The sequence below is a fragment of the Amycolatopsis sp. NPDC058340 genome (assembly GCF_042723975.1).
Classification (GTDB): domain Bacteria; phylum Actinomycetota; class Actinomycetes; order Mycobacteriales; family Pseudonocardiaceae; genus Amycolatopsis.
This window is the reverse complement of the sequence record NZ_JBHXIB010000002.1, coordinates 310,803-359,921: the sequence shown is the minus strand read 5'-3', so window position 1 is coordinate 359,921 and position 49,119 is coordinate 310,803. Positions and strand designations below refer to the sequence as shown.

At 67.6% G+C, this 49,119-nt stretch carries 46 protein-coding genes and 1 rRNA gene (1 of these 47 cut by a window edge); 29 read left to right on the top strand and 18 right to left on the bottom strand.

Annotated features, from left to right (window positions below; genetic code table 11):
* Window positions 1-293, bottom strand: a 16S ribosomal RNA gene (locus ACFWIW_RS05045); the annotation flags it as partial.
* A 458-nt stretch (window positions 294-751) separates the two neighbouring features.
* On the opposite strand from ACFWIW_RS05045, the gene ACFWIW_RS05040 reads away from it, so the two are divergent.
* Entirely contained in the window at window positions 752-1,555 is an 804-nt protein-coding gene (locus ACFWIW_RS05040; RefSeq protein ID WP_378367192.1) for an alpha/beta fold hydrolase, read from the top strand.
* Complete coding sequence (locus tag ACFWIW_RS05035; protein ID WP_378367191.1) at window positions 1,555-2,313, top strand: SDR family oxidoreductase; 759 nt, start codon at window positions 1,555-1,557, stop codon at window positions 2,311-2,313. The genes ACFWIW_RS05040 and ACFWIW_RS05035 overlap by 1 nt, the downstream gene beginning before the upstream one ends.
* On the opposite strand, the gene ACFWIW_RS05030 is transcribed toward ACFWIW_RS05035, so the two are convergent.
* Window positions 2,252-3,850, bottom strand: a complete 1,599-nt coding sequence (locus ACFWIW_RS05030) for a transposase (protein WP_378367190.1) — start codon at window positions 3,848-3,850, stop codon at window positions 2,252-2,254. The genes ACFWIW_RS05035 and ACFWIW_RS05030 overlap by 62 nt on opposite strands.
* Before the next feature lie 185 nt (window positions 3,851-4,035).
* Between ACFWIW_RS05030 and ACFWIW_RS05025 the strand changes: the two genes are divergently transcribed.
* From ACFWIW_RS05025 to ACFWIW_RS05010, 4 genes are all read left to right on the top strand, one after another.
* Complete coding sequence (locus ACFWIW_RS05025) at window positions 4,036-6,591, top strand: bifunctional FO biosynthesis protein CofGH (RefSeq protein WP_378367204.1); 2,556 nt, start codon at window positions 4,036-4,038, stop codon at window positions 6,589-6,591.
* A 151-nt stretch (window positions 6,592-6,742) separates the two neighbouring features.
* On the top strand, window positions 6,743-7,594 hold the full coding sequence (locus ACFWIW_RS05020; RefSeq protein WP_378367189.1) for an arpA protein: 852 nt from the start codon (window positions 6,743-6,745) through the stop codon (window positions 7,592-7,594).
* Window positions 7,595-7,615: 21 nt separating this feature from the next.
* The gene (locus ACFWIW_RS05015) at window positions 7,616-8,449 is read left to right on the top strand and encodes a class I SAM-dependent methyltransferase (RefSeq protein WP_378367203.1); all 834 of its coding nucleotides are present in this window, start codon (window positions 7,616-7,618) and stop codon (window positions 8,447-8,449) included.
* Complete coding sequence (locus tag ACFWIW_RS05010; RefSeq protein ID WP_378367188.1) at window positions 8,446-10,227, top strand: choline/carnitine O-acyltransferase; 1,782 nt, start codon at window positions 8,446-8,448, stop codon at window positions 10,225-10,227. The genes ACFWIW_RS05015 and ACFWIW_RS05010 overlap by 4 nt, the downstream gene beginning before the upstream one ends.
* An 81-nt stretch (window positions 10,228-10,308) precedes the next feature.
* Here ACFWIW_RS05010 and ACFWIW_RS05005 read toward each other — a convergent pair whose 3' ends face one another.
* Both ACFWIW_RS05005 and ACFWIW_RS05000 read right to left on the bottom strand, forming a co-directional pair.
* Window positions 10,309-10,746, bottom strand: coding sequence for a hypothetical protein (locus tag ACFWIW_RS05005; RefSeq protein WP_378367187.1), 438 nt, complete (start codon window positions 10,744-10,746; stop codon window positions 10,309-10,311).
* A 15-nt stretch (window positions 10,747-10,761) separates the two neighbouring features.
* Window positions 10,762-12,099 (bottom strand): LVIVD repeat-containing protein, encoded by a 1,338-nt coding sequence (locus tag ACFWIW_RS05000; protein ID WP_378367202.1) that lies wholly within the window; start codon window positions 12,097-12,099, stop codon window positions 10,762-10,764.
* A gap of 100 nt (window positions 12,100-12,199) precedes the next feature.
* On the opposite strand from ACFWIW_RS05000, the gene ACFWIW_RS04995 reads away from it, so the two are divergent.
* Window positions 12,200-13,642 (top strand): ABC transporter substrate-binding protein, encoded by a 1,443-nt coding sequence (locus ACFWIW_RS04995; RefSeq protein ID WP_378367186.1) that lies wholly within the window; start codon window positions 12,200-12,202, stop codon window positions 13,640-13,642.
* Here the strand turns inward: ACFWIW_RS04995 and ACFWIW_RS04990 are convergent.
* Window positions 13,622-14,521 (bottom strand): LysR family transcriptional regulator, encoded by a 900-nt coding sequence (locus tag ACFWIW_RS04990; protein ID WP_378367185.1) that lies wholly within the window; start codon window positions 14,519-14,521, stop codon window positions 13,622-13,624. The genes ACFWIW_RS04995 and ACFWIW_RS04990 overlap by 21 nt on opposite strands.
* Window positions 14,522-14,592: 71 nt before the next feature.
* Here ACFWIW_RS04990 and ACFWIW_RS04985 point away from each other — a divergent pair, with 71 nt between their 5' ends.
* On the top strand, window positions 14,593-15,627 hold the full coding sequence (locus ACFWIW_RS04985; protein ID WP_378367184.1) for an SDR family oxidoreductase: 1,035 nt from the start codon (window positions 14,593-14,595) through the stop codon (window positions 15,625-15,627).
* Between the two features lie 58 nt (window positions 15,628-15,685).
* Here ACFWIW_RS04985 and ACFWIW_RS04980 read toward each other — a convergent pair whose 3' ends face one another.
* Window positions 15,686-16,426, bottom strand: a complete 741-nt coding sequence (locus ACFWIW_RS04980; RefSeq protein ID WP_378367183.1) for an SDR family oxidoreductase — start codon at window positions 16,424-16,426, stop codon at window positions 15,686-15,688.
* A 221-nt stretch (window positions 16,427-16,647) separates the two neighbouring features.
* Between ACFWIW_RS04980 and ACFWIW_RS04975 the strand changes: the two genes are divergently transcribed.
* Window positions 16,648-17,055, top strand: a complete 408-nt coding sequence (locus ACFWIW_RS04975) for a DUF1508 domain-containing protein (protein ID WP_378367182.1) — start codon at window positions 16,648-16,650, stop codon at window positions 17,053-17,055.
* A 156-nt stretch (window positions 17,056-17,211) separates the two neighbouring features.
* Complete coding sequence (locus tag ACFWIW_RS04970; protein WP_378367181.1) at window positions 17,212-18,303, top strand: substrate-binding domain-containing protein; 1,092 nt, start codon at window positions 17,212-17,214, stop codon at window positions 18,301-18,303.
* A gap of 81 nt (window positions 18,304-18,384) precedes the next feature.
* Here ACFWIW_RS04970 and ACFWIW_RS04965 read toward each other — a convergent pair whose 3' ends face one another.
* The 3 genes from ACFWIW_RS04965 to ACFWIW_RS04955 form a co-directional block, all read right to left on the bottom strand.
* The gene (locus ACFWIW_RS04965) at window positions 18,385-20,277 is read right to left on the bottom strand and encodes a S8 family serine peptidase (RefSeq protein ID WP_378367180.1); all 1,893 of its coding nucleotides are present in this window, start codon (window positions 20,275-20,277) and stop codon (window positions 18,385-18,387) included.
* Between the two features lie 195 nt (window positions 20,278-20,472).
* Window positions 20,473-21,375 carry a sortase gene (locus ACFWIW_RS04960; protein WP_378367179.1) on the bottom strand — a complete coding sequence of 301 codons (903 nt, stop codon included), beginning with the start codon at window positions 21,373-21,375 and terminating at the stop codon, window positions 20,473-20,475.
* Window positions 21,372-23,723, bottom strand: coding sequence for a hypothetical protein (locus tag ACFWIW_RS04955; protein WP_378367178.1), 2,352 nt, complete (start codon window positions 23,721-23,723; stop codon window positions 21,372-21,374). The genes ACFWIW_RS04960 and ACFWIW_RS04955 overlap by 4 nt, the downstream gene beginning before the upstream one ends.
* Window positions 23,724-23,980: 257 nt before the next feature.
* Between ACFWIW_RS04955 and pstC the strand changes: the two genes are divergently transcribed.
* Genes pstC through ACFWIW_RS04935 form a run of 4 tightly spaced genes read left to right on the top strand, consistent with a single transcriptional unit; the run spans window position 23,981 to window position 28,489 of the window.
* Window positions 23,981-24,970 carry a phosphate ABC transporter permease subunit PstC gene (pstC, locus tag ACFWIW_RS04950; RefSeq protein WP_378367177.1) on the top strand — a complete coding sequence of 330 codons (990 nt, stop codon included), beginning with the start codon at window positions 23,981-23,983 and terminating at the stop codon, window positions 24,968-24,970.
* Complete coding sequence (pstA, locus tag ACFWIW_RS04945; RefSeq protein WP_378367176.1) at window positions 24,970-26,094, top strand: phosphate ABC transporter permease PstA; 1,125 nt, start codon at window positions 24,970-24,972, stop codon at window positions 26,092-26,094. Before pstC ends, pstA begins: the two co-directional genes overlap by 1 nt.
* Before the next feature lie 23 nt (window positions 26,095-26,117).
* Window positions 26,118-26,933 (top strand): phosphate ABC transporter ATP-binding protein, encoded by an 816-nt coding sequence (locus ACFWIW_RS04940; protein WP_378367201.1) that lies wholly within the window; start codon window positions 26,118-26,120, stop codon window positions 26,931-26,933.
* Window positions 26,934-26,947: 14 nt separating this feature from the next.
* A complete protein-coding gene (locus ACFWIW_RS04935; RefSeq protein ID WP_378367175.1) occupies window positions 26,948-28,489 on the top strand; it encodes a substrate-binding domain-containing protein in 1,542 nt (513 codons plus the stop codon).
* 47 nt (window positions 28,490-28,536) lie between these two features.
* Here the strand turns inward: ACFWIW_RS04935 and ACFWIW_RS04930 are convergent, their stop codons facing one another.
* Window positions 28,537-29,448: an NADP-dependent oxidoreductase gene (locus tag ACFWIW_RS04930; protein ID WP_378367174.1), complete on the bottom strand. Its 912-nt coding sequence runs from the start codon at window positions 29,446-29,448 to the stop codon at window positions 28,537-28,539.
* 99 nt (window positions 29,449-29,547) lie between these two features.
* Here ACFWIW_RS04930 and ACFWIW_RS04925 point away from each other — a divergent pair, with 99 nt between their 5' ends.
* Window positions 29,548-30,009: a GNAT family N-acetyltransferase gene (locus ACFWIW_RS04925; protein WP_378367173.1), complete on the top strand. Its 462-nt coding sequence runs from the start codon at window positions 29,548-29,550 to the stop codon at window positions 30,007-30,009.
* Here the strand turns inward: ACFWIW_RS04925 and ACFWIW_RS04920 are convergent.
* Window positions 29,987-30,940 carry a helix-turn-helix transcriptional regulator gene (locus ACFWIW_RS04920; protein ID WP_378367172.1) on the bottom strand — a complete coding sequence of 318 codons (954 nt, stop codon included), beginning with the start codon at window positions 30,938-30,940 and terminating at the stop codon, window positions 29,987-29,989. The genes ACFWIW_RS04925 and ACFWIW_RS04920 overlap by 23 nt on opposite strands.
* A 62-nt stretch (window positions 30,941-31,002) precedes the next feature.
* Here ACFWIW_RS04920 and ACFWIW_RS04915 point away from each other — a divergent pair, with 62 nt between their 5' ends.
* The 3 genes from ACFWIW_RS04915 (at window position 31,003) to ACFWIW_RS04905 (ending at window position 33,595) form a co-directional block, all read left to right on the top strand.
* On the top strand, window positions 31,003-32,139 hold the full coding sequence (locus ACFWIW_RS04915; protein WP_378367171.1) for an epoxide hydrolase family protein: 1,137 nt from the start codon (window positions 31,003-31,005) through the stop codon (window positions 32,137-32,139).
* A gap of 3 nt (window positions 32,140-32,142) precedes the next feature.
* A complete protein-coding gene (locus ACFWIW_RS04910) occupies window positions 32,143-33,222 on the top strand; it encodes a winged helix DNA-binding domain-containing protein (protein WP_378367170.1) in 1,080 nt (359 codons plus the stop codon).
* Window positions 33,223-33,298: 76 nt separating this feature from the next.
* Entirely contained in the window at window positions 33,299-33,595 is a 297-nt protein-coding gene (locus ACFWIW_RS04905) for a hypothetical protein (protein WP_240594742.1), read from the top strand.
* Between the two features lie 15 nt (window positions 33,596-33,610).
* On the opposite strand, the gene ACFWIW_RS04900 is transcribed toward ACFWIW_RS04905, so the two are convergent.
* Complete coding sequence (locus ACFWIW_RS04900; RefSeq protein WP_240594743.1) at window positions 33,611-34,381, bottom strand: FHA domain-containing protein; 771 nt, start codon at window positions 34,379-34,381, stop codon at window positions 33,611-33,613.
* Between the two features lie 84 nt (window positions 34,382-34,465).
* On the opposite strand from ACFWIW_RS04900, the gene ACFWIW_RS04895 reads away from it, so the two are divergent.
* Entirely contained in the window at window positions 34,466-34,837 is a 372-nt protein-coding gene (locus ACFWIW_RS04895; RefSeq protein WP_026467493.1) for a PH domain-containing protein, read from the top strand.
* An 875-nt stretch (window positions 34,838-35,712) separates the two neighbouring features.
* Here the strand turns inward: ACFWIW_RS04895 and ACFWIW_RS04890 are convergent.
* The gene (locus tag ACFWIW_RS04890) at window positions 35,713-35,895 is read right to left on the bottom strand and encodes a hypothetical protein (protein ID WP_378367169.1); all 183 of its coding nucleotides are present in this window, start codon (window positions 35,893-35,895) and stop codon (window positions 35,713-35,715) included.
* Between the two features lie 43 nt (window positions 35,896-35,938).
* Between ACFWIW_RS04890 and ACFWIW_RS04885 the strand changes: the two genes are divergently transcribed.
* Window positions 35,939-37,678: a DUF6119 family protein gene (locus ACFWIW_RS04885; protein WP_378367168.1), complete on the top strand. Its 1,740-nt coding sequence runs from the start codon at window positions 35,939-35,941 to the stop codon at window positions 37,676-37,678.
* Window positions 37,679-37,700: 22 nt separating this feature from the next.
* Here ACFWIW_RS04885 and ACFWIW_RS04880 read toward each other — a convergent pair whose 3' ends face one another.
* Window positions 37,701-38,171 (bottom strand): NUDIX hydrolase, encoded by a 471-nt coding sequence (locus ACFWIW_RS04880; RefSeq protein WP_378367167.1) that lies wholly within the window; start codon window positions 38,169-38,171, stop codon window positions 37,701-37,703.
* Window positions 38,172-38,181: 10 nt separating this feature from the next.
* The gene (locus ACFWIW_RS04875; RefSeq protein ID WP_378367166.1) at window positions 38,182-38,925 is read right to left on the bottom strand and encodes a DUF5919 domain-containing protein; all 744 of its coding nucleotides are present in this window, start codon (window positions 38,923-38,925) and stop codon (window positions 38,182-38,184) included.
* Window positions 38,926-39,167: 242 nt separating this feature from the next.
* Here ACFWIW_RS04875 and ACFWIW_RS04870 point away from each other — a divergent pair, with 242 nt between their 5' ends.
* The 9 genes from ACFWIW_RS04870 to ACFWIW_RS04830 all read left to right on the top strand — a co-directional run bounded on the left by ACFWIW_RS04870 (window position 39,168) and on the right by ACFWIW_RS04830 (window position 45,953).
* Window positions 39,168-39,413, top strand: coding sequence for a hypothetical protein (locus tag ACFWIW_RS04870; protein WP_364204190.1), 246 nt, complete (start codon window positions 39,168-39,170; stop codon window positions 39,411-39,413).
* Window positions 39,414-39,417: 4 nt separating this feature from the next.
* Window positions 39,418-39,879 carry a hypothetical protein gene (locus tag ACFWIW_RS04865; RefSeq protein WP_378367165.1) on the top strand — a complete coding sequence of 154 codons (462 nt, stop codon included), beginning with the start codon at window positions 39,418-39,420 and terminating at the stop codon, window positions 39,877-39,879.
* Between the two features lie 288 nt (window positions 39,880-40,167).
* Window positions 40,168-40,416: a hypothetical protein gene (locus ACFWIW_RS04860; protein WP_378367164.1), complete on the top strand. Its 249-nt coding sequence runs from the start codon at window positions 40,168-40,170 to the stop codon at window positions 40,414-40,416.
* On the top strand, window positions 40,394-40,648 hold the full coding sequence (locus tag ACFWIW_RS04855) for an AMED_5909 family protein (RefSeq protein ID WP_378367163.1): 255 nt from the start codon (window positions 40,394-40,396) through the stop codon (window positions 40,646-40,648). The genes ACFWIW_RS04860 and ACFWIW_RS04855 overlap by 23 nt, the downstream gene beginning before the upstream one ends.
* Before the next feature lie 309 nt (window positions 40,649-40,957).
* Window positions 40,958-42,523, top strand: coding sequence for an FtsK/SpoIIIE domain-containing protein (locus ACFWIW_RS04850; RefSeq protein WP_378367162.1), 1,566 nt, complete (start codon window positions 40,958-40,960; stop codon window positions 42,521-42,523).
* Window positions 42,520-42,906, top strand: a complete 387-nt coding sequence (locus tag ACFWIW_RS04845; protein ID WP_378367161.1) for a hypothetical protein — start codon at window positions 42,520-42,522, stop codon at window positions 42,904-42,906. Before ACFWIW_RS04850 ends, ACFWIW_RS04845 begins: the two co-directional genes overlap by 4 nt.
* Window positions 42,906-44,525: a replication initiator gene (locus tag ACFWIW_RS04840; protein WP_378367160.1), complete on the top strand. Its 1,620-nt coding sequence runs from the start codon at window positions 42,906-42,908 to the stop codon at window positions 44,523-44,525. Before ACFWIW_RS04845 ends, ACFWIW_RS04840 begins: the two co-directional genes overlap by 1 nt.
* A 10-nt stretch (window positions 44,526-44,535) precedes the next feature.
* Entirely contained in the window at window positions 44,536-44,715 is a 180-nt protein-coding gene (locus ACFWIW_RS04835) for a helix-turn-helix domain-containing protein (RefSeq protein WP_007033922.1), read from the top strand.
* Window positions 44,715-45,953 (top strand): tyrosine-type recombinase/integrase, encoded by a 1,239-nt coding sequence (locus ACFWIW_RS04830; RefSeq protein ID WP_378367159.1) that lies wholly within the window; start codon window positions 44,715-44,717, stop codon window positions 45,951-45,953. Before ACFWIW_RS04835 ends, ACFWIW_RS04830 begins: the two co-directional genes overlap by 1 nt.
* A gap of 64 nt (window positions 45,954-46,017) precedes the next feature.
* Here ACFWIW_RS04830 and lpdA read toward each other — a convergent pair whose 3' ends face one another.
* The 3 genes from lpdA to pip all read right to left on the bottom strand — a co-directional run.
* On the bottom strand, window positions 46,018-47,403 hold the full coding sequence (gene lpdA, locus ACFWIW_RS04825) for a dihydrolipoyl dehydrogenase (RefSeq protein WP_378367158.1): 1,386 nt from the start codon (window positions 47,401-47,403) through the stop codon (window positions 46,018-46,020).
* Window positions 47,404-47,450: 47 nt separating this feature from the next.
* Window positions 47,451-48,221: a lysophospholipid acyltransferase family protein gene (locus tag ACFWIW_RS04820; protein ID WP_378367157.1), complete on the bottom strand. Its 771-nt coding sequence runs from the start codon at window positions 48,219-48,221 to the stop codon at window positions 47,451-47,453.
* Window positions 48,222-48,284: 63 nt separating this feature from the next.
* On the bottom strand, window positions 48,285-49,119 hold the 3' portion of the coding sequence (pip, locus tag ACFWIW_RS04815) for a prolyl aminopeptidase (protein ID WP_378367156.1). 575 nt of this gene lie beyond the right edge of the window; 835 of the gene's 1,410 nt are visible here — the last part of the coding sequence; its start codon lies off the right edge, out of view; the stop codon is at window positions 48,285-48,287.

Sequence of the window (49,119 nt, the reverse complement as noted above, 5' to 3'; positions counted from 1 at the left end):
CTCAGGCCGGCTACCCGTCGTCGCCTTGGTAGGCCATTACCCCACCAACAAGCTGATAGGCCGCGGGCTCATCCCGTACCGCCGGAGCTTTCCACTTCCACGGATGCCCGCAGAAGTCATATCCGGTATTAGACCCAGTTTCCCAGGCTTATCCCAAAGTACAGGGCAGATTGCCCACGTGTTACTCACCCGTTCGCCACTAATCCCCCACCGAAGCGGGTTCATCGTTCGACTTGCATGTGTTAAGCACGCCGCCAGCGTTCGTCCTGAGCCAGGATCAAACTCTCCAACAATGTCAAATTTGATCGAGGCATGTTTAATGCTCTCAAAGGAACCTCAAAACGAGGTTCAAAATAAGCTCTACTGGCTTAGTTCACTAGCACACTGTTGAGTTCTCAAGCAACACACCCCGAATCGCACCGCAGCTACACGGCCTTATCCGAAGCAGTCATTCCTAGCAGTTTTTGGTGAGACACCCACTCAATCGCACTGAGCGAGAGCTTGGTTCGTGTCCCGGTCGGCCGCCCGGTTTCCCTGGCGACGAAGAGAACTTTACATGGCCGGAAACCCCCGAAAACAGGGGGGTACCTTAACGACATTCGCGCAGGTCAGCGGCCATAAACGGGCCCAGACCGGGCGATCACGCGGTGATCGCCCCGGGAGACCTCGGGTGAACTCCCGGGCAAGAACATTGCTCCGAGTACATTGCACCGTATTGATCCCGTCGATTGCTCCGATTAGCGTCGGGCTCATGAGTACTGCGGAACTCGACGGCATCTCCGTCGCTTACGACGACCTCGGCACCGGGTTGCCCGTCGTCCTCGTCCACGGCCACCCCTTCAACCGTTCGATGTGGCGTCCCCAGGCCGAGCGCTTCAGCCAGGAGGGCTACCGGGTCATCACGGCGGACCTTCGCGGGTACGGCGAGACGACCAAGCCGGTGAAAGACCAGAAGACCGGACTCGACGTCTTCGCGGCCGACATCGCCCGGCTCGCCGATCACCTTGGTCTCGAGCGCTTCGTCCTCGGCGGGCTCTCCATGGGCGGGCAGATCGTCATGGAGTTCCACCGCACCTACCCCGAACGTGTCGCCGGGCTTCTGCTCGCCGACACCTCTCCCCAGGCCGAGACCGAGGAGGGCAAGCGCGTCCGCAACGAGATGGCGGACCGCGTCCTCGCGGAGGGACTGAACCCGTACGCGGAGGAAGTGCTGACGAAGATGGTCTCCCCGGAGAACGTCCGCACGATGCCGGACGTGGCCGCGCACGTCCTCGGGATGATGCGCACGACGCCCAAGGAAGGAGCGGCGGCCGCGCTCAGGGGACGGGCCGAGCGCCCGGACTACAGGGAGAGCCTCACGCGCGTAGCGGTACCGGCCCTGGTCGTGGTCGGGACCGAGGACGAGTTCACGCCGGTCTCGGACGCCGAACTCATGCACGACCTCATCCCCGGCTCCGCCCTGGCGGTGATCGAAGGCGCCGCCCACATGCCTAACCTGGAGCGCGAGGCCGAGTTCAACGACGTGTTCGCACGGTTCTTGAAAGAGACAAAGTGATGCCCCAGAAGATCGTTTTCGTGACCGGTGCCAGCGCCGGGTTCGGCGTCGAGATCGTCCGCCGGTTCGCCGCCGACGGCGCCAAGGTCGTCGCGGCCGCCCGCAGCAAGGACCGGCTCGACAAGCTGGCCGGCGAGCTGGGCGAGAACGTCCTCCCCTTCGAGCTCGACGTCCGGGACGCCGACGCGGTGGCCGCGCTCCCCGGCACGCTGCCCGCCGAGTTCGCCGAAGTCGACCTGCTGGTCAACAACGCCGGCCTCGCGAAGGGCCTGGAGCCCGCCCATCGGGCGAAGCTCGACGACTGGGACCAGATGATCGACACGAACATCAAGGGGCTCGCGCACCTCACCCGCGCGCTGCTGCCCGGCATGGTCGAGCGCGGCCGCGGGCACGTGATCAACATCGGCTCGGTCGCGGGCAGCTACCCGTACCCCGGCGGCAACGCCTACGGCGCGACCAAGGCGTTCGTGCACCAGTTCAGCCTGAACCTGCGCGCGGACCTGCAGGGCACCGGCGTCCGGGTGACCAACGTCGAGCCGGGCCTCGTCGGCGGCACCGAGTTCTCCGTCGTCCGGTTCGAGGGTGACCAGAGCAAGGCCGACAACGTCTACAAGGGCACGACGCCGCTGACGGCCGCCGACGTGGCCGAGTCCGTCTTCTGGGCCGCTTCGCAGCCGGAGCACGTGAACATCAACGTCATCGAGCTGATGCCGGTGGTGCAGAGCTTCTCGGCTCTCCATATTCACCGAGAGAGCTGAGACCGAAGAGGTCGAAGAGCGCCTGCTGTTCCGGGTTCCGCTCGGTCAGCAGGCGTCGCGTCCGCGGGCGGCCGCCGGTGGACGGATACCGCAGCACCGTCTCCCCTATCCCCGCGAGGCTGTCCATCAGCTCACGGACCGACAGGTTCATCCCGGCGCGGTCGGCCTCGCGCCGCATGAGGTGGGTGACCGTGGACGCGAGCACCGTGACCAGGGTGTGCACCGCGATCCGATGCGGTGTCCAGTCCCAGCGCGGGGCCGGGCCGGCGACGGCGGGACCGGTCAGCCAGCGGAACGTCGAGTCGAGGTGGGTCCGGGCGCGGTACGCGGTGACGACCTCGGACACCGGCCAGTCGTGGTCGGTGACCAGCACCTGCTTGCCGAAGAACTCGTCGTGCAACCGCGAGACGGCGGCGTCGTCGACCTTCCAGCTCAGGCGGATCTCCCCCGGTTTCGTGCCGGTCAACGAGGGTGAGAGCACCCGTTCGACGCGGCGGCCGCGGGTGATCCGCGCGATTTCGGCGTTCACCTGGCCGCGGTCGCCCCGGTACGTGCCCGAGGCCAGCGCGGCGTCGAGGCCGGCGAGCTCGCGGGTCGCGGTGCCCAGTTCCTCGCCGAACGCGCGGGCCTGCGCGTTGTGCAGGGTCTCCGAATGGGTCAGGATCACGCGCCGCCGCACGCCGGCGACCACGGCCCTGGTGTCGAGGGCGGTCAGTCCGGCGAACCGCTCCGGGTCGACGGGTTTGCGCGCGGACGGCGGTTTCGCCAGCAGTTCCGGATGCTCCGAGAGCGGGAGCGCGCCGACGAAATGCCGTCCGAGATCCAGTTGGGCCGCCTGGCCCGCGGTGAAGACCAGCGTGACGGGATACCGCGAGCGGAGTTCCTCGGCGAGCGCGGCGAACGGCGGCGCCCCTTCCCTCGGGTACACGTGCGACGCCAGCGGGATCGCGCCGTCCTTGGTCACCACCAGGCCGAGACCGGCGAGTTCGCAGCGGCAGGGGTCGGCGGTGGTGAAGGTGGCGAACTGCGGGACGTCGACGGCGAGCGCGGCGTCGCCGGTCCCCAGCCAGGAGAGCACCGCGTCGGCGACGGTCGTCTCGATCCGCCCGATCCGTTCGGGGGTGAGGCGTTGCAGCGCCCGCCGGTGATTCGGCAGGTCGGCTTGGATGAATTCCCGGGCGACGGAGTCTCGCCACCAGTCGGCTAATCGCGTGTCCGGCGCTGTCGCCCGGTGCAGGACGGCGAGCGCGAGATGTGACCCCAGGGTGGTCGTCGCGCGCTGAGCTCCGACGGCTTCATCGACCCGGCGCACGAAGTCGAGCCGCCGCAACGTGGCCCACACAGCCGCGACGTCGCCGAAGGTCCGGTGACGCGCTTCGCCGGGCGCGGAGACGTCGCCGTCCATCGCGCGTGCGATCTCTTCGGCCGTGCCGAGGTAGCGCTGCGAAACCACCCTCGGCTCGCCGTCGACCCGCGCGGAGGTGACGAGGTAGTAGTACGTCCGCCCGCCGACCTTCTTGCCGATCACCGAAGCCACACTTTAGGTAATACACTCGCACCCGCTGATCGGCAACCAAGATCGGGCGCTGACCAGCGGAAACCGTGATCACACCCACGTGGGTGAGACGGTGTCGGGTTGCACACTGGCAGGTGGAGCGAGTCCGGCCATAGCGTGCGGGAATGGCATCGGATGCAGACGCGAACGCCCCCACCACCTCGGCGATGCGTCGCGCGCTCGCCAGGGCGCGCGACGGGAAGACCCTCGACATCACCGAGGCGTCGATCCTGCTCCAGGCGCGCGGCGACGACCTCAAGACGCTGTCCGAGCACGCCTCCCGGGTCCGCGACGCCGGGCTCGTCGCGGCCGGCCGTCCCGGCGTGGTCACCTACAGCCGTTCGGTGTTCATCCCGCTGACCCGGCTGTGCCGGGACCGCTGCGGCTACTGCACCTTCGCGACCGTCCCCGGTCGCGTCGAATCGCCGTTCCTCTCCCCCGACGAGGTGCTCGACATCGCCCGCAAGGGTGCCGAGATGGGGGTCAAGGAAGCGCTCTTCACCCTCGGCGACCGTCCGGAGGACCGCTGGAAGGCGGCGAAGGACTGGCTCGACGCGCACGGCTACGACGACACGTTGTCCTACGTCCGGGCGATGGCGATCCGGGTCCTCGAAGAGACCGGCGTCCTCCCCCATCTCAACCCCGGCGTGCTGAGCTGGCAGGACTTCCAGCGGCTCAAGCCGGTCTCGGCGTCGATGGGCATGATGCTGGAGACGACGGCGAAGCGGCTGTACACGGAGAAGGGCGGCCCGCACTACGGCTCGCCCGACAAGGACCCCGACGTCCGCCTGCGGGTGCTGGAGGACGCCGGCCGCAGTTCGGTGCCGTTCACCACGGGCATCCTGATCGGCATCGGCGAGAACTTCGAGGAACGCGCCGACTCGCTGTTCGCGATCCGCAAGGTCGCGAAGACCTACGGCGGCATCCAGGAAGTCATCGTCCAGAACTTCCGTGCGAAACCGGACACGAAGATGCGCGCGACGCCGGACGCCGATCTCGAAGAGCTCGCCGCGACCATCGCCGTCGCGCGGCTCGTGCTCGGGCCGCGGATGCGCATCCAGGCGCCGCCGAACCTGATCGGCCAGCAGTACGAACTGATGCTCAACGCGGGTATCGACGACTGGGGCGGCGTCTCCCCGCTGACCCCCGACCACGTGAACCCCGAACGCGCCTGGCCGCAGATCGACGAGCTCAAACGCCGCACCGAAGCGCTCGGGTTCACCGTGCGCGAGCGGCTGCCGATCTACCCGGAGTACGTCAAGGCGGGCGAGCCGTGGCTGGACCCGCGGATGAACGCGCATCTCGCCCCGTTGACCGACACCGAGACCGGGCTCGCGATCGAAGAGGCCATCCCGGTGGGCATCCCGTGGCAGGAGCCGGACGGCGGCTGGAAGGAGGCCGGGCGTACCGACCTGCACGTCGAGGTCGACACGGTCGGGCGCACGGAGGACCGCCGCAGCGACTTCGACTCGGTCTACGGCGACTGGGCCGAGATCAAGGGCAACATCAAGACCGCGCCGCAGCGATTCGACCTCGACATCCGGGATGCCTTGCGCAGTGCGGAAAAGGACCCCGCCGGGCTTTCGGACGACGAAGCGCTGGCGCTGCTGCACGCCGACGGACCGGAGCTCGACGCGTTCACCAAGATCGCCGACGACCTGCGTCGCGAGGTGAACGGCGACGACGTCACCTTCGTCGTCACGCGGAACATCAACTTCACCAACGTCTGTTACACCGGCTGCCGGTTCTGCGCGTTCGCCCAGCGGCGCACCGACGCCGACGCGTACACGCTTTCGCTGGAGCAGGTCGGTGACCGGGTCGACGAAGCGTGGGCCGCGGGCGCGACCGAGATCTGCATGCAGGGCGGCATCCACCCGGATCTGCCGGGCACCGCGTACTTCGACCTCGCGGCGGAGGTGAAACGCCGTCAGCCGGACATCCACCTGCACTCGTACTCGCCGATGGAGGTCGTCAACGGCGCTTCGCGGACGAACCTCTCGATCGAGGACTGGCTGGCGCGCGCGAAGGAGGCCGGCGTCGACTCGCTGCCGGGTACGGCCGCGGAGATCCTCGACGACGACGTGCGCTGGGTGCTGACGAAGGGCAAGCTGCCGACGTCCGAATGGATCAACGTCGTCACCACCGCGCACAAACTCGGCATCACGACGACGTCGACGATGATGTACGGCCACGTCGACACCCCGGCGCACTGGGTCGGGCATCTGAAGCTGCTGGCGAAACTGCAGCGGGAAGGCCTGGAACGCAACGGGCGGCGAGGGTTCAGCGAGTTCGTGCTGCTGCCGTTCATCCACCAGAGCTCGCCGATCTACCTCGCCGGGCTCGCCAGGGCGGGGGCGACGCTGCGCGAGAACCGCGCGGTGCACGCGCTGGCCCGGCTGCTGCTGCACGGGATGATCGACAACATCCAGAGCTCGTGGGTGAAACTCGGCGAAGAGGGCAGCCGCGCCGTGCTGCAGGGCGGTGTCAACGACATCGGCGGGACACTGATGGAGGAGACGATCAGCCGGATGGCGGGTGCGGCGAACGGGTCGTACAAGACGATCAGCGACATGCGCGCGATGGTCGAACCGCTGGGCCGTCCGCTGCGGCAGCGGACCACGGAGTACGGCACGCCGACGGCGGAGCGGATCGCCGCGGCGGAGGCGTCGGACGGCGTCGCGACCGCGGTGCGGCGGCCGCTGCTGCCGCTTGTCACCAGCTGACGAAAAGTCCAGGACGGCCCCCTTGCCCGCGTACGAACGCGGGTAAGGGGGCCGTCACGTTCCGTGTGGCACCGCTCACAAGGCGCGGGGGTGGCGGGCGTTTTCTGTGCTAAACCCGAGAATCACTTCCGGGGCAGCCGAGAGGACGTCGATGACCGCGAGCGCAGTCCAAGTGGCCGATACCGCCCGCTATCCGTTGTCCGAACCGGGAAGCCCGGCGTGGCGCGAAATCGTTTCCCGTACCCGCGCCGAACTGCGGGAAACGGGCTGCAGTGTGCTGGCCGACTTCATCCGTCCGGAGTTGCGTGACGCCCTTCGCCACGAAGGCGCGAAGATCGCTCCGGAGGCGTACTCGAAGGTCGAACGCGTCAACGCCTACAACATCGCCATCGACACCCCGCTGCCGGAGGATCATCCCGGCCGCACGATCATGGAACGCGGCAACGCTTTCGTGGCGCGAGACCGGATCCCGGCGACCGCGGTGATCCAGCAGCTGTATTCGAGCCCCGAGTTCCAGCGGTTCGTCGCCGACTGCTTCGAACTCCCCGAGCTGCACGAACTCGCCGATCCGCTGTCCGGTCTGGTGCTCAACGTGATCGAACCGGGGCGCTCGCATCCGTGGCATTTCGACACCAACGAGTACACGGTCAGCATGCTCACGCAGGAAGCGGCCGAAGGCGGTGTCTTCGAATACTGCCCGAACATCCGCTCCGAAACGGCGGAGAACTTCGACGACGTCCGTGCCGTCCTGGCGGGCGAAGGTGATCACCTGATCAGGCGGCTCACTCTCCGTCCTGGCGATCTTCAGCTGTTTCGCGGACGCTTCGCGCTGCACCGGGTGAGTAGTGTTCAAGGGGCAGTCGCCCGCCATTCCGCGATCTTCGCGTACAGCGAGCGCCCTGGGGTCATCGGCAGTCCGGAGCGGACGAGACAGCTGTTCGGCCGGGTCCTGCCGGAACACGTCGCTTCGGCGGCGGTCCGGGGCGATGAGCTGCTCGACTAAGTCAGGAGCTTGGCCGTGCCATTGGATTCGACCGGCAAGATCAATTTCGATCACATCTACACCGAGCCCGATCCTCGCGCGTTCTTCGGCACCTTGCGCAGACTGGACTACGACATCCCGCAGCAGGCGAAGGGCTACTTCGCGAAACTGATCGACGAGTACCGCGCGGAAGCCGACGTCAAGGTCCCGACGGTGCTCGACCTCGGCTGTTCCTACGGTGTCAACGCGGCGCTGCACAGATTCGACACCACGATGGAACGCCTGTACGACCACTACGCGTCCGCCGGTTCGCTGAGCCGGGACGAACTGATCGCGCGTGATCGCCGGATGGACGCGGTCGGCGACGGAGTCCGCTTCATCGGCCTCGACGCCTCCGCGCCCGCCCTGGACTACGCACTGGCAGCGGGCTTCATCGACGATGCGATCCACGCCGATCTCGAGAACGAAGACCCGACGGACGAACAGCGCGCGTTGCTGTCCGAGGTCGACATCGTCATCTCGACCGGCTGCGTCGGCTACGTCACCGAGAAGACCCTCGTGCGGATCGCACGGGAAAACCGGCCCTGGATGGCGCATTTCGTCCTCCGGATGTTCTCCTACGGTCCGGTCGCCGACAGCCTCGGCGAACTGGACTACGACACGACCGGGGTCGAAGGCGTCTTCCGGCAGCGGAAATTCGCTTCGGCTGAGGAACAGACGCAGATCCTGGACAATCTGTCCGTCGCGGGCGTCGACCCGCGTGGGCTGGAAGACGGCGGCCGGCTGTACGCGCGGCTGTTCGTCTCCCGCCCGAACGGCGCGGCGGGCGGGCTCGCCTCCGCGCTGAACACCCTTCCCCTTCGAGATCAAGGATGATCGTGAGCAGTCCGGAACCGTCCACCCGCACGTTCGGCAACGAGGACATCCTGCCGCGGGTCCCCGTCCCCAGCCTGGAGGACACCTGCCGCCGGTTCCTCGAGTGGTGCTCGCCGCTGCTCACCGCTGGCGAACTCGCGGAGACCGAAGGCGCTGTCGCCGAGTTCCTCGCCGCAGGAAGCCCGGCGCACGAACTGCAGAGCGCGCTCGAGGCCTACGACAAGCGCGAAGACGTCCGAAGCTGGCTCGACACCTTCTGGCCGTACCGCTACCTCGGCCGTCGCGATCGGATCGCCCTCAACGCGAACTTCTTCTTCCTGTTCACCGAATCCCCGCTGGGACAGCTGGAGCGCGCGGCCGAGCTGGCGGCTTCGGCGGTGGACTACAAGCTGAAGCTCGACGAGGAACTGGTGCCGCCGATCCTGCTGCGCGGGCAGCCGCAGTCGATGGTGCAGCACAAGTTCCTGTTCTCGGCGACGCGGATCCCCGGCGCCGTGCAGGACACCGCGCGCACGCCGTACCGCGAGGACTGGCCGGGGCCGTCGAGGGCGCGGCATATCGTGGTCTTCCACCGCGACACCCCGTTCCGGATGGACGTCATCGCGCCCGACGGCCGTCCGTATTCCCCCGAACAGCTGGTCGCGGGGCTCCAGGCGATCGTCAAATCGGGGAACTTCGTCGAAGACCCGCAGACCGCCGCCGGGCATTTCACCACCAAGGCCAGGGCCGAGTGGGCGGCGACGCGGGAAGCGTTGCTGGCGGCGGGGAACGCGGCCGCGCTCGACGACATCGAGACGGCGTTGTTCTGCCTGTGCCTGGAGGACTTCACGCCGTCGGGCACGCAGGAGGCGTGCGACCACCTGCTGCACGGCGACAGCGGGAACCGCTGGTTCGACAAGGCCGTGTCGCTGATCGTGTTCGAGGACGGCACGGCGGGGATCAACGTCGAGCACTGCGAACTGGACGGGACCACGATCCTCGGCTTCACTGACGCGCTGCTCAGCGGGACGCGGCTGGAGCGGCCGCCTGCCGACGGTGTCCCCGCGTCCGAGGTCATCGAGTTCGTCCTGGGCGACGCGCTGCGCGAGGACGCCCGAGCCGCTGCCGCGTCCTTCGCCGAGTACGCCGACGCGACCGCCACGAAGACGGTGTCCTTCACCGACTTCGGCGCGAACCGGGCGAAGGAGCTGGGGATGTCCCCGGACGCCTTCGCGCAGATGGCGTACCAGCTCGCGCACAAGCGGGCGAAGGGGATCACGGGCGCGACGTACGAGTCGATCGCGACGCGGCAGTACCAGAACGGGCGCACCGAAGCGATGCGCGTGGTGACGCCCGAGGTGCTGTGGTTCGTCCAGGTGATGAACGATCCGCAGGCCGACCGCCAGACGCGCCAGGCGGCTTTCCGCGCGGCGGCCGCGAAGCACGTCACGCGGGCGAAGGAGTGCCAGGCGGGTGACGCACCGGAGCAGCATTTGTGGGAGCTGCAGCTGATCCAGAAGCGGCGTGGCGTCGAGGGCTCTCTGTCGCTGTACTCGTCACCCGGCTGGCTGAAGATGCGCAACGACTACCTGAGCACCAGCTCGGCGCCGTCGGTGAACATCCGGTACTTCGGTTTCGGGTCGACCAGCCCGCAGTGCATCGGCGTCGCGTACGTGCTGCTGCCGGAGTCGTTGAACCTGTACCTGTGCACGCCGAAGCACGTGGCGCACGAGATGGAGCTGTTCGCGACGGAACTGACCGCGGCCGTGGCGGAACTGCAGGAGTTGCTGGCCTCTTGAGCGGTGCCTGAGTTGGGCCGAAGGCGTCCTTCGCCGCGTCGGATGCGGTGAAGGACGCTTTCGGCCCGAACCGGCCTCCGCTCACATGGTCGTCGAGGTGAGAAAGGCCTGCTCGGACCCGTCGGCGACGAACGCGGTCCGCGCCTTGGTCGTCGTGGGCAGCTCGCAGGAAAGCCACTTCACGCCGGTCGGGAAGAGCCCCTTCAAGGGCTCGGGCACCGCTGGGGAGCCCGCTTGGCATTTGTAGCCGTCCAGCACCTTCGCGACGGCCTCGCGACGCAGCTTCACCACCGCGGACAGCCGGAGATCGGACGGGCCCGGTGCCTCGATCCGGCCTTCGGAAGCACCCAGCCGCTCCTCGACCCAGGACGCCTGGACGATCTCGCCGATCTCAGGGAAATCCTCGGCGACCGGCGCCGGATCGGTGTGGACGGCCACTTCCTTCGGCGGGGCCGGGGCACAGGCCGCGATCAGGACGATCGCGGCCGTGGTCCCCAGCATCTTCCCCATGGTGCGCATGGGGGAGATCCTGCCTCAGGCGGTGAGCTTCAGGATGTCGATTCCGCGAGTGTTGTCGGCGACGTAGACGTAACCCTTGTGCCAGTACGGCGCCCACGCGCTGGCGTCCGCCGGGCGGAAGTAGGCGATCTGCTTCGGGTCGGTCGGGTCGCTGACGTCGAGGAACCGCGTGCCCTGCGTGTAGAACGACTGCACCAGGACCTTGCCGCGGATGTCGAAATAGTGCGCGGAGCAGTCACCCGTCGTCGGGTCGCTGCCTTCCTGGCCGGCGACGCTCCAGGTGCCGACGGACTTGAGGCGGAACGGCTTCTCCGGCGTCGAGCGCCAGCCTTCGCCGTTGTAGGAGTTCTGTAGCGACGAGATCGTCAGCACGCCGTCACCGGCGCAGCCGTCGAGGAAGCTCTCTTCGGTGGCGTAGATCAGGTCGCGGCCGTGCCAGCGGTTCGAGTCGGCGCCGTCGGCCGAGCGGTGTCCCGCCGGGTGGAAGCTGTTGTGCATGAACTTCGACGGCGCCGCCGTCTCCTCGATCCCGCCGCCCGCGTACGGCACGGGGTCGAACGCGGTCGCGCGACGGACCTTCCCCTGCACGGGATCGCGGTGGTAGCCGTTGGTCCAGTAGCCGCGGACGCCGCCTCGACCGGACACCCACGCCACCCCCTCGGCGTCGACCTGGACGTCGTGCACGTAGTCGGTCTTGCCGTCGTTGCGTGCGAGTTCGATCGGGTTCGGGAACGTCTTGGGGTTGCGCGGGTCGCGGATGTCGGTCACCCAGATCGGGCGGCCGCCCCACTCCGCGGGCTGGTTCGCGGCCTTCGCGGGGCCGCCGGTCCAGAGGTACCGGCAGTCGTCGACGCAGCTGGTCGTGTGACCGGCGGGCACCTTGGTGTAGCTCAGGATGGCCGGTTTGTCCGGATTCTTCAGGTCGATGATGTAGATACCGGACTCGCCGGTCTGCGTGGTGCCGCCGTAGGCCCGCGGGTCCCGCGCGAGGAAGACGAGCTTGCGCTTGACGTCGACCTCGGTGTCTTCGGTCTCCCACAGGCCGGGGAGGCTGACCTCGCCGATCAGCTTCGGGGCGGTGGGGTTCTTCGTCAGGTCGTAGACCTTCAGGCCGAACTCGCCGGAAACCGCCATGACGTCACGCTTGCCGTACTGCAGGAATCCCATGGCGATGGCGCCTTGCGCGTCGGGCACGTTGCCGACGGCCTTGACGTTCTTCACCGCGCCCGGGGCACCGGCGACCCGGACCTTCTCGCCGGCCGGTTTGTCCTCTTCGCCGCACGCGGCGGCGGGCAGGCCGGTGGCGATCAAGGTCGCGGTGACCGTGGTGAGCGCCAAACACGAACGGAGCAACCAGTTTCCTCGCACAGAAACCTCCCAGGATGGTCCCTGCACCTTATGATCGCCACTTTGCCCGCACAACCGCCGATAGTCGTTGCGGGACTGCTATGACATGACCATGCGCTTGCGTCTTCTGGCCCCGCTCCTCGCCGCCGCCCTGGTCGCGGCGGGCTGCACCGAATCCGGCGAACCGCCCGCACCGGACGTTCTTCGCGTGGGCCTGGCCGCCCCGGCGACCCTGCTGCCCGCGGACGTGGCCGACCAGTCCGGACGGATGGTCGCCGGCGCGCTGTGGACGCCGCTGGCCGACTACGACCCGGCGACGGGGAAGACCGCACCGCGGGCGGCCGAATCGTTCTCGAGCCCCGATCGGGTCACGTGGACGGTGAAACTCAAGGACGGCGGGAAGTTCCACGACGGCACCCCGGTCACCGCACAGTCCTACGTGGACACCTGGAAGACGATCGGCGCGGAGCGGTGGCAAGCGTCCCGGGTGCTCAAGGAGCTCTTGCGGGCCAAGGAGATCACCGCGCCGGACCCGCTGACGATCCGAATCGTGCTCGACCGGCCGTCCGGGCAGGTCCCGGCGCTGCTCTCTTCGCCCGCGCTGGTCCCGATGCCCGCCGCCGTGCTGGCTTCGCGTGACTGGGCGGGCTTCGCGCAGCGGCCGGTCGGCAACGGACCGTTCCGGCTGGACGGCACGTGGCAGCCGTCGGGCGGCAAACTGATCCGCGTGGCGGACGCGCCGGGCAAGGCGCGGGTGATCGAACTGAAGACCGGCGACGCGGCGGCACAGTACGACGAGGTCAAGGCCGGGAAGCTCGACCTGTCCACGTTCGTCCCCGGCGATCGCCACGAGGCCATGCACGCGGATTTCGCGCAGCGGCACGTGATGTGGGCCCTGCCCACCGCCGCCTACCTCGGTTTTCCCTTGACCGCACCGCATTTCTCCGACGCGACCGTCCGGCACGGCTTCGCGCTCGGCATCGACCGCGCGGCACTGGAGGCCGGCGCGCTCGGCAAGCAGGTGGATCCGGCGAAGTCGCTGCTGCCGCCCGCCGTCGCCCCCGGTGAGCGCAGCAGTACCTGCCGCCCCTGCACGTTCGACGCCGGAGCCGGGAAATCCCTGCTGACCCAAGCGGAGTTCCCGGCCGCACCGGTCCACTTCGGACAGTCACAGGCGGCCTGGCTGCGGCCACTCGCGGAACAGGTCGGCACGGCCGTCGGCGTCCCGCTCGCCCCGGAGCCCGGACAAGGACCGTTCGCCATCGACGTGGCGCTGACGACGCCGAGCCCGCAAGAGGTGCTGGCCGAGATCGTCAAGGCGACCGGCTATCAGAGCGACGGGTTCGCCGACCTGCTGAAATCGGCCGAGGAGACCGACTCCGCCGAAAGCGGCGAGGTCTACCGCCTGGTGGAGAACCAGTTGCTGCGCGATCTGCCGGTCGCACCGCTGTGGTCCGGGCACGGGCACGCCGTCTGGGCGGACCGCGTGGGCGAGGTCAAGGCGACGACGTTCGGGGGCGTGGACCTCTCAGGGATTTCCGTGCGGTGACCCGAGCGTGCACTTCCCCGCGACGACCTCGATGAACGCCGAGGTCAGCGGGTCGGGCGTGCCGCGGCAGTAGGCGGCGAGCGTCCGGCGGATCGCCGGTTCTGGCCGCAGGACGCGGCCGTGGAAGCCTTCGGGCAGCACGTTGGCCGGGACCAGCGCGGGACCGAGGCCCGCCGCCGCGAGCATCGGGGCGGCGGCGCTCTGTTCGGTGCGGACCGCGGCCCTCGGCTGGAATCCCGCCGCCGCGCACGCCTGGTCGACGAGGTCGGCGAGGCCGTTGCCCGGCGCGTAGTGCACCCACGCGCAGTCGGCGAGGGTCGCCAGGTCGACGACGCCGGTGCCGTCGTCCTCGCGCGGGCCGTCGATCGGCAGGACGACGACGAACTCCTCGACCCCGAGTTCGCGAACCGGGCCGTCCCAGCCCGGCGGGACCGGGCCGACCGCGACGTCGGCCTCCCCCGCCGCCATCGCCTCCCGGAGTTCGTCCGCGTGCCGGAACTCCACCAGCCGGACGTCGACGTCGGGCCGTTCCCGGCGCCACACCCGCAACGCCGCGGGAAGGACCCCGAGGCCGACCGAGTAGACCGTGGCGATCTGCAGTTCCCCCGCTTCCAGCCCGGACGCCTGCCGGGCCGCGCACCGCGCGCGTTCGGCGTCGGCGAGGGTGGCGCGGGCGTGCGGCAGCATGGCGCGCCCCATCGGGGTGAGCCGGACGCTGCGAGGCAGCCTTTCGAGCAGCGGGCCGCCGACGCCCTTCTCCAGCGCGCGCACCTGATGCGACAGCGCGGGCTGCGTCACGTGCAGCAACTCGGCGGCCCTGGTGAAGGAGCCGGTGTCGACGACGGTCACCAGGTATTCGAGCTGCCGCAAACTGGTCATGAAGAGAGTTTATCGGAGTGGTGAGATCTATGCCTTGGACTTATCACCCGGCCTGGTCCAGGCTCGATGACATGAACGAAGAACGCAACGTCGCCCTGGTCGCCGGGGCCAACGGGGTCATCGGCAAGAACCTGATCGCGCACCTGGAGTCCCTTCCCGGCTGGCGCGTCATCGGCCTGTCGCGGCGCGGCGGCCCCGGCCAGATCGCGGTCGACCTGCTCGACGCGGACGACACCCGCGCGAAGCTCGGCGGACTGGACGACGTCACGCACGTGTTCTACGCGGCCTATGTCGACAAGCCGACCTGGGCCGAACTGGTCGCGCCGAACCTGGCGATGCTGACCAACCTCGTCGACGCGATCGAACCCGCCGCCCCCGGGCTCCGCCACGTCAGCCTCATGCAGGGTTACAAGGTCTACGGCGCCCACCTGGGCCCGTTCAAGACCCCGGCGCGCGAGGACGACGCGGGGCACATGCCGCCGGAGTTCAACGTCGACCAGCAGCAGTTCTTGGAGCGGCGACAGGCCGGGAAGTCCTGGACGTGGTCGGCGATCCGGCCGTCGGTGGTCGGCGGGACCGCACTGGGCAACCCGATGAACCTGGCGCTGGCCATCGCGGTCTACGCGTCGATCTCGAAGGAACTGGGCCTGCCGCTGCGGTTCCCCGGCAAACCCGGCGCGTACGACAGTCTCCTGGAGATGACCGACGCCGGACTGCTGGCGAAGGCCACCGTCTGGGCGACCGGCTCGGAGAACGAGGCGTACAACATCGCGAACGGGGATCTGTTCCGGTGGAACGACCTCTGGCCGCGGATCGCGCGCTACTTCGACCTGGAGGTGGCGCCGCCGCTGCCGATGTCGCTGGACGTCGTCATGGCGGACAAGGAAGAGCTCTGGGCCTCGATCGCCGCGAAGTACGGCCTCGAAGTGCCGTACAGCGCCGTTTCGTCGTCGTGGGCGTTCGCGGATTTCGTGTTCGGCTGGGATTACGACATGTTCGCGGACGGCTCGAAGGCGCGGCGGGCCGGTTTCCACGAGTACGCCGAGACGCCGGAGATGTTCTTCCGGCTGTTCGACGAGTTCCGGAAGGCGAAGGTGATCCCGTGAGGCCCTCGTGAGTGGCAAGGACGGTTCTAACCGTCCTTGCCACTCACGAGGCCGGTCGCTAACCGCGTCCGATGTACGGCATCGCGGTCGCCGTGACGGTCAGGAACTGGACGTTCGCGTCCAGCGGCAGCCCGGCCATGTACAGCACGGCGTCCGCGACGTGCCGGGCGTCGAAGGTCGGCTCGGCCTTCACACTGCCGTCGGCCTGCGGGATCCCGTCGGCCATCTTCCGCGTCATCTCGGTGGCGGCGTTGCCGATGTCGATCTGTCCACATGCGACATCCCAGGCGCGGCCGTCGAGCGAGATCGACTTCGTCAGGCCGGTGACCGCGTGTTTCGTCGCGGTGTAGGCGACGGACGCGGGGCGCGGGGCATGCGCGGAGATGGAACCGTTGTTGATGATCCGGCCGCCGCGCGGGTCCTGCGCCTTCATCAGCCGCACGGCCTGTTGGGCGCACAGGAACATCCCGGTCAGGTTGGTGTCGACGGTGCGTTTCCAGTCCGCGAAGGACAGTTCGTCGACGGTCCCGCCCACCGAGACACCCGCGTTGTTCACCAGGAGATCCAGCCGCCCCCACTGGTCGCGGACCGTCTCGAACAGCCCGGCGACGGAATCGGGATCGGCGACGTCGGTGGGCACGGGAAGCGCCTCCGCGGCGCCGTCGGCGGTCTCGGCCAGCGCGTCCGCGCGGCGGCCGGCGAGGGCGACCCGGTAACCGGCGCCGAGCAACGCGCGGGAGATCTCCCTGCCGAGCCCGGAACCCGCTCCGGTGACGACCGCGATCCTGCCGTTGCCCATCGATCCTCCTCGCAGACCGTGCCGGACCGGACCGGCTCGGTGATTGTTTTCCGATTACCCGCGTCCGTTCAGGCTAGCGCGCCGCCGCCGGGGGAAAACGTTCACCCGTCGGCCGTCGCGCCTTAAGCAAAACCGGTAACCCCTTCACCTCATCGCGGCGATTCACCGGATGTGACCAGGGGGAATTCACGTCGTTCACTTCGTCGCACGGACGGTGAACGGTGAAGAAGAATCCACGATTTCAGCTCGTCCAGACCGGCGAGCAGACCCTTCGATGGCGTTTGCTCGGCGGCAACAACGTGTCGCTGGGTTCGGCGCCCGACGACTATCCACGAGCCGAGGAATGCCTTGTCGCGATCGCCTGGCTCAGCACGCATGTTTCCGAACTGACCAGCGATTTCAGTCATCTCAGCGGCGGCCGCTGGCGCTGGCGCCTGCACACCGGCGACCGGCTCGTCGCGATCGCCAGCCATGCCTACGGACGGCGTATCGAGGCACAGCGCGGCCTCGACCGGTTCCGCTCGGCCACCACCGAAGCGTCCATCGGCGAAGGAATCGAGACGATAGCGGATTGGCGCCGGAAATACCGTCGCGATTCCGGCGGATATTCACCGAATCGTTCTCCGTGACGGCCGATCACGGAAAGTGCGTTCCCCGGAGATTAACCACCATGACGTCGGGCGGGAACGCGAAGCACCGCCGCCGGACAGTGTTGCGGAGCGAGGATTGGGCCAAGTCACGGAATCCCGCGACTACTTGGGGACTAGAGAAAGAGTGCAAACAAGATGCGTGCTCGTACCACTCGGTTTCTCGGCGCCACCGCGATCGCCGCGTGTGCCTGCCTCACCCTGACCGGCACCGCCTCGGCGGTCGCCCCGGCCAACGGCCTCGAAGACGTCCTGGCCGCGGCGGGCTCGGACACCACCGTCGACATCACCGGCGCGATCCTGGCCAACGCCAACGGCGCGGCCTGGAACACCGACCCCGACAACCACGTCAACATCCCGCCGCTGCTCGCCGCGGGCGCGACGTTCACCGTCCCCGGTGACCTGTACGCCGACGAGGTCGTCTACAACACCACGACCAACCTCCCGCCGAACGGCTCGTCCCAGGGCAAGGCCGCGCTCAAGGCCTCCGGTGACGCGGCCGACGGCAAGATCGACATCGCGCGGTCGTCCTCGCCCCGCGGCTCGTCCGACCCGGCGTCGTTCGAGTACTACGCCTTCGCCACCGACGGTGTCACCTGGTCCTCCTCGGCGACCGGCTCGGGCGCGGGCCTGTCCCTCTCGCTGGCGCAGCTGCGCGGCATCTACGACGGCTCCATCACCAACTGGAACCAGGTCGGTGGCGCCAACGCCGCCATCGTCGTCTACCTGCCCCAGACCGGCTCCGGCACGCTGAGCTTCTTCACCACCACCGTCCTCGGCTTCGACCCCACCACCAAGCCGGTCACCATCAAGCGGTTCCAGGAGCACGACGGCAACTCGATCCCGGCCGCCGACCGTGCCAACGCGATCGCCCCGTTCTCCATCGCGCAGTGGATCGCCCAGGGCAACGCGGTGACCGCGGACAAGCGCGCTGGCTTCACCGTGAACCCGCTGACCGGCGCCGGCTTCGACGGCTCCCCGGTCGCCGGTTCGGCCGGCGACTACACCCCGGCCTTCACCACGGCGTTCCTGGGCTCGCGCAGCGTCTACCACGTCCTCGACACCCGTACGCCGAGCTACGACCAGGCCCAGCGCGCGGTCGGTTTCGCCGCCGGTGACACCGCCGCGACCGCCAGCCCGCTGTGCGGTGGCCAGCTCGCCGACACCATCAAGCGGTACGGCTTCCTGACCGTCTCCGGCCCGAACGGCCTGTCCTGCGTCAAGTCCTGACCCCCTCCTAGCGCGTGAAGGCCCCCTTCCCCCGGCTGAGCCGAGGGAAGGGGGCCTTCACGCGCGATGGGACCGCTGCGGCTACTTGGGGGCGACGCCCAGTGCGGCGAGCGCCGGGCCGGTCATGATGACGCCCGCCCCGGTGACCGGGTCGAAGCCCGGGGCGCCGAGGTCGATCGCGGTCGACACGAGCGCGTTCCGGATCTCCGCCGGGGTCGCGGCCGGCTTGCCCTGCTTCAGCAGCGCGGCGATGGCGGCGGCGCTCGGCGCGGCGGCCGAAGTCCCGAAGAACGGCTGGAAACCGCTCACCGAGGTCGCGACGCCGTCGGCCGCGGTGATGTCCGGCTTGTTGCGGGTCGCGCCACCGGTCGAGGACACGTTGCCGGGGGTGATCACCGAACCGTCCGGGTTGTAGAACTGGTGACGGCGACCGTCCGAAGTGAACCGTTCCCACTTGCTGGCGGAGGTGAACAGACCCGGGTACGGGCCGGCCGGGTTGGCCGGGTCACCGGCTTCGAGCGCACGGCCGAAGGCACCCGCGGCGGGAGCGGCCGCGACGCTGAAGGCGTTGACGGCCGCCGAGTGGCCGGAGGTGACACCGTTGGTGCTGAAGGCTTTCAGGTCACCCGAGGCGACGAAACGGCCGCGGATCACGTTGAGCGCGATGAACCGGTCGGAGCCGCTGTACTTGACCACGGCGACCTTGAAGCCCGAACCGCTGGCCGGGACCTGGGCGATCTCGTACGGGTTCTGGGTGCCGTTCTGCGCGCCCTCGCTGGAGGCGACGACCGCGCCGGAGGAGTTCAGGACGAACAGGTCGTAGTCGCTGGTGGCCTTGCCCCACGGGTCGGACCAGAACAGGGTGACATAGCGGCCGACCGAGTTCGGCGAAAGCGCGTTGTACAGCTGGGTCGTGGTGCTCGGGTCGAAGTCGTGCGGCGTCCCGGTGATCCCGGAGATCTTGCTGCTGGAGCCGCGGAAGTCGCCTTCGTAGTAGCCGCTGGTGCCGTCGGTCAGGTTGCCCGAGTTCCCCGCGGAGGAGAAGTAGAGCGCGCCGGCCGCGGTCACGTCGTTGACGGCCTGCGCGACCGGGCCGTCCTGGAACGGCGACTCGTCGAAGTAGGACACGTCGTCGACGATGATCGTGCACTTGCCGGTGTTCCGCAGGGCACGGATGTTGTCGGCGAAGCTCTGCTCACTGGTGAAAGCGGTGGCGAAACCGAGCGCGGCGCCGGGCGCCATGTCGTGGATGATTTCCAGCATCGCGGTGCCCTCGTCACCGCTGCCCGCCTGACCGGGGAGGACGTCGACGGCGGGGAGCTCGCCCGCGGTCTGGGACGCCTTCAGCGACTTGATGCCGTCGGACAGCACGCAGACCTTCTGGCCCGCGCCGGTGACGCCGTACTTGGTGCGGGCGGTGTCGTTGCCGTGCGCCTTGTCGCCCTCGGCGACCTGCAGCGCGGCGGCGGTCTGCTTGGCCGCGGCCTGCCGCCGGTCCTGCGGGGCGGATTCGTTCCAGGTCATGGCCTGGGAAGCGGCCTTGACCTCGGCGACGTCCCCGCGGCCGGCGATCGCGTCGACGGCGTTCAGCGGGAGGTCGGCACGGATCGCACCGGCGGGAGAGGCGTAACGGACGGTGCCGCCCGCCGCCTTGACGGCGTCCACCAGGGACTGTCCGGCCCCCTTGATGTCCACCGCGACCGTGCCGGCGTCGCTGACGCCCAGCCCGGTCCGGTATTCGGGCAGCTTGCCTGCCAGGCCCTTGTCGGCGCGCAGGCGCTTCTCGACGACGAGCTGGCTCGACTGCTTGCGCTCGGCCGGGGTGAGGCTCTTCTTGATGCTCTGCAGCGCGGTGATCCCGGCCTGCGTACGCGCCTCCGCCGACGGCTGGGCGCCGGCAACGGCGGTCGACAGCAGCAAAGCGCCGACCGCGACCGGAACCGAGTATGTGACCACCCGGCTGAATCTGCTCATCGAAATCTCCCTGTTCCCACACACGGCACAGCCCGTGACAGGAATTCCTTCGGCCGCCCGAATGAATTACCCCTGACCGGGTGTAATGGGGAGAATCTAAAGAGCGATCGGTGACGAGTCCACCGACCAAAGTCTGGATCGGGGGATGATCCACAGCGTGGGAGCGATTTCGGTCCGAAAAGACCGAAATCCGGTTCACGCCCAGGCGGGGAACAGCCGCCACAACGACAGCGCCGCGAGTGCGGCGAGGGTGAGCAGCACCGGCCCGGTGATGACATAGGTCGAAACCGGACGCCAACGGCGATAAAGGAATGTCGCCCCGGCCGCCGCCACCACGAATCCGCCGAACGCCAGCACCAGTCCGGCCCACGCGTCGCCGTCACCGGTCCGGCCGTCCTGCGCGTCCGCCTTGCCGTTCTGCGGAGCGGGCCGGAACGGCCTGCCCTCCAGCACCGCGGTCACCACGGTCGCTTCCGCCGACGCCAGCGGCCACCAGGAAGCCGAAGTCACCAACGTCAGCCGATCGTTCTGGGTCTTGCCGTAGTCGGACCCTTCGTCGAGCGGGCGGGTGGCCTTCTCGGTCACGCGGTAGACGGACTTGCCCTGAGTGGTCGCGACGACGATTTCGTCACCGGGTTCCAGTGCCCCGAGCGAACCGAACGGACCGCCGTAACCGGCGTTGCGCGCCACGATCGCGGCGTTGCCGGGCTGCCCCGGACCGGCGGTCCCCGGCACGTGGCCCGGCCCGGACGCGGTCTCCCCGCTCGACGCGCCTTCGACGACGACCTGTTGCAGCTTCAACGCGGGAATCTCCAGCACGGCGACCGGTTCGCCGAATTCGACCGGTTCGGTGGGCGGAGCGGAGCCGAAAAGGCTTTGGCTGGCTCCCAGCGCCAGGCCGATCTCGCCGCGGATCTCGCCCAGCGCCTTCCTCTGGTCGCTCGCCTGCAGCATCGGCCCCAGCGCGTAGACGACGAGTGCCAGCGCCACCAAGGTGGTGACCAGCCAGGCGGCGAGAACGGTGCCGATCCATCCCGGGCCGAAACTCAGGAAGCGGGTTTCCGGTTCCTGCTGCTTCTCTTCGACGGTGGTGCTCACGCCGCGCCTCCGGCCGTTTTACGCCGCAGGAGACCGAAGAGCGCCGCGAACGCGGACCCGATCCCGGCCAGCGCCGCCACCAGCCACCTCGGCACCGGGCGCCCGGCGGCGACGTACGCCGTCGCGGACGGAAGCGTCGCCAGGATCGCCAAGGCCACCAAGGGAACGAGCGCGCCAAGCACCCCGGCCCCCGGGAACTTCGGGATGTCGATCGACTCGGCGAGGTTCTTGGCCGCCAGCACGCTTTCCGGCGTCGGGGCGGCCGCGGGGACGGGCCCGGTGCCGGCCGACGGCGACGTCCCGGCAGACGAACCCGTTCCCCCGCTGGGGCCGGTCGACGAGGAATCGGCGGCCGTCGTGGCACCGGTCCCGCCCGCCGGTGGCGGATTCTTCGCTTCTTCCCTTTCCTTACAGGATTCCTGGACCGTCCCGGTGCCGATCTTGGCCACCCGCGCGGGAACGGTGGCCGCCAGACCGGGGCTCAACGGGGCCATCCCCGGCGGGAGCAGCGACTGGCCGTAGCCGCTCGCCAGTTCGGCGACCGCCTTCAGCTGCGCCTGCTTCTCGGTCATCGGCTTGCAGGTCGCGTCGATCAGCGGATTGACCGGCGCCGCCAGATACTCCACGAAGGTCAGCGGATACGCGCCGTCCTTGGTCACGGTGCCCGGCTGCACGGTCCCGTCCGGGCCGACCTGCATCGAATCGGCCGCCAGCTGCAGGCTTTCCTTGGTCGGCGCGACGAAGTTCCCCTTTCCGTCCGGGAGCGCGACCGGCGCCCAGCCGTAGGCCCTCGCCGTCGCGAGATCGGTGACGACCCAGCTCATGCAGCCGCCGGTGCAGACGAATCCCGTTCCCACGACACCGTTCTGCACGGTCTTGCGCACAGCGAGCTGACCGGTTTTCGCGTCGACGTTGTGCAGCGAACGGGCACCCGGATCGAGCGCGTTGAGATCGGAGATCACCCCCGGCGATTTCCCGTCCAGCTCACCGAAGTATTCGGTCCCCTTGTTCGGGAACACCCAGGCCGACGGCGCTGCCCCGGAGAGCACCTTGCTCAACGCGAGCGGCACCGTGCCCGGTCCGGATTCCCCGGTCACCCCGAAGAAGTCCAGGCTCTCGGCGCCGGCCCTGGCGCTGGCCGCGTTCGCCTCGTTCTCTCTCGTGACGGAGGCGAGCGCCGGATTGCGGCCGACCAGCGGGGTGCCGTTCCGGAAAATGCCGCCCCGGCCGTCCAGATCGGGTTGCTGTCCCCCCTTGGTGACCATGTCCGCCACTTCGTCGTGGGTGAACCGCAGGGTGCCGGTGAACTTCGCGTTGAGCGAACTCCCGTTGTCGTCGGTGTCGGTCGGCGACCAGCCGACCGCGGCCAAGACCGCCGCGTTGATCCCGACCGGGATGTACTGCCGCTCCCGGACGGTCTGCGTGGCGAGCGCGTTCCCGCTGCCGGTGATCACCAGATCCGAGTCGCCCTTGTCGAACGCGGTCAGCCCGGCGTCTTCCGTCTCGCTCACGATGTTCGACGGCTGCTCGGCCTGGGTGGGCGCGCAGAGCGCCTGGTTCCAAGCGACCGCGGTACGGCCCAGCCGCTCCGGCATGCTGGCGCTGAGTGTGTGCTGACCGGCGCCCTTGCACCCTTTGACGCCGAGCTCCTGCTGCGTCGGGGTGAAGGCGATCGAGCTGTCGATCCAGGTCACGAACGCGCCGGCCGCGTTCTTCGCGGTGATCGTGACCGCGACCGAACAGGGATTGTTCTCGTCGCAGCGGAAGGAGTACTTGTTGCGGGTCTTCGCACCGGTCGCCGGATCGACGACGTCGGGATTGGCCGCCCAGGAAACCGTGGGCGGCTTGTCCGCCTGACCTTCGGCGTTCTTGTTGAAGGTGGTGTACAGCGGGTCCCAGATGATCGGTTTCGGGGTGGAGGAACCGAGCGGGATCTGGGTGTCGATGACGATGTCGCCGGTTCTGCTGCTGCGGCGGCCGGTGGCACTGTCCATATGCGCCGCGTTCGCGATGAACTCGTCCTTCAACCCTCCGCAGTAGGCATTGACCCGCGCGCTGACGGAAGTCTCCCGGTTCCACGGCGGTTTCCCGGCGACCTTGATCAAATTGTCCGGCAGCACTTTGGGGCAGACCTTCAGGGACGCCTGGGCACCGCTCGCCAATCCCGACACCGTGATCCGCACCGGTTCGCCGTTCCGGGCCGCCGACAGATCGGCTGGCTCGGTTTTGAGGGTGTACGGCGGATTCGCCGGCGCTTGCGCCCGCGCCGCGGGGACGGACACTCCCGTGACCATCAGCACCCCGCAGATCAGCAGGATCCCGACTTGTCTTGCGCGGACGAAGAACACGGACGACTCCCCAAGGTGCGCGGGCATACGGCGGAGAGCGGGACTCGATCACGAGCCGCGCCCGGAACCAACGTCCCCGAGCCGCCGTCCGGGGTCAACCGCCCCTCGACCGCCCCGGCACAGATTCACACGCGCCCCGTCGGGCGTTCTCCGCTTGGACACCTTTCGCGGTTTCGGGCACCACATACTGGCCGCATCGAGGGGCGACGTGGTGTGCCCTGAACTCGTTTACCCGCCCATACGAAGGAAGGCCGCTCGTGACCGTCGCGCCACCCCGGCCCGACCCGTCCCCACCGGGAACCCCGGTGCGGCGGGTGCTCACCGAAGTCCTTTCCCGGGCCGACCGGGCGTTCCGCCGGGTCACCACCGGCGCCGGGCTGGCCATGCTGGGAATCCTTCTGGTCATCGGATTCTTCCTGGTCTACCGGTCCGGGCCCGCCTTCGACAACAGCGGTTTCGGGTTCTTCACCACCATCCGGTTCGATCCGGCCGCCGGTGTACTCGGTGTCCTTGGCCTGCTCTACGGGACGATCGTGGTCGCGCTCATCGCGGTCCTGGTCGCCGTGCCGCTGAGCATCCTGGCGGCGCTGTTCATCACCGAGTACTCCAGCGGCCGGGTGCGCGGCTTCCTCACCGGCCTCGTCGACCTGCTCGCCGCCATCCCCAGCCTGTTGTACGGCTTGTGGGGTTTCAGCTTCCTCGGCCCGCAGATCGTCCCGGTTTCGACGTGGCTGACCGAGAACCTCGGCTGGTTCCCCTTGTTCGCGTCCAAGGAGAACACGCTGTACATCCAGTCCATGTTCATCGCCGGGCTGGTGGTGTCCCTGATGGTCCTCCCGATCACGACCTCGGTGATCCGCGAGGTCTTCGCGCAGACTCCGCCCGGGGAAAAGGAAGCGGCACTCGCACTGGGCAGTACCCGTTGGGGGATGGTCAAAACGGTCATGCTGCCCTTCGGCCGGGGCGGCATCATCGGCGGTTCGATGCTCGGGCTCGGCCGCGCGCTCGGCGAGACGATCGCCGTTTCCCTGCTGCTGCCCCAGGTTCCGGAGATCACGAAGCACATCCTCCAGTTCGGTGGTGCGACGATCTCCGGTTTCATCGCCAACAACTCCGGCGCCTCCGGGCTTTCGCTGTCCGGGCTGATGGCGGCGGGGCTGGTGCTGTTCGTCTTCACCCTGGCCACGAACTTCACCGCTTCGGTGATCATCTCCAAGAGCCGGTCCGGTGCGGGAGTGGACGCCTGATGACCACGACAGTCACTCCCCCGGTCTCGTCAGGCCCGCGCAAACTCGTCAAACGCCGCCCGTCGGAGACCACCCGGCAGGATCGGCTGGCGGCGCTCGGCTGCGCGGTGTCGGCCACGCTGCTCACCTGGTTCGTCATGCATCTGCTGCTGGATTCCCCCGGCTGGCTGGCGGATCTGATCGTCGCCTATCTGCTGTACCTGGCGATGCTCTATCTGGTCACCCGCGACCGCTTGGGCAGGCTCGCCGCGTCGGACCGGCTCGTCTCGACGGTCGTGGTCTCCGGGGCGCTCACCCTGCTCGTCCCGCTGCTGTTCCTGTTGACCTACATCGTGATCGAGGGCGCGCCGTATCTGCGCCTCGGCTTCTTCACCCACGACATGTCCGCCGTCGCGCCGACCGATCCGGTCACCGCGACCGGCGGTCTGCACGCCGTCGTCGGCACCCTCCAGCAGACCGCGCTGACCCTGGTGTTCGTCGTTCCGCTGGGCGTGCTCACCGCGATCTTCCTGAACGAGACCCGGTCGCGGTTCCGCCGCCCGGTGCGGATCATGGTCGACGCGATGAGCGGTCTCCCGTCCATCGTGGCGGGCCTGTTCATCTACGCGGCGCTGATCATCCCCGGTATCCAAGCCGGGGTGGGGCTGTTCAGCTACAACGGTTTGATGGCCACGTTGGCCCTGACGATGGTCATGCTGCCGACGGTGACGCGGACCGTGGACGTGGTGCTCCGGCTGGTACCGGACGGTCTGCGCGAGGCCTCGCTGGCACTCGGCGCGAGCCGGGCGAGGACGGTGTGGTCGGTGGTGCTGCCCACCGCGCGCACCGGCGTCACCACCGCCGTGATCCTCGGCATCGCCAGGGTGGCGGGCGAAACGGCACCGCTGCTGTTCACCTCGTTCGGCTCTCTCGCGATGAACGCCAACCCGTTCTCCGCGCCGCAGGAGAGCATCCCGCTGTTCATCTTCCGCTTCATCAAGCAGCCGCTGGAAAACGTCCAGCAGCGCGGTTACGTCGGCGCGCTCGTGCTGATCCTGCTCATCTTCGGCCTGTTCGCGATCGCCAGGATCGTCGGGCGCGACCGGTCGAAGCGCAAGGCGAAAAGAACGAAGGAGAACCGGTGACCGACACCACCGAATTGTCCACTGTGGACGACAGGCCGCAGGTCACCTTGACCGGCGGCCCGCCGCCCGGCGCGGCGGAACTCGAGTCGCGCGAGATCGGTGCCTGGTTCGGCGACCGGCTGGTCCTCGAAGGTGTGTCGCTGCGGATGCCCGCCAGAGAGGTGACCGCGCTGATCGGTCCGTCCGGCTGTGGCAAGTCGACCTTCCTGCGCATCCTCAACCGGATGCACGAGCTCGTCCCGTCGGCGTCGCTGACCGGCGAAGTCCTGTTGGACGGCCAGGACATCTACGCCGACGGAACCCGGCCGCAGCAGGTCCGGCTGCGCATCGGCATGGTGTTCCAGAAGCCGAACCCGTTCCCGGCGATGTCCATCCGGGACAACGTGCTCGCCGGGCTGAAACTCGCCGGCGTCAAATGCGACGACAAGAACGCGCTCGTGGAACAGAGTCTCGAACGCGCCGGGCTGTGGCGTGAGGTCCGCGACCGGCTGAGCTCGCCCGGCGGCGCCCTCTCCGGTGGGCAGCAGCAACGGCTCTGCATCGCCCGTTCGCTCGCGGTCCAGCCGAACGTGCTCCTGATGGACGAGCCCTGCTCCGCCCTCGACCCGACGTCCACCCGGCGGATCGAGCAGACGATCGCCGAGATCGGACACGAGGTGACCGTCGTGATCGTCACGCACAACATGCAGCAGGCCCAACGGGTTTCCGATCACTGCGCGTTCTTCCTCGCGGCCGAGAACGAACCCGGCCGGGTGATCGAGCACGGTCCGACGGACACGATCTTCAACGCGCCGTCGGACGAACGCACCTACGACTACGTGAACGGGCGGTTCGGATGACGACCTTGCGCAGAATGGGCGCTTTGGGCGGGATCTCGGCGCTGCTGCTCTCGATCTCCGTGGCGGGCGCTCCCGGCGCGGCGGCGCTCAGCAGGGTCACCGGTTCGGGATCCAGTTATGTCGGCGTCGCGATGACCGACTGGCAGAACGGCGCGACGTCGCGGGGTATCCCGGTCAACTACTCGGCGACCAACTCACCCGCCGGGGTCAACCAGTACGGCGACCGGACGGTCGACTTCGGCGGGACCGAAGCCGAGGTCTCCTCGCTCCTCGCCGCGGGCGGTGGCGGGGTGACCGCGCAGACCCGCGGCTACCAGTACGTCCCGGACGTCGCCGGCGCGGTCGCCGTCATGTACAACGTCACCGACCAGGCCGGGAAGCGGGTCGACTACCTGCACCTCACCCGCGAGGTGATCGGCCGCATCTTCAGCCGGGACATCACCCGCTGGAGCGATCCGGCGATCACCGCGACCAACGGCGGGAAGTCGCTGCCGGACCAGCCCATCACCCTGGTCGGGCGGACCGGGCAATCCGGGACGACGGCACTGTTCTACGACTTCATCGCGCATGCGGCACCGGACGCCTACCAGCGTTTCGTCGCCCGCAACGTCGGCAACGGGATGGGCAGCCTGCCCGCCGGGGTGCGCCCGATCCAGCTCCCCGAACGAGGACCGGACGCCGACTGGTACCGGCTGCTCGCGGACTCGGACCAGATCGCGCAGGCCATCGGCAAAGCGACCATCCCGTTCTCCGTCGCCTACGACGAATTCGCCTACGCGCAGCGCCACAACGTGCCGACGGCCTGGGTGCAGAACGGCGCGGGCCAGTACACGCAGCCCTACGCGGAGAACATCGCCTCCGCGCTGAAGTTCGCGGAACTCCGCCCGGACCTGAGCCAGAAACTCGACAAGGTCTACTCGAACACGGATCCGAAGACATATCCGATTTCGGCGTACTCGTACATCATGATGCCGTGTACCAGCGGCCGGGACACCTGCCGCGGCGGCTATGGCGACCAGGGCAAGACCGACACCATGACCGCGTTCCTCGAACACGTCGCCTGCGACGGCCAGATCAACATGGCCCGTATCGGCTACTCGCCGCTGCCGCCGAACCTGTCGCAAGAGATCATGAACTCCAACGCGCGGCTCACCGGACAGCCGCCGAAACAGCTGAACGCGGGCAACTGCGCCAACCCGACGTTCCACGGCAGCCTCGGCGCGGGTGCCACCAGCCCGCCCGACCCGCTGGTGACCGCCGGGATCATCGCCCCGAACGGCAAACCCGCGGCGGGCACCTCGGGCCCCAAGGCCTCCGCCGGGCCCAGCACGGGCCCGGCCGTCGGCGACAAGACCGCGACCGCGACGGCGAACCCCGACGAGGAGTCGGCGGGCGGCGGCTCGAAGAACTGGCGGGAAGCCGCCCCGGCCGCCTACGACGAGGGCGGCTTCGGCGGCTTCGTCGGCTGGGCGGCGCTGGTGCTCTTCGCCGCGATCGTGACGCCGCTGGCGGTGCGCGGGGTGGTGAGGAAGTTGCGGAGATCTTGGGGCTCGTGAGTGGTAAGGACGGTTAGAACCGTCCTTACCACTCACGAGGTCGCCCGTCACGGGAAGGTCAGCACGATCTTCCCTCGCCCGTGCCCGGTCTCGATCTCCCGGTGCGCCGCCGCGGCCTCGCTGAACGGATACGTCCGACGCACGAGGAATCGCAGCTCCCCCTTGACGTACAACGACGCCAGCATCCCCAGCCGTTCGGCCGACCGGGTGCCGGTGACCACCCGCGCCCCGGCTTCGGGAGCGCGGCCGTGCTCGACCAGGGTGAGCACGCGGTCCGGATTCCCGACCAGTTCGAGGGAAAGATCGAAGGCTTCGCCGCCCGCGCCGTCCAGCGCCGCGTCGATTCCGGACGGGGCCAGGGCCAGCACGCGGTCGGCGAGACCGTCCCCGTAGACCACCGGTTCGGCGCCGAGCGAACGGACGTAGTCCTGGTTCGCCGCGCTCGCCGTCCCGATCACCTTCGCCCCGCGCAGCACGGCGAGCTGGACGGCGGCCGTGCCCACCGCGCCCGCCGCGCCGTGGATCAGCAGTGTCTCGCCACGGGCGACCCGCAGGGCGTCCAGCGCCAGGTACGCCGTCTGCGTCCCCGCCGTGAACCCGCCCGCGACCTCCCACGGCATCTCCGCCGGCTTCGGCGTGACGTTCTCCGCGGGCACCACGATGTACTCGGCGTACGCCTGTACGGCGGTGAACCCGAGCACCTCGGCCCCCGCGACGAGGCCGGTAACCCCGGAACCGACCTCGTCGACGACCCCGGCGAACTCGTTCCCCGGGACACGCGGCCAACGCAGCTCGAACCCCGCGGGTTCCCAGCCGGCCCGCACGGCCGCGTCGTACGGCTGCACCCCCGCCGCCTTCACCCGCACCCGGACCTCTCCCGCCCCGGCGTGCGGCTCCTCCAGCTCCAGCACCCGGAGCACCTCCGGGCCACCGGCTTCCGTGAACGCGGCCGCTTTCATCTTGTTCCTCCAGTTCGTCCCCAGCTGTCGGAACCCAGCCTCATACCTCCAGATAGCTTGAGGTCAAGAACTGTCGGTGTGACGTTCTAAGCTGCGCACGTGACGAGCTACCGCATCTCCAGGGCAAGCGCTTCCGACGCAGGCAGGCTGACGGCGCTGATGCACGAATCGGCCGCCTACCAAGGGGAATACGCCTCGATCCTCGACGGCTACCAGGTCACCGAGGACTATCTCGCCACCCATCCCGCGTTCGTCGCGCACGCGCAGCGGGAAGTGGTCGGTTTCTACAGCCTGATCGAGTACCCGGCCGAGCTCGACCTGCTGTTCGTCGCCGATTCGACCCAGGGCACGGGCATCGGCGCGTGGCTGGTCGAGCACATGCTCGGGCAGGCCGCGGACCTCGGCATGACCGAGATCCGCGTCGTCTCCCATCCGCCCGCCGCCGGGTTCTACGAGCGGATGGGCGCCCGCCGCGTCGGCGTCGTACCGCCCAGCCCGCCGAAGATCACCTGGGAGCGCCCGGAACTGGTCTTCGACGTCAAGCATCCACCGCGCGACTGAACCGCCCGATCAGTTTGCGCAGGTGGCCGGCGAATTCCGGGGAGTCGACGACCTCGAAATCGGTGTCGAGCAGGCCGAGGTAGAGCGCCAGATACTCCAGCGTGTCCGCGCCGGCTTTGAGCAGGCAGGTCCGCTCGTCGACGGCTTCGACGACGACAGCGGGCGGCACCTTCGCCGCGGCTTCGGCGGCCGGGGCATGGAGCCGGATCGTCGCGTGGTGCCGCCAAAGCGCCGCGCCGACACCGCGCTGGAGGTAGGCGACCACGCCGCCTTCGGGTGGTTCGCGCTCCTCGAAACGGCGGCCGTTCGGTGTACGCGGCCGCACCCGGTCCGCGCGGAACGTGCGCCAGTCCCGCTTGTCGACGTCCCAGCCGACGAGGTACCACCGGCGGCTCATATGCACGACGCGGAGCGGCTCGACCTGCCTGCGCGTCTCGGATCCGTTGTGTCCCATGTAATCGAAGCGCAGGGTCTCGCGGTCACGGCAGGCAGCGGCGATGGCGGAGAGCACCTCTGCGTCGACCGTGGGGCCGCCGCCCTGCACCGCGAGGGTCGCGGAATTCAACGCCGCGACCCGGTGCCGCAGCCGCGACGGCAGCACCTGCTCCAGTTTCGCCAGCGCGCGCACCGACGTCTCCTCGATCCCCGCGATCGTCCCGCCGGCGGCCGTGCGCAGGCCCATCGCCACCGCGACGGCCTCTTCGTCGTCGAGTAGCAGCGGGGGCATGGCCGCGCCGGCGCCAAGGCTGTAGCCACCGGAGACGCCGGGCGTCGCGTCCACCGGGTAACCCAGCCCGCGAAGCCGCTCGACGTCGTTCCGGATCGTCCTGGTCGTGACGTCGAGCCGCTCCGCCAGTTCCGGGCCCGTCCAGTTGCGCCTGGCCTGCAGCAGCGACAGGAGCCGCAGCAGTCTCGCCGAAGTTTCCGCCATGAATCCCACCTTGTCCGCGATTGCGGAACGAATCTTTCCGCAATCGTTCCTAATCTAGCCCCATGACTGAGATCAAGCCCTTCCGCATCGCCATCGACCAGGCCGAACTCGACGACCTCAAGGACCGCCTCGGCCGCACCCGCTGGCCCCGCGAGGTCACCGGCGACTGGAGCCGAGGTGTTCCGGTCGCCTACCTCAAGAGACTGGCCGAGTTCTGGGCCGATGGCTTCGATTGGCGTGCCCAGGAGGCGGAACTGAACGAGTTCCCGCAGTTCACCACCGAGATCGACGGCCAGACCATCCACTTCCTGCACGTCCGGTCGACCGCTCCGGACGCGCTACCAGTGGTGCTCACGCACGGGTGGCCGAGCTCGCCGTTCGAATTCCGGCGGGTCGTCGAGGAGCTGAGCGATGAGTTCCACCTGGTCATCCCGTCACTGCCCGGTTACGGGTTTTCGAACCCGGTGAACGGCCCCGGCTGGGGCAACCTGTTCCGCGTCGCCCAGGCGTGGATCACGCTGATGGACCGTCTCGGCTACGAGCGCTTCGGCGTCCACGGCACCGACGCGGGCGCCGGGGTAGCGGGGATCCTTTCGATGATCGCCCCACACCGCGTGGTCGGTGTTCATCTCACCGGCACCAGCGCGGGTATGCCGTTCGGCCCGGCCCTCGACCTGGACGGCCTCGACGAGAAGGACCGCGAGCGCGGCGAACGCTTCAACCGGTTCCAGTCCGACGGCCTCGGTTATCTGCACCTGCAGGCGACCCGGCCGCAGACGCTGGCCTATTCGCTGAACGACTCCCCCACCGGCCAGCTCGCCTGGATCGTGGAGAAGTTCGCCGAGTGGACCGATCCGGCCAAGGAACTGCCGGACGACGCCGTCGACCGCGACCATCTGCTGACCGCGGTCAGCCTGTACTGGTTCACCGGCGCGGGTGCTTCGTCCGCGCACGCCGTGTACGAAGGCATGGAGGTGTACCGGCAAATGTCGCAAGGCGGCCGGGACGACGGCGGCGAAGCGCCCGCCGGCCCGCCGCGCGGGATCGCCGTCTTCGCCGGGGACACCACGATCCGGAGTCTGCAGGACGGTCCGGTGGCACACTGGTCCGAGTACGACACCGGCGGCCACTTCCCGGCGATGGAGGTCCCCGGTCTGTTCGCCGAAGACCTCCGTTCCTTCCTGCGAAAGTGCGTCTGACGAATGGATCAGCTCAGCCCACGGGCCCTCAACCGCGCGACTCTGGCCAGGCAGCTCCTGCTGGATCGCGCCGATCTGCCCGCCATCACCACGATCGAGCGGCTGGCCGGACTCCAGGCGCAGGCCCCCGACTCGTCGTATGTCGGGCTGTGGTCACGGCTTCGCGACTTCCAGGTGGACGAGCTGGCGAAACCGCTGGCCGCACGCGAAGTCGTCCGGATGACCTTGATGCGCGGCACGGTGCACCTGGTGACGGCCGCCGACGGCCTCGCGCTGTGGCCCACCCTGAAACCGGTGGTCGAACGCGGTTTCCTCGGCCACTACTCGCGGGAGGTCGCCGGGCTCGACCTCGCCGCGATCGCCGAAGCGGGGCGAGCCCTGCTCTCCGAACGGCCATGCACGCGAGCCGAGATCCGGGCCGTGCTCGCGCCCCGCTGGCCCGACGCGGACCCGCCGACGCTCGGCTACGCGGTCAACAGCCTGCTCCCCCTCGCGCACGTGACCCCGCGCGGACTGTGGGGCCAGACCGGACCGGCCGCGTTCGCCCTGCTCGAAGACTGGATCGGCCGACCGATCACGGCCGGGATCTCCCTCGACGACCTGGTGCTGCGCTATCTGGGGGCGTTCGGCCCGGCGACCGTCCGCGACGCGCAGGTCTGGTCGGGGCTCACCCGGTTGAAGGAGGTCTTCGAGCGGCTGCGGCCACAACTGCGCACCTTCACCGACGGCGAGGGAAAGGAACTGTTCGACCTTCCCGGCGCGCCACGCCCCGACCCCGAGACCCCGGCGCCGCCCCGGTTCCTCCCCGAGTACGACAACGTCCTGCTCTCCCACGCCGACCGCGTGCGGGTGATCCCCGACGGCCGCCGCGTGCCGCTGCCACCGGGGAACGGCGGCCGCCGGGGCACCCTGCTCGTCGACGGTGAATTCCTGGCCATTTGGGCGATCAACGGGGCGACGCTGACGATCGAATCGCGGGAACCCTTGCGAGATCAGGATTCGATCGCCGAAGAGGGCGCGCGGCTGCTGGAATTCGTAGTGCCGGGCTCCGCGCACGACATACGTTTCGGCATCGGCGGATAACGGTCCGGCCTTTTGCCGTAACGACGGGCACCGTTCGGGCGAAGCATGGGCGCAAAGAGCCTGAAGGGAGCGGGCCATGAGCAAGAACTACGGCTTCATGACGGTGCTGGCGGGCCTCAGCGCGCTCGCGGTGATCGCGGTCGCTGCGGTGTGGCGGTATCCGAACACGTCGGACGTCACGGCGGTGATCACCGCGGCGGGAACGGTGATCGGCACCGTGGTGGGTGCCTTCTTCGGCGTGAACGCGGCCTCGGCGGGACGCGTGAAGGCCGAAGAAAGCCGGGATCAGGCGACGGCGGCACTGGTCAAGGTGGCCACCCAGGCGGACGAGGGCAGCGACGTCGCGAAAACGGCCATGGAGGGAGTACGCTGACCGTCCTTTATGGACTCAGTCGAGCGCTTCGAGCAGGGCCAGGTCCGGCGGGACGAGTGTCGTGGACAACACGAGCTCTCGCAACAGGTTGTCGTTCAACGCGTTGCCGACCGGCTCGCCGACCTCTTCCCGCCGCAGCCCGAAAACCCCGCCGGCGGACAACCGCGCCCGGACGTCGATGACGACGTGCTCGACCCGGCGGGCGGTCCACGTCTCGCCGGGCCTGAGTTCGGCGAGCACCTCGGCGGTCTGCTGGCGGGACAACGGCTGCGGATTGAGGTCGTGCAGCAGATAGCGCTGCCCGAAAACGACCAGGACCAGGCGTTCTTCCGCACTGAGGCGCCAGCGCCGGGGCGGCACGGTGACGTCGTCGTGCCGGGTGACCGGATGCCCGCCTTCGGGACCCGCGACGTACAACTCGAGCAGGTGCTCCCGCCTGCCCGAACCGCGGACGAACAGCGGCGTGTACCCGTCCGACAGGGGAATCGGCTCCTCGCCACGGGAAAGCCAGCGGGAATTCGGCAACCGGATGGGCAACTGGCCGGTGTTGCTGACCCACCACTGGCCGTCGGTGAAGTTCAGCAGCCCGTGCTTGCGGCTGACCTGCAGGTCGTTCTCCCCCACACAGACGTCGACCTGCGGCCGATTACGCCCGAAAGAGATCTCGCCACCCTCGCCGGGATCGACGGAGACGCCGCCCGCGAGCGTGAGCGCGAACACCGCGCCGGGCGCCGACCGGGGCACGCCGAGCGCCAGGCTCTCGTGCGTCGTCGTCAGCCGCTTCATCGTCCCTCCTCCTGGTCCCCGGCATTATGCGAGATCCCGCCGGGGACGGGTCCCGATGTCGCGTTCGTCCGTATGTTGGAGTACATGATTGACTTCTCCAAGGACACCGTCTTCAAGCTCACGCCGTGCAAGCCGAAGGACATCGCGCCGACGGTGCAGCCGATCATCATCCCCGGCGAGGAGATCATCTCGTCGTTCAAGGCGGTGCGCGACTTCGTGGTGTTCACGAACAAGCGGCTGATCGCGGTGAACGTCCAGGGCATGACCGGCAAGAAGAAGGACTTCACCTCGCTGCCCTACAACAGGATCCAGGCCTTCTCGATCGAAACCGCGGGCACCTTCGACCTCGACGCGGAACTGGACCTGTGGTTCAGCGGACTGGGGAACGTGCGGCTGGAGTTCCGGGGTTCGGACATCCGGGCGATCGGCCAACTGATCGCCACGCACACGCTGTAGGTCGGCCTCCCGCAATTAGTCGACTACTTGCGGCTGGGTGGGCTGCGGTGGGGGTTGGGCTGCGGTGAGGGGTGGGCTGCGGTGGGCGTTGGGCCGGGTTGGTCGTGAGTGGCGATGCGGGTTCTAACCCTCTTTGCCACTCACGACCCACCCGACCGGCCTGGCCCCGCCGGCCGCGTGCGTTGCGAAAGCCACTCTCGCAACGTTGAAGGTTGAGAAAGTGGCTTTCGCAACGCCCGACCTATGTCGTGAGCGTCTTGGGGCGCTAGAGCCACCGTGCCCCGATATCCGCTGTCGTGCGCGAATGGCGAACTCGCGTGATTGGAGGGACGACACACGTGATTGGGCGGACGACTCGCGTGTCCAGACGTCCGGCCCACGCCGGAACCCCCATCGCGCGCGTGTCGTCCATGCAGTCACGCGCGTCGTCCATCTGATCACGCGCGTCGTCCGCCGGATCACGCGAAACCGCCAGTGCGTCCAGAGCCGGGTCGTGAGTGGCAAGGACGGCTAGAACCGTCCTTACCACTCACGAGGCTCTACATGTTGATCTTTTGGTTCCGGGGTTTCGCTGACGTGGGCAAGATCGCTTAGGTGGTCGCTGACCTGCGCGGATAGGGCTGGGCACTTCTCGCGTGTTCTCACCCCTACCCGACGTCTGACGGCCTGGAGACGGCCTGGCCACTCCTCCCCCATCTCCCCGATACGAAGCCATCCACGCGGCCGTCGCGTCGGGTCAAGGCACGCTTTCCCGCCTTGACGCGGCGTGACGGCCGTTGTGACGATCCGGCATCGGGGCGATGGCTCCGCGTAACAGCCGTTGGTCCGTCTGCGACATCGGTGGCACGAATGTCTCAGCGAGGAGGCCGACGTGCTCATTGGCGTACCTGCGCGCCGCTGGCGGCGGCAACACCTGTCCACGGCGGCAGCGGGCGCACCGCCCGGCCGGTGGGCGGAGCGGAGCGGCAGCCCGCCGTGTCGGGCAAGGTGCGCCCGCAGGCGAGACGCGGACGCAAGGTGACCAGCGCGCCGCCGACGGCGGCGCGCCTTGATCCCATAGAGCCAAGTTCGGCAGAACAGAACGTATGAATGAGGTGGGCAGTGCCTAGGCAGCCGTCGAAATCAGCGAAAACATCCCTTTACAGACTTCGCCTGCCAGCGAATGATCAGCTTGAGACTGCCGTACAAGACAAGTATCTGAAAGAAAAAGGCTTTACAGCAATTCGGACGACAGTTGACAAGAGTGACGCACTGTTGGTCTACGGTACAATTTTAAATGACAGCCCCACATGGATAAGGCATGCTGCGAGCGTTTCATCGATTCCCTTTCAGCTAACCAATCAAACTTCCGCCGGACTACTTCTGGTGAGAATTGAATCGACCCACGATTATTGCTACGGGCTATCTTGGAGCATGGGGCATCTTGTAATTAACCCAACTTGCATCGACGACGGCTTTGGCCTTAAATTCGCTTTGCGCCGCGCGCACCCTGAATCGGTTTCCGCTCTAACATCACACGCTTTGGATACCGTGCCTCGCACAGCACGAACTACCGTGTTCGGCGGCGCATCTCTCCCCTCCTTCGGCCTGGAAGAGATCGGTGAAATCGTAAGCCGATTCGTCGGAAAGATTGAGACAGATGGCTTGACTTGCGATGTTCGGCCAACAGGCGGAAAACCTCGCTCCAAAGCCGTACGGCAAGCAGCCCGCAAGATCACCGTCCGAGGCGCCGACTCGCTCGGCATTCCGCTGGCAAAGCTTCCCGGAGGACTGCTATCAGACCTTAAACAAATCGACAGCGTAATCGAGACCGAAGAGGCAAAGCCCGAGCTTGCCCATCTCGAAGATACACAACCACTTAAGCCCGGAAATGGCAAGATTCCCATGTTGGAGGCCGCACTTTCGGCAGACCTCAAAGAAGACACTGCTAGTATGTCACTATGCTGGCCTGCAGAGTTCGATAGCGAACCTGGCGAAATAACACAGTACAAAGTATTTGGATCCGGTTCCACAAAGCCTCCGCTCTATGAAGAACTCGATCTACATTGCCTGACTGCACCCTTGGCGCACCTGGAACCAAACGCGCGCTTGTCTCGCCTACGAACCATGAGGATTCAAGGGCAAAGCGAAGAGGGAACAGCGCTAACCCGGGAAATATCCGGCGACAAATGGATCCTGTATCAGACGAAGCTGAACGGCGAGTCCTACGTGTTTCACCGAGGCCGCTGGTACAACATTGGAGGCGCATACCTAACGATGCTAAACTCGCGCCTCGACCGGATCTTCTCGAATAAGAGTAATCTAAACCTTCCTGAATGGCCGAAGCAGAAGAAGATTCGCAAGTCCGATTCATCCGAGTACCTAGGGTGGGCGAATGAGCGTCACTACAATGACCACGTGGTCGGAATAATAAAAGGCCACGTCTCACTCGACAGGCAGCTAATTTACACAGAGCAGCACCCTCATGGATTCGAGGCTTGCGACATCTTGACACCAGACGGCCGCCTTGTACACGTGAAGCGACTCGACGATTCGATTGCAGCAAGCCACCTCTTCAACCAGGCCAGCAACTCAGCAGAGGCCCTGGTCAGACAGCCAGACGCTTTAGAAAAATTTCGAGAGAAGGTTTCGGTTGTCAGCGGCGGTCAGCATACACTTTCTGACGACTTTGAGCCCAAGGTAGTCGTGATTGCGTTCGCTGGCAAAGGTCGATCACCCGGCGACTTGTTCACGTTTTCTCAGGTCAGCCTTGTGCGCTGCGAGCAAAGGATCGCAACATTAGGCTTAAAATTAGAGATTGCATTTATCGAAGAGAGCAACGATGTTCTTGAAATTCCATAGCTAGGACTTCTCCGAAAAATCACTATGTGTAGTATACATTGTCCCTGTTACTTGTAGCATGAGAGATTCGGAGTCGTATTGCAGGGTGAATATTAAGACTGCACAGAGCATCGGCTTTTACCCAGATCACTTCCCTGCTCTCACTGCTGGTCGCAAGGGTTCCACTAAGCGCACTCGCACGAAAGCAGATTGAGAACTCTTGGCGCACCTCGCCATCGTCGTAGGCGATGACGTGGTTCGGGTTCGAGTACAGGCCGATCACCCCAGTAACCTCGCACTCGATGCCGGTTTCCTCGCGTACCTCCCGCACGGCGGCCTGCGCCAAGGTCTCGCCGAGTTCGAGCTGTCCGCCGGGAATCGCGTACAGGTCGTTGTCGGTGCGCCGGATCATGAGGATGCGGCCGTCGTCGTCCTGGATGAACGCGGACACCGCGACCGCGATGCTGTTGGCTTTGGGGGCGTTCGGGTCGTTGTAGTAGTCGACGCGTGCCATGTGTGGCCTCCTAGAAGGTGGCGGGCTTGGCGAGGTTCCAGACGGCTTCGAAGCTCTCCGAGTAGGTCTCGAAGAGGTCCCCGGCGGATAGCCGGCGGAGGTGCAGGGATGGGGCGTGGGCTCCCTGGAAGCCGTAGACGTGCGTGTTGATGATCATTTCGTCGTCGAAGCGGAAGATGGAGTTGTAGAGCGTGGTGTTGTGGAAGCGCATCTCCACCCCGTCTACCCCGATCAGCGGCCGGTAGAACGCGAGCGCGTTGCGGATGCGCGCCGCAAGCGTCCCGTCGCCTAGCTGCTCCTCATCGCCGCGCAGAGCGACGCTCTCCCCTTCGGGGTCTCCGAAAATCAGCCGAATCTTCGCCCCGGCCTGCGCTTTTGCAGTCAGGTCCTTGATGAACCGCGGGCGCTCCACCAGGAACAGCGCGGCGTGTACCAGGACTTCGACGGTGTCCGTCGCTTCCTTGATCAGCCGGTCCCACAGTTCGACGGGGATGGCGTTGCGGTGCGGGAACACGCGCACGACCTCGGCGGCGGCCGTCTCGGCCTTGCGCTCGGGGGCGACAGAGTCCGGCCAGAGGTAGGTCTCGGATTCGCGCGCCATCGCGGCGATCTTGTGCCGGTGCTTCGGGTACGGCGTCCGCCCCTTGGTGATCCACCGTTCCACGGTCTTCTGATCGACCCCGGTGGCGTCGGCGACTTGTTCCAGCGTGAGGCCGTTGCGCAGCAGGGCGTCCCGCAGGCGTTCGTTCGGCATCCGCCCTCCTAGGGACTTTTAGGGACGTCTTCGACCGTACCAGGGACGTCCCTAGATGTCCCGCCAGATGGTGATCACGTCCCGCGTTTTGGCGGAGATTAGGTGCCAGGTTGCCGGGGACTCGCCCCAGCACCTCGACACCAAGAGGGAGGCAGGCATGACGACTCCAACCGCCGGTCGGGCAGCGTCCGCGCACGGCTCGGGAACGTGGACAGCCAGCCGGTTCGCGATCTGAGCGCCCGATGCGCGACACGGTCCAGATCCACGTCACGGCAGACCTGCCGATCCGCGTCCGCGCGCTCACCTACGCCAACCGGGCGGAGATCCGTTTCGGCAAGGCGTTCCCCGTGGTCCTGCTCGTCGATTCCGACGCGATAGCGGTGCTGGGGAGAGAACTCGCAGAGGTACAGGCCGCATTGAACGCGGCTGCCGCAAGGGGCAAAGACGGCGACGAAGTGCCGACAGACACAGACGAACAAGGGAACTAACGACATGGCTATCTACAAAGGACACCGCTTCACCATCGACTTCGACGAAGCGTTCGCGCAGGGCCTCGTGATGGTCGGCGAGGTCTCGCCGGACAACGAGTACCAGTCGCGAGAAGACCGTGCTGCGGGTCGCCCGGCGCGTCAGCGGGTCGACGAAGTGACGGGCAAGCGTCAGTGGAAGGTCACCGTGACCGACCCGGACGAGGTCAAAGCGAAGCGGGCGTCATTCGAGATCACGTTGCTGGCCGATGTGCAGCCGGTGCCGACGACGTCCGAGGTGCTGCCGGGTATGCGGCCGATCGAGCTGGAGGGGCTGACGGCTGAGCCGAAGGTGGCTGGTCAAGGCGAGTTCAAGTACCAGTCCTACGTGTTCCGCGCGACCGGCTTCAAGGCTGCGGCCGCTGGTGGCGGGTCGAAGTCGGGCCGGGCCTCCGCCGCTGCCGAGTCAACGCCCAAGGCGGCGTGATGGTGGGCGGGGCGCCGGGGGCGGCATCCCCGCACCTGGTCCAAACCTGGGAAGCCGCTTACCGCCACTACAGCGCGATGACGCAGCGGACCGCACACGGCGGGGATGCCCTGGCTGCGCATGACATGGCCGTCGCTTCCTGGGCGGTGGCGTCGGCATGGCGAGAGCTGGCGACTCAAGGCCAGTTGCCGTGGTGGGTGCTGGCTGCGGTGTCGGCGGCGGCTGAGGGGTTCGAGGAGAACGCGCGGTCGTGGGAGATGCGCGCTTACAGCGAGGAGAGTCAGGTCCGTGGCGTTCAACGCGATGTGGAAGCCGGGACGGCAAGCGGTCGCGGGGATGCAGGGCAATGGTTCGGCGAACCCGGCCCTGCTGATCTACCTGGATCCGGACAGCCTGGCGATCCTGCCGCCGTCCGACCCGGCCGAGTGGCCGGAGTTCATCCGGCTCCTTCGCCAAATCCGCGACAGCGCGGACGAACTGGCCGTCTTCCTCAGCAGACACACGACGGTGCACGATGACGACGCCCGGCCGGAATGAGCCACAGACGCTCAAGGACGCGCACCTCGTCGCATCCGCTCGTCGCCCGAAACCGGGATCGAATCTGACGACCTGGTTGAAATTCCACCAGGCCAACGCGCGCATGTACCGCACAGTGTCCGACGTAGACCGCGCACACCACCACGAACTCCGTTACTGGGTGGGATACGAGGAACGCAAGGCGGAGGAGGTGGCCGCGCAGATCCAGAAGAACAAGTCGGAAGCTAGCTGAAATCTGAATAGCTGTCGGGAAACGTGCGTGGGGACGTGCGGCGTACAAACACGTCTCCACGCGCTTCCCGTGTCTCGTAAGGCGCAGAACCGGTACCTGGCCTAGGAAACCTCGCCGGTCCTGCGCTGTCCACAACCTCTGGAAGTGAACAATGACAACGCTAAACGATGGCAACAAGCGACCGCTAGACGGGGTCACCCGAACGCGCTGCACAGTCTGTAAGCGGTTCGCCAAGCTCCTGCCCGGCGAGACGGAATGCGCTCCCTGCCGGGGAATGCTTCCGCTGGATCTGACCGGCGGTGGCCACCGATGAACATCAACGGGATCGGCCTTCTTCTCGTCGGCAGTGGAGTGCTGGGTGTGGTGGTGTGGCTGCTGCACAAGCTCGGCCGCGCGCTCGCCACGATCGCGGAAGTCCTCGCCGCCGCTGCGGTGGTCTTCATCGCCTTGTGGTCGGCGGTGAAGTTGGTGGTGTGGCTGGGAAAGCAGGTCTTCGCGCACTGGCGGACCAGTCTCGGTGTGATCGCGGTGGTTGTCTGGTGGCAGTGGCTTGGCTGGCTCTCGCTGGCCGTCACCGTGGGTTCGGTCGCGGTGGTGCTGGTGGTGTGGCGGCTGCTCGACGTGGTGTCGTTCGATCGGTGCTGTGGCCGGTTCCTGCGGGCGTGGTGGCTGCGGTGGTTCACCTACGCCCGGAAACTGCCGGGCTGGTTGCACGCCTGCGGTCTCTCCATCTCCGACGGCACCGTGCCTGTGGAAGTGACCGTCAACCTCGTCGGCCGTCGCCGGAAGGCGGTCTCCCGTACTTCGGGTGGTGCTGCGGTGCAGGTGCCGAAGGTGCTGGGCGTGAAGTCGGGGCCGTCGTGGGATGAGGTCCGTGTCCGGCTCGTGCCGGGTCAGAAGCCGGAGGACTTCGACGACGCCGCCCGCGCCTTGGCCGTGGCTCGCAAGGTCACGCGGTGCCAGGTGCGGGAGCTGGAACCCAACGTCGTCTCGCTCGACTTCCAGCGCCGCGACCTTCTTGAAGCTCCTGTGGACTGTACGGAGCTGGCGGCCGTCGACGGCGTGGATCTGCGGCGGGTGTTCGCCGGGCGCACTGAGTACGGGAAGGACTGGCGGCTGCCGCTGACCGGTCCGGGCGCTCACATGCTCGTCGCCGGTGCCACCGGAGCCGGGAAGAACTCCGTGATGTGGTCTCCGCTGGTGTCGGCGGCCTCGGCGATCCGGGCTGGGACGGTGCGTGTCTCGGGGATCGACCCGAAGGGGATGGAACTCGCGTACGGGCGCGGGATCTTCGCCCGTTACGGGGTTGCGGGTAAGGAAGCGATCGAGGTCCTGGACGACCTGCTCGACGGGCTTGAGTCCCGTAAGCGCGAGTTCGCCGGGATCACCCGTGAGGTTCCGATTTCCACGGAGAACCCGTTGGAGGTGCTGGAGTTCGACGAGATCGGCGCGCTGACCAAGTACACCGACCGCAAGACCCGCGAAGCCATCGTCGAACGCGTCGCCATCCTGACCACCCAAGGCCGGGCACTCGGCTACACGGTGCGCGGGTATGTGCAGGAACCCACCAAGGACACCGTTCCCGTGCGGGAGCTGTTCCCCCGGCGGGTGTGTCTGCGCGTCACGTCGAAGACGCACGTCGGGATGGTCCTCGGTGACGGGGCCTATGAGCGCGGGGCGTGGGCGAATCGGATTGACGAGTCGGCGGCGGGTGTCGGCTACGTCTGGGGTGAGGGCATCCGCGAACCGCTGCGGGTCCGTGCTGGCTGGGTGCCGGACGAGACAGTCAAGGCGCTGGAGACCTACGTGACCAACGGCGGTGCTCATGTCGTCGACCTGGTCACCCGTCGCGGTCCTGAGGGGGTGGCGGCGTGAACCGGCTCATGGTCTTCCTCGACGCGATCCGCGATCACCTCGACTCGTTCGCGCTGCCTCCGGCCGCGTCGGTGCGAGTTGGAGTGACTGCTGATCCGATCACGGTGCAACTCGACTCCCAGCGACTTGAGGACGTGGCTCGCGGCTTGCTCACGTGGGCCAACTCCTTGGAAGACGTGAAGGCGTCCCTGTGGCGTCCGGAGCATGGCGGGTCTGTGCACCTGGAGCTGAGCGGCCGGACTCCCTGCGGCATCCCGGTCGTCGTTTACGGCGGCGTCTGGTTCGACGAAGCCACGTTCCCTGATCTGCCTGCGGGGATGCGGCAGGAGATGCCGGTGTTCGTGCTGCGGCAGTGGGACACGCCTGGGGAGGTGGCTGCCTGATGAGCACCCAGGAATCCGCGGTGACCACGCCGGCCAAAACCCGGGCCGCCCGGATGCGCGAACCCCTCGCCTCCGACGTGGTGAAAGCGACGGCAGAGAAGCACGGGGTCTGCGTACGGCCGTTCACGATGGAGGTTGGGGACACCGACACCGGCGAACTCCGGTACGTCCCGGTCCCCTGTGGCTCGACGGTCGAATCGGTGTGCTTGCCGTGTGCTCGCAAAGCCAAGGCGCTCAGGCAGGTTCAGTGCCGTGAGGGCTGGCACATGGCCGAAGAACCTGACTTCACCGCAGAGCCACCGAGTGAGGTTCAGACGGAGCTACTGGCGTTCCGGGCTGACCTCGTCGCCGCCTACCGGCAAGAGACGGACCAGGCGGAAGCCGACGAACTGCGGGAAGAGATCCAGGGAGTCGACGACGAGCTTCGGCAACTCGGGATGCGCGGCCGTCTCCCCTACATCGACCTGCCGACAAAGAAGGCGGTGAAGCGCTCGACCAAGCGGCGGCAGGACGCGCCGAACCTCCCTCGGCGCAAGGTCGCCAAGACGACGGTCGGCCGGGAGTATGCGGGACGGTTCCGGCCGTCGATGTTCGTCACGCTCACCTGTGACACCTACGGCCCGGTCCGACCGGATGGTGCCCCGGTCGATCCGTCGACCTATGACTATCGGCGGGCAGCTCGGGACGCGGTCCACTTCTCCGCGCTCGTGGACCGGTGGTGGCAGAACCTCCGGCGGGTCGTGGGATGGGACGCGCAATACTTCGCCACCGTCGAACCCCAACGACGCGCCGCACCCCACCTCCACGCGGCCATCCGAGGCTCGGTGCCACACGACGTCATCCGCCAAGTCACCAAAGCCACCTATCACCAGGTCTGGTGGCCTGAGCACAACCAGATCGTCTACGTCGAACGAATGCCGCTGTGGGACGGCGACCGCCGGATGTTCGTCGACCCCGACACCCGCGAACCGCTGACCGACTGGGACGACGCGATAGAGACCGTGGAGCACCCGGCGCACGTGGTCACCTTCGGACGGCAAGTCCACTCCAAGGGCATCCTTGGCGGCTCGGAGGAGGCCGGGCGGCACATCGGCTACCTGACCAAGTACCTCACCAAGTCAACCGGCGAGGTCGTCGAAGCCGACACCGCGAGGCAGCGCGATCACCATGACCGGTTGCACGCGGAGCTGTCGGTGACGCCCTGCTCTCCTCGCTGCGCGGTGTGGCTGCTGTACGGGATCAATCCCAAGGGAGCCAACGGAAAGACGACACCAGGGCACTGCAAGGGAAGGGCTCATCGGCGGACCACGCTCGGCCTGCCGGGGCGTCGGGTGCTGGTGTCGCGCAAGTGGTCCGGGAAGACCCTCGTGGACCACAAGGCCGATCGGAAGGCATTCGTCCTGGAAGCGCTGGCGGCAGTCGGGATCGAGAAACCAGCACCCGACCCGGCTCGGCTGATCTGGCGCAAGGTCGACTCCGGCGACCCCTCCGTACCGCCTCGGGACCACCTGGTCATGCACGCCATCTCCGAACGCATCACCTGGAAAGCCGAGTACGACAAAGCACTACTAGCCGCACAGAGCCCGCCGGATCTTTCGGCAACTCCGCTCGCGGCTTAAGGGGGAAGGCATGGACAGCATCGATCCACTGTGGTCAGTCGAAGACGTCGCGGACTACCTCCGCGTGCCAGTAAAGACGCTCTACCAATGGAAATGGCTCGGTGAGGGACCGCCGGTACGCAAGATCGGCCGTCACCTCCGCTATGACCCGACCAAAGTCCGGGCCTGGGTTGCTGAGGAGGCCGCCTGATGGGACACATCCAAGATCGCTGGTACAAACCCGCGAAGGACGCCAAGGGGAACCTGCGGCTCAACGCCCGTGGACGGCCGGTTCTGGAAAAGACCGAACTGCACGGCGTCGGGATGCGGTACAAGGTTCGCTACCTCGACCCAGACGGTAGTGAGCGGTCGAAGTCCTTTCCGGACAAGCAAAAGAAGCGCGCCGAAGACTTCCTCATCGAGATGGAGTCGGACAAGCGCGAGGGCAAGTACATCGACCCTCGCGCGGGCCTGGTGCTCTTTGAGGTCGTCGCTCAGAGCTGGCTGGACTCGCAGACGGTCGACTACACCAGCCGGGAACGCTTCGCGACGCGCGTCAAGGTCCACCTGCTTCCGTACTTCGGTAAGAAGGCGGTCGGGTCGATCCGGCCGAGTCACATCCAGACGTGGTTACGGAAGCTCCAGGACGACGAAGCCTCGGAGACGTCGCGGGCGCTCTACTTCGGACACCTGGTGTCGATCCTGAACTTCGCGATGGCGGACAAGAAGATCTCGGAGAATCCGGCGCTGTCCAAGGTGATCTCGCGCCCGAGGGCCAGTCGCAATCAAGTCGTGCCCTGGTCACGCGAACGGGCTCGGGCGGTGCGGGACAACCTTCCGAGGCGGTACAAGCCCGCTGTCGACGTCCCGGCCGGTCTGGGGCTGCGGAAGGGTGAGCTGTTCGGGTTCTCGCTCGATGACATCGACCGGAGCCGAGACGTCGCGCTGATCACCCGACAGGTGCGGGTGGTAGCCGGGAAACCGGTGTTCGCTCCGCCCAAGGGCGGCAAGTCGCGTGAAGTACCGATCGGGCGGAAGCTGCTCGGCCTCCTCGACGAGTACGCGGAGGAGTTCCCGGCGACCGAAGTCACGCTCCCCTGGTCGCATCCGGGTGGCGAACCGACCACGGTCCGTCTGCTGATGGTCAACGGGTACGGGCGGGTCTTCCGAGCGGAGTGGTTCCGGGTGAACTTCTGGCTGCCCGCGCTCAAGGACGCCGGGGTGGAGAAGCCGACCAGGGCAGACGGTGTGCACGCGCTGCGGCACCTCTATGCCTCGGTCCTGCTCGACGCTGGCGAGTCGATCAAGGCGCTGTCTCAGTACCTCGGCCACACCGACCCCGGCTTCACGCTCCGGGTGTACACGCATCTCCTGCCGAGTAGCCACGCCCGGACCCGGAAGGCCGTCGACAACTTCTTCGACGACACGCTTGGCGATCAAGCCGTGTGACGGCCTGGCCACGGCCTGACACCTGCCCTGACCCGCAAACCCGCAGGTCAGGGCAGGTTCACGCTTACATGTTGATCATGTGGCCCGCGAGACCGTGCACGGCTTCCTTCACCGCCTCGCCCAAAGTCGGGTGAGCGTGCACGTTCCGCGAGATTTCGTGCACCGTGAGGTCCCACTGCTGCGCCAAAGTCAGTTCCGGAAGCAGTTCGGTCACCTCGGGGCCGATCAGGTGCGCACCCAGCAGTTCGCCATGCGTCGCGTCGCTGAGGATCTTCACGAAGCCGACGGCCTCGCCGAGGCCGTGCGCCTTTCCGTTGGCGGTGAAGGGGAACTTCGCCACCTGGACGTCGAAGCCCTTTTCGCGGGCCTGTTCTTCGGTCCAGCCGAAGCTGGCGATCTGCGGCTGGCAGTAGGTCGCGCGCGGGATCATGACGAAGTCCAGTTCCATGGTCTCGGCGCCCGCGATGGTTTCGGCGGCGACGACGCCCATGGATTCGGACGCGTGGGCGAGCATCAGTTTCGCGGTGACGTCGCCGATCGCGAAGATGTGCGGGACGTTGGTGCGGCCCCGCGCGTCGACGGCGATGGCGCCGCGGTCGGTCAGCTCGACACCGGTCTTGTCGAGGCCGTAGCCTTCGACCCGCGGCTGGAAACCGATGGCCTGCAACACCTTGTCCGCTTCGAGGACCCGCGACTCGCCGTTCTTCGACACGGTCACGCGCACACCGGAGCCGGTGTCGTCGATGGACTCGACCTTGGTCGAGGTCAGCACCTCGATGCCGAGCTTCCGGTAGCGGCGCGCGAGCTCCGCGGAGACCTCGGCGTCCTCGAGCGGGACCATCCGGTCGAGGTATTCGACGATGGTCACCTTCACGCCGTAGTTGTGCAGCACGTAGGCGAATTCGACGCCGATCGCGCCCGCGCCGGCGATGACGATGCTCTCCGGCAGCTCGTTTTCCATGATCTGCTGTTCGTAGGTGACCACGCGGTCGCTGCGCGTGGTGCCCGGCAGCAGGCGCGCGGTCGCGCCGGTGGCGATCACGCAGTGGTCGAAGGTGATCCGCTCGCCGTTGACCTCGATGGTGTTGGCGTCGAGGAAGGTGCCGTGCCCGTCGTATTCGGTGATCTTGTTCTTCTTCATCAGGAAGTGCACGCCCTTGACGCGCCCGTCCGCGACCTTGCGGCTGCGGTCGAAGGCGGCCTGATAGTCGAAGCTGACCTTCCCCTCGACCTGGATCCCGAACGACTTCGCCTCTTTGGTCACGATATGCGCGAGTTCGGCGTTGCGCAGCAGTGCCTTCGACGGGATGCAGCCGACGTTGAGGCAGACACCGCCCCAGTATTTCTCCTCCACGACCGCCGCGCTCAGCCCCAGCTGCGACGCCCGGATCGCCGCCACGTAACCGCCGACTCCGGCCCCCAGGACAACGACGTCATAGTGTGCACTCATACCCCGAAACCTACCCCTCACCGGGACGGTCCGAAGGGTGAGACTGCCTACTCGGGACGGGAACCGCGGATCTCGATCAGCAGCTCGGTCACCGCGGTCATGATCCGCTTCGTGGCCTCCTCCAGCACCTCGCGAGACGGCGACGGCGTCATGAGGTCCGAGAGGTCCACCGGCGGACCGGCGACCAGGTTCACCGTCTTGCGCGGGAAGGCACGCGGGAGCACGGCGTCCGACGGCAGCAGATGGTGCGTGCCCCAGTTCGCCAGCGGGATCACCGGGACACCGGTCTCCAGCGCGATCCGCGCGATCCCCGTCTTGCCGCGCATGGGCCACCCGTCCGAGTGATCCGTGAAGGTGGCTTCCGGGAAGATCACGACGCATTCACCCTTACGGACGGCGCTGACGGCGTCGCGGTACGCGTCCGACGCCGTGGCCGCCCCGCGGTAGACCGGGATGTGCCTGCCGGAGCGCATCACCGAACCGATGACGGGCGCGTCCCACAGGCTCGCCTTCGCCAGGTAACGCGGCACGCGCCCATGGGCGAGGCAGTACGCCGTCACCGTCGTCGGGTCGGCGAACGACAGGTGGTTCGACGCGACCAGGAAGCCGCCGGACGCGGGCAGGTGCTCCCCGCCGCGCACCCGGAACCGGGTGAACAGCACCAGGAACGGCCACACGACGTTGATCGCGAAGGCGAACCAGGCGCCCCGGCCGGCGCGGGCGAAGCGCCGGCCGAAGGCGATCATCTGGCGGAACGTGAGCAAGTCCCCCGAAGCGGGGCTCAGCGCGGTCCAGCGTTCACGGGGTCTCAGCACCATGGACGTAATTCGTAGCCGAACCCGCTCCGGTTCGGCTACGACCACGCGCGAACGCGGCGCGGATCACACGCGTTCGAGCACCACCACGGGGATCTCGCGGTCGGTCTTCTTCGCGTACTCGTTGTAGTCCGGCCACACGGCGGCGAGCTTCTCCCACAGCTTCGCGCGCTCCTCGCCTTCGAGGGTCCGGGCGCGCGCGGTGAACTTGTCCGCCTTGACCTGGGCCTTGACCTCGGGGTTGGCCTGCAGGTTCTTGTACCAGCCCGGGTCCTCCGGCGCGCCGCCCTTCGAGGCCACGATCACCGGGTTGCCGTCGTCGTCGAACTGGTAGATCAGCGCGAACTTGCGGTCCTCGCCGGTCTTGCGGCCCTTGGTGGTGAGGATGAGGCAAGGGGCGCCCTTCTCCCAGTCGTGGCCCACCTCGCCGTCGGTCTCTTCGTAGCGACGGACGTGCTCGTCACCGAAAAGCATGTCTGTGTTCCTCTCGTCCTGGCGTGTACCGGCGCCCTCCCAGTCTGACGCGAACCGGTCGGTCGCGCTGATCAACTCGTGCAGGGTGCCGGGTTCGTCGAACGCGTGACCCGAGTCGCCGACCATTACCAGTTCGGCGGAAGGCAGCACCTGGCTGAGCTCCCACGCGGTGATGGCCGGGGTGACCACGTCGTAGCGTCCCTGGACGAGAACACACGGGATGTCGCGGATCTTCCCGGCGTCGCGGAGCAGCTGATCTTCGGCCAGCCAGCCGCCGTGCCGGAAGTAGTGGTTCTCGATCCTCGCGATCGCGAGGGCGAAGGCGGGATCGGTGAACGCGTCGATCACTTCGGCCCGCGGTCGCAGTTTGACCGTCTCCCCCTCCCAGCGGCTCCACGCGATCGCGGCGGGGCCGTGCACGCTGGGA

Bases quoted from the DNA above. Each gene is read 5' to 3' on its own strand.
- ACFWIW_RS04970 (WP_378367181.1), top strand. From the start codon at position 17,212: ATGCGTGCTCGTACCACTCGGTTTCTCGGCGCCACCGCGATCGCCGCG.
- ACFWIW_RS05040 (WP_378367192.1), top strand. From the start codon at position 752: ATGAGTACTGCGGAACTCGACGGCATCTCCGTCGCTTACGACGACCTC.
- ACFWIW_RS04850 (WP_378367162.1), top strand. From the start codon at position 40,958: ATGAACATCAACGGGATCGGCCTTCTTCTCGTCGGCAGTGGAGTGCTG.
- ACFWIW_RS05025 (WP_378367204.1), top strand. From the start codon at position 4,036: ATGCGTCGCGCGCTCGCCAGGGCGCGCGACGGGAAGACCCTCGACATC.
- ACFWIW_RS04910 (WP_378367170.1), top strand. From the start codon at position 32,143: ATGGATCAGCTCAGCCCACGGGCCCTCAACCGCGCGACTCTGGCCAGG.
- ACFWIW_RS04865 (WP_378367165.1), top strand. From the start codon at position 39,418: ATGGCTATCTACAAAGGACACCGCTTCACCATCGACTTCGACGAAGCG.
- ACFWIW_RS05005 (WP_378367187.1), bottom strand. From the start codon at position 10,746: ATGCGCACCATGGGGAAGATGCTGGGGACCACGGCCGCGATCGTCCTG.
- ACFWIW_RS04900 (WP_240594743.1), bottom strand. From the start codon at position 34,381: ATGAAGCGGCTGACGACGACGCACGAGAGCCTGGCGCTCGGCGTGCCC.
- ACFWIW_RS04840 (WP_378367160.1), top strand. From the start codon at position 42,906: ATGAGCACCCAGGAATCCGCGGTGACCACGCCGGCCAAAACCCGGGCC.
- ACFWIW_RS04915 (WP_378367171.1), top strand. From the start codon at position 31,003: ATGACTGAGATCAAGCCCTTCCGCATCGCCATCGACCAGGCCGAACTC.
- lpdA (WP_378367158.1), bottom strand. From the start codon at position 47,403: ATGAGTGCACACTATGACGTCGTTGTCCTGGGGGCCGGAGTCGGCGGT.
- ACFWIW_RS04985 (WP_378367184.1), top strand. From the start codon at position 14,593: ATGAACGAAGAACGCAACGTCGCCCTGGTCGCCGGGGCCAACGGGGTC.
- ACFWIW_RS04990 (WP_378367185.1), bottom strand. From the start codon at position 14,521: ATGACCAGTTTGCGGCAGCTCGAATACCTGGTGACCGTCGTCGACACC.
- ACFWIW_RS04930 (WP_378367174.1), bottom strand. From the start codon at position 29,448: ATGAAAGCGGCCGCGTTCACGGAAGCCGGTGGCCCGGAGGTGCTCCGG.
- ACFWIW_RS04820 (WP_378367157.1), bottom strand. From the start codon at position 48,221: ATGGTGCTGAGACCCCGTGAACGCTGGACCGCGCTGAGCCCCGCTTCG.
- ACFWIW_RS04920 (WP_378367172.1), bottom strand. From the start codon at position 30,940: ATGGCGGAAACTTCGGCGAGACTGCTGCGGCTCCTGTCGCTGCTGCAG.
- ACFWIW_RS04965 (WP_378367180.1), bottom strand. From the start codon at position 20,277: ATGAGCAGATTCAGCCGGGTGGTCACATACTCGGTTCCGGTCGCGGTC.
- ACFWIW_RS05035 (WP_378367191.1), top strand. From the start codon at position 1,555: ATGCCCCAGAAGATCGTTTTCGTGACCGGTGCCAGCGCCGGGTTCGGC.
- ACFWIW_RS04830 (WP_378367159.1), top strand. From the start codon at position 44,715: ATGGGACACATCCAAGATCGCTGGTACAAACCCGCGAAGGACGCCAAG.
- ACFWIW_RS04890 (WP_378367169.1), bottom strand. From the start codon at position 35,895: ATGGGATCAAGGCGCGCCGCCGTCGGCGGCGCGCTGGTCACCTTGCGT.
- ACFWIW_RS04875 (WP_378367166.1), bottom strand. From the start codon at position 38,925: ATGCCGAACGAACGCCTGCGGGACGCCCTGCTGCGCAACGGCCTCACG.
- ACFWIW_RS05020 (WP_378367189.1), top strand. From the start codon at position 6,743: ATGACCGCGAGCGCAGTCCAAGTGGCCGATACCGCCCGCTATCCGTTG.
- ACFWIW_RS04895 (WP_026467493.1), top strand. From the start codon at position 34,466: ATGATTGACTTCTCCAAGGACACCGTCTTCAAGCTCACGCCGTGCAAG.
- ACFWIW_RS04855 (WP_378367163.1), top strand. From the start codon at position 40,394: ATGACGACGCCCGGCCGGAATGAGCCACAGACGCTCAAGGACGCGCAC.
- ACFWIW_RS04835 (WP_007033922.1), top strand. From the start codon at position 44,536: ATGGACAGCATCGATCCACTGTGGTCAGTCGAAGACGTCGCGGACTAC.
- ACFWIW_RS05010 (WP_378367188.1), top strand. From the start codon at position 8,446: ATGATCGTGAGCAGTCCGGAACCGTCCACCCGCACGTTCGGCAACGAG.
- ACFWIW_RS04935 (WP_378367175.1), top strand. From the start codon at position 26,948: ATGGGCGCTTTGGGCGGGATCTCGGCGCTGCTGCTCTCGATCTCCGTG.
- ACFWIW_RS04980 (WP_378367183.1), bottom strand. From the start codon at position 16,426: ATGGGCAACGGCAGGATCGCGGTCGTCACCGGAGCGGGTTCCGGGCTC.
- pstA (WP_378367176.1), top strand. From the start codon at position 24,970: ATGACCACGACAGTCACTCCCCCGGTCTCGTCAGGCCCGCGCAAACTC.
- ACFWIW_RS04905 (WP_240594742.1), top strand. From the start codon at position 33,299: ATGAGCAAGAACTACGGCTTCATGACGGTGCTGGCGGGCCTCAGCGCG.
- ACFWIW_RS04880 (WP_378367167.1), bottom strand. From the start codon at position 38,171: ATGGCACGCGTCGACTACTACAACGACCCGAACGCCCCCAAAGCCAAC.
- ACFWIW_RS04870 (WP_364204190.1), top strand. From the start codon at position 39,168: ATGCGCGACACGGTCCAGATCCACGTCACGGCAGACCTGCCGATCCGC.
- ACFWIW_RS04995 (WP_378367186.1), top strand. From the start codon at position 12,200: ATGACCATGCGCTTGCGTCTTCTGGCCCCGCTCCTCGCCGCCGCCCTG.